Origin of the sequence: Roseateles saccharophilus (assembly GCF_004342485.1) — a bacterium.
GTDB lineage: Bacteria > Pseudomonadota > Gammaproteobacteria > Burkholderiales > Burkholderiaceae_C > Pelomonas > Pelomonas saccharophila.
Window position 1 is genome coordinate 111,236 of sequence record NZ_SMBU01000006.1, and the last position, 54,241, is coordinate 165,476.

At 70.0% G+C, this 54,241-nt stretch carries 56 protein-coding genes (2 of these 56 cut by a window edge); 35 read left to right on the top strand and 21 right to left on the bottom strand.

The window, feature by feature from the left end; all coding sequences use genetic code 11:
• Window positions 1-465 carry the 3' end of a LacI family DNA-binding transcriptional regulator gene (locus tag EV671_RS07220; RefSeq protein ID WP_243655621.1) on the top strand. It extends 624 nt beyond the left edge of the window, so 465 of the gene's 1,089 nt are visible here — the last part of the coding sequence; its start codon lies off the left edge, out of view; the stop codon is at window positions 463-465.
• A gap of 198 nt (window positions 466-663) precedes the next feature.
• Here the strand turns inward: EV671_RS07220 and EV671_RS07225 are convergent, their stop codons facing one another.
• Both EV671_RS07225 and EV671_RS07230 read right to left on the bottom strand, forming a co-directional pair.
• On the bottom strand, window positions 664-1,995 hold the full coding sequence (locus EV671_RS07225) for an NRAMP family divalent metal transporter (protein ID WP_243655622.1): 1,332 nt from the start codon (window positions 1,993-1,995) through the stop codon (window positions 664-666).
• 582 nt (window positions 1,996-2,577) lie between these two features.
• Entirely contained in the window at window positions 2,578-3,261 is a 684-nt protein-coding gene (locus tag EV671_RS07230) for a Bax inhibitor-1/YccA family protein (protein ID WP_132570623.1), read from the bottom strand.
• 111 nt (window positions 3,262-3,372) lie between these two features.
• On the opposite strand from EV671_RS07230, the gene EV671_RS07235 reads away from it, so the two are divergent.
• Window positions 3,373-4,272: a LysR family transcriptional regulator gene (locus EV671_RS07235; RefSeq protein WP_132570624.1), complete on the top strand. Its 900-nt coding sequence runs from the start codon at window positions 3,373-3,375 to the stop codon at window positions 4,270-4,272.
• Here the strand turns inward: EV671_RS07235 and EV671_RS27715 are convergent.
• Window positions 4,259-5,824, bottom strand: coding sequence for a methyl-accepting chemotaxis protein (locus EV671_RS27715; RefSeq protein WP_132570625.1), 1,566 nt, complete (start codon window positions 5,822-5,824; stop codon window positions 4,259-4,261). The two genes, EV671_RS07235 and EV671_RS27715, sit on opposite strands and share 14 nt — an antisense overlap.
• 121 nt (window positions 5,825-5,945) lie before the next feature.
• On the opposite strand from EV671_RS27715, the gene EV671_RS07245 reads away from it, so the two are divergent.
• From EV671_RS07245 to can, 3 genes are read left to right on the top strand one after another with little or no spacing between them, the layout of a single operon-like run.
• Window positions 5,946-7,124, top strand: coding sequence for an isovaleryl-CoA dehydrogenase (locus tag EV671_RS07245; protein WP_132570626.1), 1,179 nt, complete (start codon window positions 5,946-5,948; stop codon window positions 7,122-7,124).
• Window positions 7,121-8,044 carry a pyridoxal-phosphate dependent enzyme gene (locus tag EV671_RS07250; RefSeq protein WP_132570627.1) on the top strand — a complete coding sequence of 308 codons (924 nt, stop codon included), beginning with the start codon at window positions 7,121-7,123 and terminating at the stop codon, window positions 8,042-8,044. The genes EV671_RS07245 and EV671_RS07250 overlap by 4 nt, the downstream gene beginning before the upstream one ends.
• Window positions 8,041-8,709, top strand: coding sequence for a carbonate dehydratase (gene can / locus EV671_RS07255; protein ID WP_132570628.1), 669 nt, complete (start codon window positions 8,041-8,043; stop codon window positions 8,707-8,709). Before EV671_RS07250 ends, can begins: the two co-directional genes overlap by 4 nt.
• Before the next feature lie 46 nt (window positions 8,710-8,755).
• Here can and EV671_RS07260 read toward each other — a convergent pair whose 3' ends face one another.
• On the bottom strand, window positions 8,756-9,385 hold the full coding sequence (locus EV671_RS07260; RefSeq protein WP_132570629.1) for an FxDxF family PEP-CTERM protein: 630 nt from the start codon (window positions 9,383-9,385) through the stop codon (window positions 8,756-8,758).
• Between the two features lie 212 nt (window positions 9,386-9,597).
• Between EV671_RS07260 and aceK the strand changes: the two genes are divergently transcribed.
• A complete protein-coding gene (aceK, locus tag EV671_RS07265) occupies window positions 9,598-11,361 on the top strand; it encodes a bifunctional isocitrate dehydrogenase kinase/phosphatase (protein WP_132570630.1) in 1,764 nt (587 codons plus the stop codon).
• Between the two features lie 110 nt (window positions 11,362-11,471).
• Here aceK and EV671_RS07270 read toward each other — a convergent pair whose 3' ends face one another.
• The 3 genes from EV671_RS07270 to EV671_RS07280 all read right to left on the bottom strand — a co-directional run bounded on the left by EV671_RS07270 (window position 11,472) and on the right by EV671_RS07280 (window position 13,857).
• Window positions 11,472-12,911 (bottom strand): aminotransferase-like domain-containing protein, encoded by a 1,440-nt coding sequence (locus EV671_RS07270; protein WP_132570631.1) that lies wholly within the window; start codon window positions 12,909-12,911, stop codon window positions 11,472-11,474.
• 32 nt (window positions 12,912-12,943) lie between these two features.
• A complete protein-coding gene (locus EV671_RS07275) occupies window positions 12,944-13,156 on the bottom strand; it encodes a hypothetical protein (protein WP_132570632.1) in 213 nt (70 codons plus the stop codon).
• Between the two features lie 332 nt (window positions 13,157-13,488).
• Window positions 13,489-13,857 (bottom strand): VOC family protein, encoded by a 369-nt coding sequence (locus EV671_RS07280; RefSeq protein ID WP_132570633.1) that lies wholly within the window; start codon window positions 13,855-13,857, stop codon window positions 13,489-13,491.
• Between the two features lie 283 nt (window positions 13,858-14,140).
• On the opposite strand from EV671_RS07280, the gene EV671_RS07285 reads away from it, so the two are divergent.
• Window positions 14,141-14,383, top strand: a complete 243-nt coding sequence (locus EV671_RS07285) for a DUF3297 family protein (RefSeq protein ID WP_132570634.1) — start codon at window positions 14,141-14,143, stop codon at window positions 14,381-14,383.
• A 12-nt stretch (window positions 14,384-14,395) separates the two neighbouring features.
• Here EV671_RS07285 and EV671_RS07290 read toward each other — a convergent pair whose 3' ends face one another.
• Window positions 14,396-15,757 carry a cytochrome P450 gene (locus tag EV671_RS07290; RefSeq protein WP_243655623.1) on the bottom strand — a complete coding sequence of 454 codons (1,362 nt, stop codon included), beginning with the start codon at window positions 15,755-15,757 and terminating at the stop codon, window positions 14,396-14,398.
• Window positions 15,758-15,816: 59 nt separating this feature from the next.
• Between EV671_RS07290 and EV671_RS07295 the strand changes: the two genes are divergently transcribed.
• The 7 genes from EV671_RS07295 to EV671_RS07325 all read left to right on the top strand — a co-directional run bounded on the left by EV671_RS07295 (window position 15,817) and on the right by EV671_RS07325 (window position 21,880).
• Entirely contained in the window at window positions 15,817-16,668 is an 852-nt protein-coding gene (locus EV671_RS07295) for an AraC family transcriptional regulator (RefSeq protein ID WP_243655624.1), read from the top strand.
• A 95-nt stretch (window positions 16,669-16,763) separates the two neighbouring features.
• Complete coding sequence (locus EV671_RS07300) at window positions 16,764-17,579, top strand: type 2 periplasmic-binding domain-containing protein (RefSeq protein ID WP_132570635.1); 816 nt, start codon at window positions 16,764-16,766, stop codon at window positions 17,577-17,579.
• Window positions 17,580-17,657: 78 nt separating this feature from the next.
• The gene (locus EV671_RS07305) at window positions 17,658-18,836 is read left to right on the top strand and encodes an acetyl-CoA C-acyltransferase (protein WP_132570636.1); all 1,179 of its coding nucleotides are present in this window, start codon (window positions 17,658-17,660) and stop codon (window positions 18,834-18,836) included.
• A 3-nt stretch (window positions 18,837-18,839) separates the two neighbouring features.
• Entirely contained in the window at window positions 18,840-19,469 is a 630-nt protein-coding gene (locus EV671_RS07310; RefSeq protein ID WP_132570637.1) for a LysE family translocator, read from the top strand.
• Entirely contained in the window at window positions 19,466-20,131 is a 666-nt protein-coding gene (locus EV671_RS07315; RefSeq protein WP_132570638.1) for an SDR family oxidoreductase, read from the top strand. Before EV671_RS07310 ends, EV671_RS07315 begins: the two co-directional genes overlap by 4 nt.
• Window positions 20,132-20,221: 90 nt before the next feature.
• Window positions 20,222-20,689: a MaoC family dehydratase gene (locus EV671_RS07320; RefSeq protein WP_165917494.1), complete on the top strand. Its 468-nt coding sequence runs from the start codon at window positions 20,222-20,224 to the stop codon at window positions 20,687-20,689.
• A 60-nt stretch (window positions 20,690-20,749) separates the two neighbouring features.
• Window positions 20,750-21,880, top strand: coding sequence for an acyl-CoA dehydrogenase family protein (locus EV671_RS07325; RefSeq protein WP_132570640.1), 1,131 nt, complete (start codon window positions 20,750-20,752; stop codon window positions 21,878-21,880).
• Here EV671_RS07325 and EV671_RS07330 read toward each other — a convergent pair.
• The gene (locus EV671_RS07330) at window positions 21,877-22,440 is read right to left on the bottom strand and encodes a hydrolase (RefSeq protein ID WP_132570641.1); all 564 of its coding nucleotides are present in this window, start codon (window positions 22,438-22,440) and stop codon (window positions 21,877-21,879) included. The two genes, EV671_RS07325 and EV671_RS07330, sit on opposite strands and share 4 nt — an antisense overlap.
• A 42-nt stretch (window positions 22,441-22,482) precedes the next feature.
• Between EV671_RS07330 and EV671_RS07335 the strand changes: the two genes are divergently transcribed.
• Both EV671_RS07335 and EV671_RS07340 read left to right on the top strand, forming a co-directional pair.
• Complete coding sequence (locus EV671_RS07335; protein ID WP_132570642.1) at window positions 22,483-23,112, top strand: TetR/AcrR family transcriptional regulator; 630 nt, start codon at window positions 22,483-22,485, stop codon at window positions 23,110-23,112.
• Window positions 23,113-23,182: 70 nt separating this feature from the next.
• Entirely contained in the window at window positions 23,183-24,265 is a 1,083-nt protein-coding gene (locus EV671_RS07340; RefSeq protein WP_132570643.1) for a methyl-accepting chemotaxis protein, read from the top strand.
• A gap of 39 nt (window positions 24,266-24,304) precedes the next feature.
• On the opposite strand, the gene EV671_RS07345 is transcribed toward EV671_RS07340, so the two are convergent.
• Complete coding sequence (locus EV671_RS07345) at window positions 24,305-24,742, bottom strand: hypothetical protein (protein WP_132570644.1); 438 nt, start codon at window positions 24,740-24,742, stop codon at window positions 24,305-24,307.
• Between the two features lie 266 nt (window positions 24,743-25,008).
• On the opposite strand from EV671_RS07345, the gene EV671_RS07350 reads away from it, so the two are divergent.
• Entirely contained in the window at window positions 25,009-25,938 is a 930-nt protein-coding gene (locus tag EV671_RS07350) for an ABC transporter ATP-binding protein (protein ID WP_132570645.1), read from the top strand.
• 3 nt (window positions 25,939-25,941) lie between these two features.
• On the top strand, window positions 25,942-27,243 hold the full coding sequence (locus EV671_RS07355; protein ID WP_132570646.1) for an ABC transporter permease: 1,302 nt from the start codon (window positions 25,942-25,944) through the stop codon (window positions 27,241-27,243).
• Here EV671_RS07355 and EV671_RS07360 read toward each other — a convergent pair.
• Entirely contained in the window at window positions 27,191-28,168 is a 978-nt protein-coding gene (locus EV671_RS07360; protein WP_132570647.1) for an NAD-dependent epimerase/dehydratase family protein, read from the bottom strand. The two genes, EV671_RS07355 and EV671_RS07360, sit on opposite strands and share 53 nt — an antisense overlap.
• Window positions 28,169-28,210: 42 nt before the next feature.
• Window positions 28,211-29,170, bottom strand: a complete 960-nt coding sequence (locus EV671_RS07365; protein WP_132570648.1) for an acetoacetate decarboxylase (ADC) — start codon at window positions 29,168-29,170, stop codon at window positions 28,211-28,213.
• A gap of 283 nt (window positions 29,171-29,453) precedes the next feature.
• Here EV671_RS07365 and EV671_RS07370 point away from each other — a divergent pair, with 283 nt between their 5' ends.
• The gene (locus EV671_RS07370; RefSeq protein WP_132570649.1) at window positions 29,454-30,734 is read left to right on the top strand and encodes a hypothetical protein; all 1,281 of its coding nucleotides are present in this window, start codon (window positions 29,454-29,456) and stop codon (window positions 30,732-30,734) included.
• A gap of 1 nt (window position 30,735) precedes the next feature.
• Here EV671_RS07370 and lepB read toward each other — a convergent pair whose 3' ends face one another.
• Window positions 30,736-31,422 carry a signal peptidase I gene (lepB, locus tag EV671_RS07375; protein WP_132570650.1) on the bottom strand — a complete coding sequence of 229 codons (687 nt, stop codon included), beginning with the start codon at window positions 31,420-31,422 and terminating at the stop codon, window positions 30,736-30,738.
• A gap of 186 nt (window positions 31,423-31,608) precedes the next feature.
• Complete coding sequence (locus tag EV671_RS07380; protein ID WP_132570651.1) at window positions 31,609-32,787, bottom strand: DUF4382 domain-containing protein; 1,179 nt, start codon at window positions 32,785-32,787, stop codon at window positions 31,609-31,611.
• 263 nt (window positions 32,788-33,050) lie between these two features.
• Here EV671_RS07380 and EV671_RS07385 point away from each other — a divergent pair, with 263 nt between their 5' ends.
• From EV671_RS07385 to EV671_RS07440, 12 genes are all read left to right on the top strand, one after another.
• Window positions 33,051-33,452 (top strand): DUF6632 domain-containing protein, encoded by a 402-nt coding sequence (locus EV671_RS07385; protein ID WP_132570652.1) that lies wholly within the window; start codon window positions 33,051-33,053, stop codon window positions 33,450-33,452.
• 30 nt (window positions 33,453-33,482) lie between these two features.
• Window positions 33,483-33,887, top strand: a complete 405-nt coding sequence (locus tag EV671_RS07390; protein ID WP_132570653.1) for a GFA family protein — start codon at window positions 33,483-33,485, stop codon at window positions 33,885-33,887.
• Between the two features lie 22 nt (window positions 33,888-33,909).
• Window positions 33,910-34,113: a hypothetical protein gene (locus tag EV671_RS07395; protein ID WP_132570654.1), complete on the top strand. Its 204-nt coding sequence runs from the start codon at window positions 33,910-33,912 to the stop codon at window positions 34,111-34,113.
• Between the two features lie 143 nt (window positions 34,114-34,256).
• Window positions 34,257-34,955, top strand: a complete 699-nt coding sequence (gene tsaB / locus EV671_RS07400) for a tRNA (adenosine(37)-N6)-threonylcarbamoyltransferase complex dimerization subunit type 1 TsaB (protein WP_132570655.1) — start codon at window positions 34,257-34,259, stop codon at window positions 34,953-34,955.
• On the top strand, window positions 34,952-35,434 hold the full coding sequence (gene rimI, locus EV671_RS07405; RefSeq protein ID WP_132570656.1) for a ribosomal protein S18-alanine N-acetyltransferase: 483 nt from the start codon (window positions 34,952-34,954) through the stop codon (window positions 35,432-35,434). Before tsaB ends, rimI begins: the two co-directional genes overlap by 4 nt.
• Before the next feature lie 2 nt (window positions 35,435-35,436).
• Window positions 35,437-36,219, top strand: a complete 783-nt coding sequence (locus EV671_RS07410; RefSeq protein ID WP_132570657.1) for a uracil-DNA glycosylase — start codon at window positions 35,437-35,439, stop codon at window positions 36,217-36,219.
• The gene (locus tag EV671_RS07415; protein WP_132570658.1) at window positions 36,216-38,291 is read left to right on the top strand and encodes a putative bifunctional diguanylate cyclase/phosphodiesterase; all 2,076 of its coding nucleotides are present in this window, start codon (window positions 36,216-36,218) and stop codon (window positions 38,289-38,291) included. The genes EV671_RS07410 and EV671_RS07415 overlap by 4 nt, the downstream gene beginning before the upstream one ends.
• Entirely contained in the window at window positions 38,288-39,379 is a 1,092-nt protein-coding gene (locus EV671_RS07420; RefSeq protein ID WP_132570659.1) for a class I SAM-dependent methyltransferase, read from the top strand. The genes EV671_RS07415 and EV671_RS07420 overlap by 4 nt, the downstream gene beginning before the upstream one ends.
• Before the next feature lie 151 nt (window positions 39,380-39,530).
• Complete coding sequence (locus EV671_RS07425; RefSeq protein WP_243655625.1) at window positions 39,531-39,821, top strand: c-type cytochrome; 291 nt, start codon at window positions 39,531-39,533, stop codon at window positions 39,819-39,821.
• Window positions 39,818-41,098, top strand: coding sequence for an NAD(P)/FAD-dependent oxidoreductase (locus tag EV671_RS07430; protein WP_132570660.1), 1,281 nt, complete (start codon window positions 39,818-39,820; stop codon window positions 41,096-41,098). Before EV671_RS07425 ends, EV671_RS07430 begins: the two co-directional genes overlap by 4 nt.
• Before the next feature lie 25 nt (window positions 41,099-41,123).
• Complete coding sequence (gene pdxR / locus EV671_RS07435) at window positions 41,124-42,566, top strand: MocR-like pyridoxine biosynthesis transcription factor PdxR (protein ID WP_132570661.1); 1,443 nt, start codon at window positions 41,124-41,126, stop codon at window positions 42,564-42,566.
• Between the two features lie 72 nt (window positions 42,567-42,638).
• On the top strand, window positions 42,639-43,448 hold the full coding sequence (locus tag EV671_RS07440; RefSeq protein WP_132570662.1) for an MBL fold metallo-hydrolase: 810 nt from the start codon (window positions 42,639-42,641) through the stop codon (window positions 43,446-43,448).
• On the opposite strand, the gene EV671_RS07445 is transcribed toward EV671_RS07440, so the two are convergent.
• From EV671_RS07445 to EV671_RS07475, 7 genes are all read right to left on the bottom strand, one after another.
• Entirely contained in the window at window positions 43,427-44,227 is an 801-nt protein-coding gene (locus EV671_RS07445) for an ABC transporter ATP-binding protein (protein WP_132570663.1), read from the bottom strand. The genes EV671_RS07440 and EV671_RS07445 overlap by 22 nt on opposite strands.
• 4 nt (window positions 44,228-44,231) lie before the next feature.
• Window positions 44,232-45,140, bottom strand: coding sequence for a nitrate ABC transporter permease (gene ntrB, locus EV671_RS07450; RefSeq protein WP_132570664.1), 909 nt, complete (start codon window positions 45,138-45,140; stop codon window positions 44,232-44,234).
• A 2-nt stretch (window positions 45,141-45,142) separates the two neighbouring features.
• Window positions 45,143-46,390, bottom strand: coding sequence for a CmpA/NrtA family ABC transporter substrate-binding protein (locus EV671_RS07455; RefSeq protein WP_132570665.1), 1,248 nt, complete (start codon window positions 46,388-46,390; stop codon window positions 45,143-45,145).
• Between the two features lie 316 nt (window positions 46,391-46,706).
• Complete coding sequence (locus EV671_RS07460) at window positions 46,707-47,324, bottom strand: ANTAR domain-containing response regulator (RefSeq protein WP_132570666.1); 618 nt, start codon at window positions 47,322-47,324, stop codon at window positions 46,707-46,709.
• Between the two features lie 29 nt (window positions 47,325-47,353).
• Window positions 47,354-48,676 carry a TRAP transporter large permease gene (locus EV671_RS07465; protein ID WP_132570667.1) on the bottom strand — a complete coding sequence of 441 codons (1,323 nt, stop codon included), beginning with the start codon at window positions 48,674-48,676 and terminating at the stop codon, window positions 47,354-47,356.
• The gene (locus tag EV671_RS07470; RefSeq protein WP_132570668.1) at window positions 48,673-49,281 is read right to left on the bottom strand and encodes a TRAP transporter small permease; all 609 of its coding nucleotides are present in this window, start codon (window positions 49,279-49,281) and stop codon (window positions 48,673-48,675) included. The genes EV671_RS07465 and EV671_RS07470 overlap by 4 nt, the downstream gene beginning before the upstream one ends.
• Window positions 49,282-49,492: 211 nt before the next feature.
• Complete coding sequence (locus tag EV671_RS07475; protein WP_132570669.1) at window positions 49,493-50,503, bottom strand: TRAP transporter substrate-binding protein; 1,011 nt, start codon at window positions 50,501-50,503, stop codon at window positions 49,493-49,495.
• 111 nt (window positions 50,504-50,614) lie between these two features.
• Between EV671_RS07475 and EV671_RS07480 the strand changes: the two genes are divergently transcribed.
• From EV671_RS07480 to EV671_RS07495, 4 genes are all read left to right on the top strand, one after another.
• A complete protein-coding gene (locus EV671_RS07480; protein WP_132570670.1) occupies window positions 50,615-52,516 on the top strand; it encodes a sensor histidine kinase in 1,902 nt (633 codons plus the stop codon).
• Entirely contained in the window at window positions 52,509-53,123 is a 615-nt protein-coding gene (locus EV671_RS07485; RefSeq protein WP_132570671.1) for a response regulator transcription factor, read from the top strand. Before EV671_RS07480 ends, EV671_RS07485 begins: the two co-directional genes overlap by 8 nt.
• Before the next feature lie 153 nt (window positions 53,124-53,276).
• Window positions 53,277-54,002 carry a PEP-CTERM sorting domain-containing protein gene (locus EV671_RS07490; RefSeq protein WP_165917496.1) on the top strand — a complete coding sequence of 242 codons (726 nt, stop codon included), beginning with the start codon at window positions 53,277-53,279 and terminating at the stop codon, window positions 54,000-54,002.
• 171 nt (window positions 54,003-54,173) lie between these two features.
• Window positions 54,174-54,241, top strand: the beginning of a protein-coding gene (locus EV671_RS07495; RefSeq protein ID WP_132570673.1) for a sialidase family protein. The gene runs 1,660 nt beyond the window's last position; the window shows 68 of its 1,728 coding nt (coding positions 1-68); it begins with the start codon at window positions 54,174-54,176; its stop codon lies off the right edge, out of view.

The window sequence follows — 54,241 nt, forward strand, 5'->3', positions numbered from 1 at the left end:
GCGGGCTTCCATGCCGCGATGGCCGATGCCGGCCTCAACATCGCCGAGGAGGAGGTCGTCGCCCAGGGCATGTTCACCTACCGCTCGGGCCTGGACGCGGCGGAGATGCTGCTGAGCCAGGAGCGCCGGCCCACGGCCATCTTCGCCAGCAACGACGACATGGCCGCGGCCACCGTCGCCATCGCCCACCGCCTGGGCCTGGACGTGCCCAGCGACCTGACCGTCGTCGGCTTCGACGACGCGCCGCTGGCCACGACCATCTGGCCCGAGCTGACCACCGTGCGCCAGCCCATCATGGAGATGGCCGGCGCCGCGGTGGACCTGCTGGTGCGCCACATCCGCGCACGCCGCGGCGGCGAGCCGCTCGCGCCCGAGCACGAGCTGATGGACTTCGAGCTGGTGCGCCGCCAGTCCGACGCCGCACCGCGCCTGCGCCCCCCGCTGCGCCTGGGCGCCGCCGGCTGACACGCGGCCCGACCCGGCCGTCAAGGTGCCGGACGAGGCCTTCCTGCCGCTGCGCCTGTTCGCCGCCGGCGTGGAGCAGCTCGCCACGGGTCTGGCCTGCGCTGGCGCGAGGCGAGCGGCGCCCTCAGCGAGTTCCGCAGGCCCGGCACCAGAACGCCAACGGCCATGTCGACTTGCAGGGCCCCAACGGCCCGGCGTTCAGGCCGTGACGAACATCACCACCACGGCAACGGCCATCACGCCGGTGGCGGCCCAACCGAAGAAGCGGTGCCGGCCGGACATCGTCAGGCTGCCCATCACGCGCGGCGACTGGCCGATCCACATCATCGCCACCATGATGGGCACCGAGATGACGCCGTTGACGATGGCGCTCCAGACCAGGGCCTTGATCGGGTCGAGCTCGAACAGGCTCATCAGCGTGCCGATGCCGGTGGCGGCGATGATGATGGCGTAGAAGCCGCGTGCCTCGTGGAAGCCGTGCGAGAGGCTGGCCTTCCAGCCGAACGCCTCGCTCACCGCGTAGGCCGCGGAGCCGGCGAGCACCGGCACGGCCAGCAGGCCTGTGCCCACGATGCCCAGCGCGAACACGGCGAACGCGAACTCTCCGGCCACCGGGCGCAGCGCCTCGGCGGCCTCGGACGAGGTCTGGATGTTGGTGATGCCGTGCATGTTCAGCGTCACGGCCGTGGCCAGCACGATGCACAGCGCGATGATGTTGGAGAAGGACATGCCGATGTAGGTGTCCTGCTTGATGCGGAACAGGTGTTCCTGGGCATAGGCCGGCAGCGGACGCAGTTCGGCGGCATGCGGGCGTTTCTGCTGGTCCTCGACCTCCTGGGCGGCCTGCCAGAAGAAGAGATAGGGGCTGATGGTCGTGCCGAGCACGGCGACGACCATGCTGGCGTAGTCGCCGAGCCTGGCCTCGGCCGGGAAGAAGGCCCAGGGCTGCAGGGATTCGATGGTGGCCTGGTGCCAGGGCACGTGCACGACCATGACGACGGCGAAGTAGGAGAACAGCGCCAGCGTCAGCCACTTCAGGATGCGCACCGAGCGCTCGTACGAGAAGAACACCTGGCCCAGCACGCAGGCGGCGCCGAAGCCGACGATGAACAGCACCCTGGGCCCGCCCATCAGCAGGCGGGCGGCCTCGGCCATCGCGCCGATGTCGGCCGCGATGTTGATGGTGTTGGCGACGACCAGCAGCGCCACCAGGCCCATCGTCAGCCAGCGCGGGCAGACCTTGGCGATATTGGCGGCCAGGCCTTCGCCGGTGACCCAGCCGATGCGCGCCGACAGCATCTGGATGCCGATCATCAGCGGCGTCGTCAGCAGCAGCGTCCAGACCAGGCCGAAGCGGAATTGCGAGCCGGCCTGCGAGTAGGTGGCGATGCCGCTCGGGTCGTCGTCGGCGGCGCCGGTGATGAGACCCGGCCCCAGGCGCTGGGTGAAGGCCCGGGTGTCGGGCAGGTGGCCGCGGGCCGTCTCGAAAGCACGGGACAGGATGGCGTTGCGGGCGATGAGCTGTTGCACGGGCGTCTCCCCTGCGCCGGCCCAGGGGCGCGGCGGCTGAGCGCGGCGCGCTCTGCTGGCGCCGCGAGGTCACGAAAGGTGTCCGGGGAGTACCGCGTGGCAGGGTGCCGATGGGCTGGGCCGCGGGCCCCGGGGGTGGTCAGGTCGATGCCTCCACCGCCCGGTGCGCCGCCGGCTCGACGGGATGTCGAGCGGCTAGTGACTGGACGGCGAAGGCCAGCGACTAGGCGCTGGGTTCATGGCAATGCCGTCAAGTGAAGGTGGCGGGATTCTCTTTCGCCCCCTGGGGAGCGTCAATTTGAAATCGCCGCGCGACACCCAGCCGCAAGGCTTGGGTTCGTGAACGGATACGGGTTGGCTCAGGCAGCATTCCTGTGGTTGAAAAGCGCTTTCCGCCCCAATCGTGGCGGCGAAAAGAAGCAAACCGGGGACGAGCGATGAGCACCCCCTTGCGGCCGGCGCGCGAGCTTCTGAACGCACTCGTGGTTGGTTCCCGCCGGCGGACCGGGTGTGGCCCGTGGGCGGTTTGATGAGGCCCCCTTGCGGCTCGGGCGCCGGGTGGGCGATCGTTTTTCGGTCGGCTTACTCGTCCGAGCCCATGAAGCCGAACAGCTGCAGCAGGCTGGTGAACAGGTTGAAGACCGATACGAACAGGCTGACGGTGGCCAGCACGTAGTTGGTCTCGCCGCCGTCGACGATCTGCTTGGTCTCGAACAGGATCAGGCCGGCCGACAGCAGGGCCACGACGGCCGAGACCGTCAGCGCCAGCGCCGGGATCTGGAAGAACATGGCGGCCAGGCCCGCCAGCAGCGCGACGACCATGCCGGCGAACAGGAAGCCGCCCATCCAGGACAGGTCGCGCCGGGTCGTCGTCGCATAGGCCGACAGCGCCAGGAAGACGGCGCCGGTGGCGCCCAGCGCCAGCATGACGGCCTGGCCGCCCGAGGGCAGGGCCAGCGTGCGGCTCAGCAGCGGGCCCAGCGTCCAGCCCATGAAGCCGGTCAGCGCGAAGACGAGGCCGACTGCCGAGCTACGGTTCTTCAGCTTGTGGATGCCGAACAGCAGGCCGAAATAGGCCACCAGCGTCAGGATCAGGCCCGGCGCCGGTAGTTGGAAGGCCACGGCCGCGGCGGCGACGGCGGCGCTGAACAGCAGCGTCATCGACAGCAGGGCATGGGTGTTGCGCAGCACGCGATGGGCGGTGTCGCGATCGACCGCGCCGCCGTAGGGCGTCGCGATCGCGAGGGTGCGGGTCGGGTGTGGCATGGCAAACCTCCTGAGGCCAATGGAAAGAGCGCCAGACTAGGCGCTGAACTCAACATAAAAAAGCAGAAAATCAGGAAGGGATACTTCTGGATAACTTGTTGTTAACTCGCCATGAGCCTGAGCTTCAGCTACCGCCATCTGTACTACTTCTGGGCCGTGGCCAAGGAGGGTGGGCTGACCCGCGCGGCGGCGAAGCTGGGCCTGTCGGTGCAGACGGTGTCGACCCAGGTGCGCGAGCTGGAGCAGGCTCTGGGCGCCGCGCTGCTGAAGCCGGCCGGCCGCGGCCTGGCGCTGACGGACGCCGGCATCGCGGCGCTGGAGCAGGCCGAGCAGATCTTCCAGATCGGCGAGACCCTGCCCGAGCGCGTGCGCGACGCCGCCACGACGCCTGCGTTGCGGCTGGCCGTGGGCATCTCGGACGGCCTGCCCAAGCTCGTTGCGCAGCGCCTGCTCGCGCCCATCCTCGATACGCCGCAGCTGCGCCTGCTCTGCCACGAGGACGAGTTCGACGACCTGCTCGGCGACCTGGCCCTGCACCGGCTGGACGTGGTGCTGGCCGACCGCCCGGCGCCGGCCAACCCGAATCTGCGCGTCTACAGCCATTCGCTGGGCAGCTCGCCCGTCGCCTGGTATGCCCACCCGCGCTGGGCCCAGGCCGCGGCGCGCGACTTCCCCGCCTCGCTGGCCGACGTGCCGCTGCTGCTGCCGACTTCCCACGCCGCGCTGCGCCCGCGCCTGGACCAGTGGCTGGCCGAGCAGGGCCTGCGCCCGCGCATTGCCGGTGAGTTCGAGGACAGCGCGCTGCTGGCCACCTTCGGCAGCGAGGGCCTGGGCGTGTTCCCGGCGGCGACGGCCGTGGACGATGCGCTGACGGGCCGCTACGGCCTCGTCAACGTCGGCCGGGCCGAGGGCCTGGCCGAGCAGTTCTACGCGGTGGGCACCGACAAGAAGATCAGCCACCCGCTGGTGCGCCGGCTGCTGCCGCAGCCGGGCGCCGCTAGCCCAGCCTGAAGGCCGAGACCGCCTCCGCCAGCCGCTGCGCCTGCTCGCGCATCGACTGCGCGGCGGCGGCGGACTCCTCCACCAGCGCCGCGTTCTGCTGCGTCATCTGGTCGAGCTGGGTGACGGCCTGGTTGACCTGCTGGATGCCGTCGCGCTGTTCGCTGGCGGCGGCGGCGATCTCGCCGATCAGGTCGGACACGCGGCTGACGCTGCCGACGATGTCCTGCATGGCTTTGCCGGTCTGCTCGACGAGGCCGGCGCCCTGCTCCACATTGCTGACCGAGGCGCCGATCAGCGACTTGATCTCCTTGGCCGCCTCGGCGCTGCGCTGGGCCAGCGAGCGCACCTCGCCGGCCACGACCGCGAAGCCACGGCCCTGCTCGCCGGCGCGGGCCGCCTCCACCGCGGCGTTCAGCGCCAGGATATTGGTCTGGAAGGCGATGCCGTCGATGACGCCGATGATGTCCCCGATGCGGCGCGAGCTGTCGGTGATGCCGGCCATGCTCTCGGTCACTCGGGCCACGACGCTGCCGCCGCGCTGGGCCGCCTCGGCCGCGGACACGGCGAGCTGGTTGGCCTGGCGGGCCGTGTCGGCGCTCTGGCCGACGGCGCCGCTCATCTCTTCCATCGAGCTGGCGGTCTGCTGCAGGTTGGACGCGGCCTGCTCGGTGCGGGCGGAGAGGTCCTGGTTGCCCTGGGCGATCTCGCCGGCCGCGGTCGAGATGGAGTCGATGGCGGCGCGCACCTGGCCGATCGTCGTGCGCAGCGCCTCGACCATGGCCTGCATCTGGCCCATCAGGCTGTCGCCGCGCGCGGACGACAGGCGCGGGCTGAGGTCGCCGCGCGCGACGTCCTGCATGGCCGCGATGGCCACGCGCGGCTCGCCGCCGAGCTGGCCGAGCACGCTGCGCGCGATGGCCAGGCCCATGGCCACGGTGATGACCAGCACGACGGCGCCGATGCCGATCTGCTCCAGCGCGGCGCGCCAGACCAGGGCCTTGACGTCGTCCAGGTAGAGGCCGGAGCCGACCATCCAGTTCCAGCCGGGAATCTGCACGACGTACTGCAGCTTGGGCACCGCGTCCTTGCCGCCGGGGCGCGGGAAGCGGGTGTCGACGAAGGCGCGGCCGTTGCCGGAGGCGCGCAGCCCGTCCACCATGTCCTGCAGCGTCCTGCGGCCGTTGCCGTCGACGATCTTGTCCATCATGTTCTTGCCGGCCCACTCCAGCTTCATCGGGTGCATGACGCTGACGCCGTCCAGCGTCCAGGCATAGAAGTATTCGGTCTTGCCGTCGGCGCCGCCGAAGCGCGCCGCGCGGATGGCCTCGCGCGCCGTGGCCTGGGCCACGTCCTCGGGGATCTTGCCGGCGCTGGCCTGCTGCTGCAGGTCCAGCACATGGTTGCTGATGGCCTGCAGGGCCGTCTGCAGGACCTCGCGGCGCCCGGCCATGATGTCGTTGTAGGCCTGGACCGTGTTGATCACGATCAACAGCACCACGCCGGCAATGGCGGTGCCCAGCAGCAGCGCGATGCGGCGCTGGAAACTCATCTGGTTCAGCATGTTGTCTCCTCAACGGGCCGGTGGGCGCAGCAGTTGCTACAGTTGACGTTCACGTCAATCAAATTACCCCGGCAGCCCAGTTTTAACCGGGTCGAGCGCGGGTGAGAAGGAGATATTCCGCATGAATTTGCCCGGCCTCAACTTCCAACTCGGTGAAGACATCGACGCGCTGCGCGACGCGGTGCGCGCCTTTGCCGACGAAGAGATCGCCCCGCGCGCGGCGGAGATCGACCGCAGCGACTGCTTTCCCATGGACCTGTGGCGCAAGATGGGCGACCTCGGCGTGCTCGGCATCACCGTGCCCGAGCAGTACGGCGGCGCCAACATGGGCTATCTCGCCCACATGGTGGCGATGGAGGAGATCAGCCGCGCCAGCGCCTCGGTGGGCCTGTCCTACGGCGCGCACAGCAACCTGTGCGTGAACCAGATCAAGCGCAATGGCAGCGACGCCCAGCGCAGCCGTTACCTGCCCAAGCTCATCAGCGGTGAGCATGTCGGCGCGCTGGCAATGAGCGAGCCGGGCGCCGGCTCCGACGTCATCAGCATGAAGCTGCGTGCCGAGGACAAGGGCGGCTACTACGTCCTCAACGGCAACAAGATGTGGATCACCAACGGCCCCGATGCCGACACGCTGGTGGTCTACGCCAAGACCGAGCCCGAACTGGGCGCGCGCGGCGTGACGGCCTTCCTGATCGAGAAGGGCATGAAGGGCTTCAGCATCGCGCAGAAGCTCGACAAGCTCGGCATGCGCGGCTCGCACACCGGAGAGCTGGTGTTCCAGGACGTCGAGGTGCCGGCCGAGAACGTGCTGGGCACGGTCAACGGTGGCGCCAAGGTGCTGATGTCGGGCCTGGACTACGAGCGCGCCGTGCTGACCGGCGGGCCGCTGGGCATCATGCAGAGCGTGATGGACAACGTCGTGCCCTATATCCACGACCGCAAGCAGTTCGGCCAGAGCATCGGCGAGTTCCAGCTCATCCAGGGCAAGGTGGCCGACATGTACACCGTGCTGCAGGCGGCGCGCAGCTTCGCCTACACGGTGGCCAAGAACCTCGACATGCTGGGCGCCGAGCATGTGCGCCAGGTGCGCAAGGACTGCGCCTCCGTCATCCTGTGGACGGCCGAGAAGGCCACCTGGATGGCCGGCGAGGGCGTGCAGATCTTCGGCGGCAACGGCTATATCAACGAGTACCCGCTGGGCCGGCTGTGGCGTGACGCGAAGCTCTACGAAATCGGCGCAGGCACGTCGGAAATCCGCCGCATGCTGATTGGCAGGGAGCTGTTCGCAGAGACGATGTGAAGGCTTTGCACATCAATACGCCGCTGCTGCGCGCGGCCCCGGGCTTGTTCGAGCACCCCGAGGTCTGGCTGAAGATGGACGCGCTGCAGCCCAGCGGCAGCTTCAAGCTGCGCGGCGTCGGGCGGCTGGTGCAGCAGTCAGCGGCAGAGGGCGCCAAGGCCATCGTCTGTGCATCCGGCGGCAATGCCGGCTTCGCAGCGGCGCATGCGGCCATCGCCCTCGGCCTGCCGGTGGCCATCGTGCTGCCGCTGACCAGCAGCGCCGCAGTGGCCGAGCGCCTGGCCGCGCGCGGCGCCGAGGTGTTGCGCCACGGCGCGGTCTGGGACGAGGCGCACGAGTTCGCGCTGCGCCTCGCCGCCGAGCGCGGCGCGGCCTATGTGCATCCCTTCGACCACCCGCTGCTGTGGGCCGGCCACTCGACACTGATCGACGAGGTCGTCGAGGCCGGCGTCGGTTTCGACGCCGTCGTCACGGCCGTCGGCGGTGGCGGCCTGTTCTGCGGCATCGTCGAAGGCCTGCGCCGCCACGGCCTGGGCCATGTGCCCGTCATCGCCGTGGAGACCGAGGGTGCGTCCAGCCTGAAGGCCAGCCTGGACGCGCGGCAACTGGCCAGCCTGTCGGCCATCACCTCCATCGCGACCTCGCTGGGCGCCCGCCGCGTCGCGGCCGAGGCCTTCGAGCGTGCCCGCTCGCATCCGACCCATGCCGTGCAGGTCAGCGACGCCGAGGCAACCGCGGCCTGCATTCGTTTCGCCGACGCGCATCGTGTCCTCGTCGAGCCGGCCTGCGGCGCCGCGCTGGCGGCCGTGGACCGCCATGCCGGCGGTTTCGGGCGGGTTCTCGTCGAGGTCTGTGGCGGCATGGCTGTTTCGCTGGAACTGCTCCGTTCCTGGGCAGCCCCCACGACAATCAAGCCATGACGACCACCAATCACGAACTGCAGGACCTGCTCGACAACAACAGGCGCTGGGCCGCCGACACCGAGGCCGGCGAGCCGGGCTTCTTCTCGCGCCTGCTCAAGCAGCAGACGCCGCAATACCTGTGGATAGGCTGCGCCGACAGCCGCGTGCCGGCCAACGAGCTCGTCGACCTGCTGCCCGGCGAGCTCTTCGTGCACCGCAACGTCGCCAACGTCGTCGTGCACTCCGACCTGAACTGCCTGTCCGTCATGCAGTTCGCGGTGGACCAGCTCAAGGTGCGCCACGTCATCGTCGTCGGCCACAGCAACTGCGGCGGCGTCGTCGCGGCGCTGAAGGACCTGCGCGTCGGCCTGGCCGACAACTGGATCCGCCATGTGCAGGACGTGCGCCACATGCACCAGGCCTGGCTGGACACGCTGCCCGAGGCCAGGCGCGTCGACGCGCTGGTCGAACTGAACGTGCTGGAGCAGGCCCGCAACGCCTGCCACACGACTGTCGTGCAGGACGCCTGGGCGCGCGGCCAGGAGGTCGTCGTGCACGGCTGGGTCTACGGCCTGCACAACGGCCTTCTGGAGGACCTGGCATTGACGGCCGCCAGCGCCGCCGACGTCGACCCGGCCTACCGCCGCGCGCTGGCGGGCGTCAAGGCGCGCCACGCGGGCTGAACATGGGGGAGCAGGCCAGCGTGCCCGCTGGCCCGGGGGCTCCTTTTCAGCGCGGCTGGCGGCGGATCCGTAGCCCCATCAGGCCCAGGCCGAGCCCGAACATCAGATAGGTGGAGGGTTCGGGAATGGCCGCCACGTTGATGACGCCGGCGTAGGCACCGCCCACGGTGCCGGCGACCTGGCCCCGCACTTCCAGCGTGTAGACGCCGGCCGCCAGCGTGGGAACGCTGATCATGTTGAACATGCCGTTGCCGGCCGCCACATTGGTGGTGTTGGTTTCGTTGGTGCTCCAGGGCCTGATCAGGGCCGGGTTGCCGCCGAACACCGTGCCGGCGGCAACCGGCGTGCCCGCGTAGAGGCGCGACGACAGGTTGCTGATGGCCAGGAAATTGCCCAGCTCCAGCGACGCCGTGAAGCTGTTGAAGCCCGCGGTCGGCACGCTGAAGGTATAGGTGTCGTAGAAGGTGTCCGTGGTGGCGAACGAGTTGCCGCCGACGGACGACGCCGTCGCGCCGTTGACCGAGAAGCTGTTGCCGAAGTTAAGCGACGAAGCGGGCACGCCGAGGGAGCCCAGGTCGACCTGCTTGCTGGTCACGGCGGCGGCCTGCGCGCCGGTGCTGAAGGCGCCGAGCAGCGCGAGGACGGCCAGGGCCGTGCCGGTGAACTTGCGAATCATGACGTTTCCTCCGGGGTGATGCAGGGACGCGATGGCGCCGCGACACAGCCCACTATCGCGGCGGCTCAAGACAGCCAGGGCCCCGGCGCCGCGCCGATTCCTGCACCGTTCGGGCTATCGTGTGTGAACCGCAATGCCACATACGATCCGGTCGGACGATGCCGGCCCTGGGTCGGCCGCGCATCCACGCCGAACCGACCGCCCCGTGCCCGATGACCGCCGCCGCCTTCCCTCCCAAGCTCACCGACCCGCGTGCCTTCGAGATCGCCCTGGCGCTGCTCGAGGGCTTCAACCGCCACTACCGGCTGTTCCGCGCCACGTCGGCCGAGGCCAAGGGCCGTTTCGAGCGTGGCGACTGGCAGGGCCAGCAGCGGGCCCAGGCATTGCGCATCGAGTTCTACGACACCCGCGTCGCCGAGGCCAGCGTGCTGCTGGAGCGGCGCTTTGCTGCGTCCGCGCTGCCGATGGCGGTCTGGCAGCAGGTCAAGCTGCACTACATCGGCCTGCTGACCAACCACCTGCAGCCCGAACTGGCCGAGACCTTCTTCAACTCGGTCTGCACGCGCATCCTGCATCACGCCTACTTCCACAACGACTTCATCTTCGTGCGGCCGGCCGTCTCGACCGAATACATCGAGAACGACGAACCCGCCGCGCTGCCCACCTACCGGGCCTACTACCCCACGCCCGACACGCTGCGTGACACGATCCGGCGCGTCATCACCAACTTCCAGCTCGGCGGCGAGTTCGTCGACCTGGACCGCGACGTCGACCGCGTGCTGGCCGCCGTGCAGCGCCAGCTCGGCGAGTTCCGCTGGCGTGCCAACTTCCAGCTGCAGGTGCTGTCCAGCCTGTTCTACCGCAACAAGGGCGCCTACGTCGTCGGCAAGATCATCAACGGCTTCACCGAGACGCCGTTCGCGCTGCCCATCCTGCGCCGCGATCGCGACGGCGGCTTCTTCATCGACGCGGCCCTGTTCGGCGAGGACGACCTCTTGATGCTGTTCAGCTTCGCGCGCGCCTATTTTCTCGTCGACATGGAGGTGCCCAGCGCCTATGTGCAGTTCCTGCGCTCCATGATGCCGCGCAAGCCGCGCTCCGAGATCTACTCGGCCCTGGGCCTGCAGAAGCAGGGCAAGAACCTCTTCTACCGCGACTTCCTCTACCACCTGAAGCACAGCAGCGACCGCTTTCGCATCGCGCCGGGCATCAAGGGCATGGTCATGCTGGTCTTCGACCTGCCGAGCTGGCCCTTCGTGTTCAAGGTCATCAAGGACTTCTACCCGCCGCAGAAGGACACCAGCCGCGAGCTGATCCAGAGCAAATACCTGCTCGTGAAGACCCACGACCGCGTCGGCCGCATGGCCGACACGCTGGAATACACCCGCGTGGCCTTCCCGCGCCACCGCTTCGAGCCGGAGCTGTTGGCCGAGCTGAAGCATTTCTGCCCCAGCCTGCTCCAAGAAAACGGTGACGACCTCGTCATCAAGCATGTCTACATCGAGCGCCGCATGGTGCCGCTCAACATCTACCTGCGCGACGCGACACCCGAGCAGGTGGAGCGCGTCGTCATCGAGTACGGCAATGCGATCAAGGACCTCGTGGCCGCCAACATCTTCCCCGGCGACATGCTGTGGAAGAACTTCGGCGTGACCCGCCATGGCAAGGTTGTGTTCTACGACTACGACGAGATCGAATACCTGAGCGACTGCAACTTCCGCCGCGTGCCCGAGCCGCGCAACGAGGAGGAGGAGATGTCAGGCGAGGTCTGGTGGAGCGTCGCGCCGCGCGACGTCTTCCCCGAGACCTTCGGCCCCTTTCTGCTCGGCAATCCCAAGGTGCGCGAGGTCTTCCTGCGGCATCACGCGGAGCTGCTGGATGCCGAGTTCTGGAATGCCCGCAAGCGGCGCATCCTGGCGGGGCATGTGCATGACGTGTTTCCGTATGACGTGGCGCGGCGGTTTGCGGCGGGGTGAGCGGAGTCCGTCGCGGAGGGAACTGCCGGCGTTGTCTGCTTTGCGGCGATTGATGTCGACAGCGACCCGCCTGCGACCTCACGCTTTCCACCACACCCCGGCCGTTCGACTCAGGTTCGCGCGAGTCGCTGCAAGGTGCCATGACCCTGCGCCAACGCGTCCAGCCGCTGTTCGAGGTAACGCGTCAGCCGGACATGCTGGCTCAGCACCACGTTGAATCGCAGGCAGGGTGACGCAGGACCGAGCGGGCTGAATGTGGCGCCGCCGGCGAGCAGGATGCCTTGCTGCCAGGCGTCTTTCACCAGGACTTCAATATCGACGCCCTCGGGCGCGCGGCCCCAGAGGAAGAGCCCCGCCTCGCCAGGGCTCTCGAACGTGATGCCGGCGGCGCGTAGCAGCCGCAGGCTTGAGCTGTGCGCCGCGGCGAGCTGGCCTTGAAGGCGGTCGAAATGCTTGCGCACTCGTCCGGCGGTCAAAAGCTCCAGCACGATGGACTCGCTCAGCGCCGAGCCGGTGAGCGAGGAATAGATCTTGTGCTTGAGCATTGGCTTGAGGAGGGTCGGCTCAGCCGCCACGTAGCCCATGCGCAGCGTCGGACTCAACACCTTACAGAAGCTTGCGTAGTAAATCACCCTCGACAGGCTAGAGAGTTGCGCGAGCCGCGCACCTTGGCCCGGTAGCAGGTGGCCGTAGACATCGTCCTCGGCTATCAGCACGTCGTGGCGTTCGGCCAGCGTCAGCACGCGGTGCAAATTGGCGGGCGGCGCCGTCCAGCCGGTGGGGTTGTGCAAGGTGTTCTGCATGAAGAAGAGGCGCGGGCGGTGCTCGGTGAAGAGCTGCTCCAGCTGCGCAAGGTCTACCCCGTTGGGGCCCCGCTCTACGGACAGCACTCGCGCATGGGCTTGCGCCAGTCGCATGGGCAGCAGGTGATAGCCAGGGTTCTCGACGAGCACCACATCACCCGGCTGCACGAAAGCGTGGCAAATCACGTCGATGGCCTGGGAGGCTCCGTGCGTTGTCATCACTCGGCTAGCATCGACGGGAATGCCTTGGCCACGCATCAGCAAGGCTAGGCGCTCGCGCAGAGCCGGTAGGCCCTGGGGCGGGCAGCGTGTCGCCATGCCGCCCGGCAACGCGGCGAAGGCGCGATGGACCACAGTGGCGGGCACGGCGTCTTGCAGCCAGCTCGCAGGCAAGGCGCTGCTGCTGGCCAGCAGCAACCCAGGCGGCTGATCATTGGACTGCTGCGCGAGCCAGACTGGGTCCTGCTCGTCACCCGCTTCCAGCAGAGCGGCTGTCTCGGCTCCACCATGCGCCCAGGGCGAGACAAAGTAGCCGGCCTTGCCTCGCGCTTCCAGCGCCGCCTCGGCAACCAGTCGGTCGTAGGCGACGATGACGGTGTTCGGACTGACACCGAGCTGCTGCGCCAGCCGTCGGATCGAGGGCAGTCGCGCACCCGCCGCAAGTTGCCCGCGCTCGAGCAGCCGCCGCATTTGCTGCTCGATCTGCGCAGCCAGCGGCACGGTCGACTGGCGATCCAGGGTGAACAACGGAGTCCTCCACGCGGTGACGCGATTCTCACTCACGCATCGGGAGGAAGCGCAGCGAAGCGCTCAGCAGGGCCACGCTCCAGGCGGCGCAGTCGCGATTCGAGGTCGGTCAGATCGCGAGCTCCGCGCAGGAAGCGCTCGTCGGCATCCAGAGTGAGCTCGTCCCATGCGTGCCTCAACCACGCGCCCCAGCGCGAGGCTGCGACCGCGGCAGGTTGCGAAGTCAAGGTGACGGTGCGTTGCATGACGTGATCCTCCGTGAGGTGATGGGTCACGATAGGCATCGCCCACGCTGCCGCACAGGCACAGACCGCACATAGGCTCACTCGCCTGTATCAGCGTCGCGGCTGACACAGAGAGCGAGGACACGATTCACTACCTCGGTAGCGAGAGGACACGCCGCCGCGCGCCGATCTGCACGACAAGTTGCCTCCTTGGTCGCTGGGCTGTCGCGGCGCGCCAAGGACAGCTCCGGTTCAAGAGCGGCTGCCGGTATGTGCGGACCCATAGCGCCGCTGTCAGCCTGAAGCCGCCGCAGGCTTGCCGGAACACTGCAAGTGCATGGCCGCTCGCCCCCTCACCCCTGCGTCGGCCTGAACACCCGCACCCGGTGCCCGTCGGGGTCTGCCGTGACGGCGGTGAAGCCGAAGTCCATCGCCGTCGGAGCCTGGAGCACCGGCCAGCCGGAGGCTTTCCAGGCGGCGACCGCGGCGTTCACTTCGGCGTCGCTGCCGACCGTGATGCCGATCTCCGCGCCGCCGCCGCGGTGCGGGCCGGCCGGCTGCACGTCGTGCGCGGCCCAGAGGCCGAGCATGGTCTTGTCGTTGAGCATGAACATCGCGAAGTTGGGGCTCTGCTCCACCGGCTCGCGGCCCAGCAGCGAGCGATAGAAGAGCACGCTCTCGGCGGGGCTGTGCACGTAGAGGATGAGGCAGTCGGGCTGCATGGCGGTCTCCCAGGTTGTGGTGGCGCCATGCTCGGCGCTGGCAGTGACAGGACGTGTCAGCTATCCATTCCGCGTTCGCGGCACCACACGGCATGAAACCGGGATTTTGCGGGCCGAGCGCCGGGCCGCTCCCAAGCCGGCCCGTACTGGCGATGTGCTCGCGGCTCAATGCCGCGAGCATCGCCGCCCCCGCGGGGGGCGGACCAGCGTACCCGCTGGGCCGGGGGCTCCATCTCCTGCCCGGCACAATGTCGCCTCAACAGGCTTCAGCCCCGCCAACACCATGACCGATACCCGCCCCGCACTGCCCGACCATCTCAGCGTCGACCCGCGCAGCCCCCACCACGTCGCCGCCGTGTTCGAGCACGACATCGGCATCCGCTTCAACGGCAAGGAGCGCAGCGACGTCGAGGAGTACTGCATCAGCGAGGGCTGGATCAAGGTGCCCGCCGGCAAGACGCTGGACCGCAAGGGCCGGCCGCTGTGCATCAAGCTCAAGGGCCAGGTCGAAGCCTTCTATCGATAAGCATTCCGGCGCTCAGCGCCGTTGCAGGGTCAGTCTCAACCCGCCTTCGGGCCTCAGCGTGACCGCCATGCGCGGCTTCGGTGCTTCCTGGCTCACGGGGCTCAGTTCGAAGCGCTGCAGCAGCAGCGCCGCGATCAGCGTCATCTCCAGCACCGCGAAATGCTGGCCCAGGCAGACCCGTGGCCCGAGGCCGAAGGGGATGTAGGCGCCGCGCGGGATCTCGTGCGGCGCCTGACCTGCCGATGAAGGCAGGAAGCGCGCGGGCCTGAAGGCCAGCGGGTCCGGCCACCAGCGCGGGTCGCGGTGCAGCAGCCAGGGCGTCACGCGGATCAGCGTGCGCGCCGGCAGGCGCACGCCGCCGAGCGTGATCTCGCGTGTCAGCCGCCGCGTCATCATCGCCGCCACCGGCGGGTACAGGCGCATGGCCTCCTTCAGCGTCGCGCTCAGATAGGGCAGGGTGCCGGCGTCGTCGGCCGTCGGCACGCGCCCACCCAGCAAGGCATCGACCTCGGCGCGTGCCCGCGCCTGGGTCTCGGGGTGGGCGGCCAGCAGCCAGCTCCACCACAGCAGGGCCGTCGCGCTGGTCTCGTGGCCGGCCTGGAAGCTGACCATGCACTGGTCGTAGACCTCCTTCGGCGACAGCACCTCGCCCGTGGCGTCATCGCGCAGCGCCATCAGCATGCCGAGCAGGTCGCTGCGGGCCTCGCCCGAAGCGCGCCGTGCATCGATGTGGCCGGCCAGCAGGCCGTGCATCAGGCGTTGCGCGCGGCGCTTGGCAGCCTTGCCGGGCAGGGGCAGCCAGTCGGGCAGCGTGAAGGGCCAGAACATCTCGGCCAGCGCCGTTTCGCTGAGCACCTGCACGGCGGCCGCTGCGGCGGCCGTGTCCGCGCCAATGGGCGTGCTGAACAGCGTGCGCGAGATGACGTCCATCGTCAGGTGGCTGAACAGGCCGTCCATCGTGACCTCGCCGCCGGCCACGCCGTCCAGCCCCGCCACGGCGGCCTCGGTCATCAGCGCGGCATAGCCGGCCACGCGCCGGGGCGCGAAGGCCGGCATCAGCATGCGGCGCTGGCGCTGCCAGGTGGCGCCCTCGGTGACGAGGACGGACTGGCCCATCAGCCCCGCGAACACCTCGGGCCCGCGCTCCCAGCGGATCAGCGCGTCGGCATGCTCGACCATCACCTCGCGCAATAACTCGGGGTCGAAGACGTCGACGCCGCGCTCGGCCAGGATGCGCTGGCCGGCAAGGTCGCCCAGCGCCTGCTGCCGCGCGATGACGGCGAGGTAGTCGCGCCGCATCGCGGCCAGCACGGGCAGGCCCCACCAGCGGTCGGGATGGGCGGGCAGGTCGTTCCAGGTCAGGCTTGTCGGCATGGGCTGGATGCTGCGCCCGGTGGCCCGATGGGGTCTTGAACGAATGCGACACTGACCAGATGGAAGCGCATCCGGGCACCCGCCTCTGGCTGCCGCCGCTGGCCCTGGCCGGTTGCGTGCGCGGCGTGATGCTGCGCGACACGCGCGGCCGCAGCCTCGATGCCCTGCAGCGTGAGAACTACTTTCCCGCCACGCCGCTGGTCAGCCTGTTCTGGTGGGCCGAGGGCGGCAGCGAATGGCTGGCCACGCCGGGCTTCTCGACGCCGCCCGCCGAGCCGTGCCATGCGCCTGTGCTGTTCGCCGGCCCGTTCACGCTGCCTACGCACACGCGCAACCCGGGCGAGGTCTCGGCCTTCAAGCTGCTGATGCTGCCCGATGCCTTCGCCGCGCTGACCGATGTCGCGCCGGACCGCCACGTCAACCGGGTCGTCGATGCCCGCGAGGTGCTGCCGCCCGACTGGTGCGACTGGGCCGCGAGCCTGGGCGCCGCAGCGGACGACGCGACGCGGCTGCGGCTGCTGGAGGGCTTCCTGCTGCCGCGCTGGCAGGCCCTGGGCGCGCAGCGGCCGGGCCAGCGCTACGCCGCCTGGACCGAGGCCCTGGCCGTGCGCGCCGCGACCAGCGCGGCCGGCCGCAGCCTGCGCCAGCTGGAGCGCCGCATCAAGGCCTGGGCCGGCCTGCCGCTGCGCGAGCTGCGCGCGGTGTCGCGCGCGGAGGCGGCCTTCTACGCGGTGGCCGCGGCCGAGGGCCGGCCCGGCTTCAACTGGGCCGACATCGCCGCCGAAACCGACTATGCCGATCAGAGCCACCTTTGCCGCGAGACGCGCCGGCTGACCGGCTTCAGCCCCGAGGAGCTGCGCCGGCGCATCCGGGCCGAGGAGGCCTTCTGGGCCTATCGACTCTGGCGCTGAGTGGCGGGGCGCCGCGCACCACCGATTTCACGGATTCACCGGGCCAGGAAGTTTCTCCGACCGCCGGTGCGGGAGCTTCTTCCTACACTGGCCTCATGCGCCGCCTGCTGTTCCCGGCCCTGACCTGCGCCCTGCTTGCACCTGGAGCCTGGGCGCTGGACTGCCCACAACCCCTGCGCATCGGCTTCGGCGACCGCGCCACGCCGCCCGTCCTGCTCGGCCAGGGACCGACCTTTGCCGAGCCGCCGGGCTGGAGCGTTGCCGCCGTGCGCGAGGCCCTGCATCGCATCGGCTGCTCCGCCGAACTGCTGCGTCTGCCCAGGCGCCGGCTCAACGCCGCGCTGGCCAATGGCGAAGTCCAGTTCGCACTGCTCTACGGCCCGTCGCCGCAGCGGCTGCGCGCCTTCAGCTTTCCGCTTGATGCCCAGGGCCGGCCCGACACCGCCTGGGCGCCGGTCTTCGGCCACATGGCCTTGTACGGCCGCGCCGGCACCGTGCCCGACGCGGCCTGGAATGGCGTCGACCTGCCGCCCGGCCTGCGCGTGGGCGTGCTGGCCGGCAGCGTGCAGGAAGTTCTGGCCGGCCAACGCGGCTGGGCGGTCGAGCCCATCCTGAACCCCGACGGCGAGGTGGCCATGCTGCTGGCCCAGCGCTTCGACCTGCTGCTGACCGTGCGCGAGGGGCTGACGCCCGAGCAGCGCGCCTTGCTGGTGGAGTGGGCGCCGCTGGCGGCCTGGCAGCCGTATTTCGCGCCGGCGGCGCAGGCCTTCATGCAGCGCCACGGCCGCTGGACGCGCGCGTTCTGGGCCGAGTTCTGCCATGCCGTGCGCCGGCTGGAGCCCGACGCCCGGCCGGTGGACTGCGGCCAGTCGCTGCCGTCTCCACCGCCGCAAGTCCGCCTGGAGCGCTAAGGCATTGCGGTCGCAATTGACGCTTGCGTCAATTGATCGCGCAAAATGGCGCATCTGATTGACCCACGGAGAACTGCCATGTCCGACCCCATCGTGATCGTTTCCGCTGCCCGCACGCCCATCGGCGGCCTGCTGGGTGATTTCGCCGGCCTCGCCGGCTGGGAGCTGGGCGCCGTCGCGATCAAGGCGGCCGTCGAGCGTGCCGGTGTGCCCGGCGACGCCATCGACGAGGTGCTGATGGGCAACTGCCTGATGGCCGGCCAGGGCCAGGCCCCGGCCCGCCAGGCCATGCGCAAGGCTGGCCTGCCGGACTCGGCCGGTGCCGTCACGATGAGCAAGATGTGCGGCTCGGGCATGCGCGCGATGATGTTCGCCCACGACATGCTGGCGGCCGGCTCGGCCGAGGTCATGGTGGCCGGCGGCATGGAGAGCATGACCAATGCGCCCCACCTGATGTTCGCGCGCAAGGGCGTCAAGTACGGCATGGCGCAGATGTACGACCACATGGCCATTGACGGCCTGGAAGACGCCTACGAGCGCGGCAAGGCCATGGGCGTGTTCGCCGAGCAGTGCGTCGCCAAGTACAGCTTCAGCCGCGAGGCCATGGATCAGTACGCCATCTCGTCCACCGAGCGCGCCAAGGCCGCCAACCAGAACGGCAGCTTCGACTGGGAGATGGCGCCCGTGACGCTGAGCAGCCCCAAGGGCGACACCGTCATCAAGTTCGACGAGCAGCCCTTCAAGGCCAAGCTCGACAAGATCCCCACACTCAAGCCCGCCTTCAAGAAGGACGGCGCCATCACTGCGGCCACCTCGTCCAGCATCTCCGACGGCGCCGCCGCCCTGGTGCTGATGCGTGAGAGCACGGCCAAGGCGCGCGGCCTCACGCCCATCGCCCGCATCGTCAGCCATGCCGTGCATGCCCAGGCGCCGGACTGGTTCACGACCGCCCCGGTCGGCGCGATCCAGAAGGCGCTGGCCAAGGCCGGCTGGCAGGCGGCCCAGGTCGACCTGTGGGAAGTGAACGAAGCCTTCGCCGCCGTGACGATGGCCGCGATGGCCGAGTTCAAGCTGCCGCACGAGATCGTCAACGTGCATGGTGGCGCCGTGGCCCTGGGCCACCCCATCGGTGCCAGCGGCGCGCGCATCGTCGTCACGCTGCTGGGCGCGCTGAAGAAGCGTGGCCTCAAGCGCGGCATGGCGGCGCTGTGCATCGGCGGCGGCGAGGCGACGGCCCTGGCCGTCGAGCTGGTCTAAGCCATGCCGGGTGTCCACGACCTGGCGCTGTTCGCCGCGACGGTGTTCGTGCTGAACGCGACGCCGGGCGTGGACATGGCCTACACCGTGGCCAGCACCTTGCGCGGCGGCTGGCGCCAGGGCGTGGCCGCCGCCATCGGCATCATGGCCGGCTGCGTGCTGCATACGCTGGCGGCGGCCTTCGGCCTCGCGGCGCTGCTGGCCACGTCGGCCGAGGCCTTCACGGTGGTGAAGCTCGTGGGCGCCGCCTATCTGCTCTACGTCGCCTGGGGCATGGCGCGTGCCGGGTTCAGGCCCGGCGGCGAAGCGGCCCAGGCGGCCGCGCCGGCCTCGCTGTGGCGCACGGCCCGCCAGGGCTTCTTCACGAACGCCCTCAACCCCAAGGTGGCGCTGTTCTTTCTGGCCCTGCTGCCGCAGTTCATCGATGCGGGCGCGCCTGACAAGACCCTGGCCTTCCTCTTCCTCGGCGCCTGGTTCATCGTGCAGGGCCTGCTGTTCCTGCTCGCGCTGATCGCGCTGGTGACGCCGCTGCGCCGCAGCCGCCCGCGGCCCTGGGTCGGGCGCGGCCTCAACCTCGGCGGCGCCGGCCTCTTCACCGTGCTGGCGGCCAGGCTCGCCCTCACCCGACCATGAACGTCCTCATCATCGGCGCCTCGCGCGGCCTCGGTCTCGAATTCGTGCGCCAGTACCGCGCTGCGGGCGCGCGTGTCACCGCCACGGCGCGCGACGACGCGGGGCTGGCGCGCCTGGCCGAACTCGGTGCCAAGCCGCTGAAGCTCGACGTCGCCGACGCGGCCAGCGTGTCCGGCCTGGCCTGGCAGATCGATGGCGAGCGCTTCGATGTCGTCGTCATCAATGCCGGCGTGTTCGGGCCGCGCGCCGATGCGCTGCAGGTGCCCGCCGAGGCCGATTTCGACGCCGTCATGCGCACCAATGTGCTGGGCCCCATGCGCCTGCTGCCGCAGGTGGCCGACAACCTCGCCGACGGCGCCCGCCTGGCCCTGATCTCGTCGCGCATGGGCTCCATAGCCCTGCGCACCAGCGCCAGCGGCTGGCTCTACCGGGCCTCCAAGGCAGCCGTGAACTCGGTGATGAAGGACGCGTCGCTCGTGCTCGCGGGCAAGGCCACCGTCGTCAGCTTCCACCCCGGCTGGGTGCGCACCGACATGGGCGGCAGCGGCGCCGACATCGACGCGCCCACCAGCATCGCCGGCATGCGCACCGTGCTGGCCAGCGTGAAGCCGGCGGACACGGGCAGCTTCTTCAACTACGACGGGCAGCGGCTGGACTGGTGAGGGCGGCAGCCGGTCGGCCGTAACCAACCCTTACCTCCGGGGCAGGGGTTTGCTGCGCTAAGGTTCCGATCCTTCAGGAGCCGAATGGACATGCCCCTTTCAGACGCCGAAACGATGCTGGCACCGGTCCGCATCGGCGAGGTCTGCGAGCGTGTCGTCCGCTTCACGCGCGAGGACATCGCCGCCTTTGCTCGCCTGAGCGGCGACAGCAACCCGCTGCATCAAGACCTGCAGGCCGCGCGCCGGGCCCGCCGCGGCGACCTCATCGCCAGCGGCCAGCAGACGACGGCCCAGCTGATGGGCCTGGCCGCCAGCCATTTCTCGCGCGGCGTTGACGGCCAAGCGCGCGAGCTGCTGTGCCTCAATTTCAATTTCGCGTTCAAGGCGCCGGTGCTGGCCGAACGCGAGCTGCTGCTGCACTGGCGCGTGACCAGCGTGGAGTGGAATGCCGCCCTCGAGGGTTGGCTGGCCCATGTCGATGGCAGCGCCGCCGAGAGGCATGGTCAGGCCTGCGTGATCGGGCGCGGAACCTTGCTGGTCAAGACCGGCGTGGACTGAGCCCGGACCCGCGCTGCGGGGACAATGGAGGCACCCCAAACCAGAGGTCACAAGCTCACCATGCTGCTCCCCGAAGACCACCTCGCCGTGCAGGACGCCATCCGCGCCTTCGTGCAGGCCGAGATCGCCCCCCATGCCGCCGCCTGGGACAAGAACCACCACTTCCCGGCCGAACAACTGAAGGGCTTGGCGGCCCTGGGCTGCTATGGCGTGGCCGTGCCCACCGAATGGGACGGCGCGGGCCTGGACTATCTGGCCCTGGCCGTCATCCTGGAAGAGATCGCGGCCGGCGACGGCGGCACCAGCACGGTGGTCAGCGTCAACAACTGCCCGGTCTGCTCCATCCTGATGGCCTTCGCCAACGCCGAGCAGAAGGAACGTTTCCTGAAGCCGCTGGCGCGCGGCGACATGCTGGGCGCCTTCTGCCTGACCGAACCCCATGTCGGCTCCGAGGCCGGCGGCCTGCGCACTACCGCCACCCGCGATGGCGACGATTACGTGCTCAATGGCGTCAAGCAGTTCATCACCAGCGGCAAGCATGGCGATGTCGCCATCGTCATGGCCGTGACCGACAAGGCCGCCGGCAAGAAGGGCATCAGCGCCTTCGTCGTGCCGACCGACACGCCCGGCTACACGGTCGCGCGCATCGAGGAGAAGATGGGCCAGCACAGCAGCGACACGGCCCAGATCCTGTTCGAGAACTGCCGCGTCTCCGCAGCCAATCGCCTCGGCGACGAGGGCCAGGGCCTGAAGATCGCGCTGTCGGGCCTGGAGGGCGGGCGCATCGGCATCGCGTCGCAGAGCGTCGGCATGGCGCGGGCGGCGTTCGAGGCGGCGCTGCGCTACAGCAAGGAGCGCGTCACCTTCGGCCAGCCCATCTTCAACCACCAGGCCGTGCAGTTCATGCTGGCCGAGATGGCGATGCAGATCGAGGCGGCGCGCCAGCTGATCTGGCATGCGGCCAGCTTGAAGGACGCCGGCCGGCCCTGCCTGAAGGAGGCGGCCATGGCCAAGCTGTTCGCCAGCGAGATGGCCGAGAAGGTCTGCTCCCAGGCCATCCAGATCCACGGCGGCTATGGCTACCTCAGCGACTTCCCCGTCGAGCGCATCTACCGCGACGTGCGCGTCACGCAGATCTACGAGGGCACGAGCGAGGTGCAGAAGATCCTGATCGGCCGCGCGCTCGCCTAGGCGAAGTGGATCTCCGTGCTCGGTCGCACATGACCGAGCCGCGGCATCACAAACTTGAACGAGGCCTGGTGCGGCTCGGCGACGGGCGCACTGCACAGGTCTTCGGCGATCCAGAGCTGGTAGCCCAGCTCCCAGGCCGCGCGCGCCGTGCCCTCCACACCGATGTGGGTGACGATGCCGCCCAGCACCAGCGTCGTGATGCCGCGCCGGCGCAGCTGCAGGTCCAGCTCGGTGCCGTGGAAGGCATTCCACTGGCGCTTGACGATGGCCACATCGCCCGGCTGCGTGGGCAGCCCGGCGGGGTCGTCCCACCAGTGCGCCGGCAGGCCGCCGGGCGGCAGCGGCGCAGGCTGGTCGGTGCTCTGGCGCAGCAGCTCGGGGAAGCCGCGGGACCAGCCCACCTTCACGCGCACGACCAGCCCGCCACGGTCGCGCAAGCGGGCCGCCAGCGCGGCGGCGCGGCTCACCACGTCCGCCGCGGCATGGGGTTCGCGGCCGAAGCCGAGGATGCCCTGCTGCAGGTCGACGAGGACGAGGGCGGTCTGGGAGGGGTTTAGCATGGGAAGCTCAATTCATGAGGATTTGCTCATGAATTTAAGTTTATGAATGAATCCTCACAAACGTCAAGCAAGGCCGGCCCGCGCGCGCCCCGCCGCGATCGCGGCCATGCCCGCGTGGAGGTGCTGCTGAGCGCCGCGGCCCAGGTGTTTGCGGACAAGGGCTACGAGGCCGCGACGACGACCGAGATCGCCGCTGCCGCGCAGTCGTCCATCGGCTCGCTCTACCAGTTCTTCCCGACCAAGCAGGCGGTGGCCCTGGCGCTGATCCGGCAGCAGTCGGCCGACCTGGGCGCCCGCCTCGCCGCGATGGCCGAGGCCAGCGCCGGCTGGGATGTGGACGAGGTGGCGCGCCGGCTGGCCGGCGCACTCGTCGACTTCCGCGCCAGCCACCCGTCGTTCGCGCGGCTGATCGACACGCCCGGCGCGCCCGAGGCCGTCGTGCTCGACGTACGCCGCGGCATGCGGCTGCAGCTGGCCGCAATCCTGGCGCCGCATGCGCCTGCGCTCGGCAGGGCGCGGCTGATGGCGGTGGCTGCCGTGGTGCAGCAGGTCATGAAAAGCGCCGTCGCGCTGAACGACGACCCGGCCGCCGACAACCCCAGCGCAGCCCGGGCCGCGCTGGCGGAACTGCGCGAGATGTTGCGCGTCTACCTAGGGGCGGCACTGGCGTGAAACCTGCACGCGGCCGTACAGGCCGCTGGGCTACATTGAGGCAAGGCACCCGCAAGAGGAGACAAGCCCGATGCTCACCAACCTGTCCATCGCCCAGCGCCTGGCGCTCTATCTGTCCCTGTCCATCGCGCTGCAGGTCTACGTCATCTGCGGTGTGCTCTACGGCATGCCGGCGGGCTGGCTGATCGGCGGCAGCCTGGTGCTGGGCGGTGCCATCGCCTTCGTCTACCTGGACGGCGCCAAGAGCGTCGGCGACTTCCTCGGCGACCTGCTCAGCGGCGCCCACCGCATGAGCGAGGGCGACCTGCGCGAGGACCTCGTGCTGCGCGGCAACTCCAGCGCCCGTGCCGGCATGTCGGCCCTGGTGAGGCTGCAGGACACGCTGCGCAACATGATGGGTACGCTGCGCGATGGCGCCGAGCAGGTCAACACGGCGGCCAGCGAGATCGCCGCCGGCAACCTCGACCTGAGCCAGCGCACCGAACAGGGCAGTGCCGACCTGCAGCAGGCCGCCAGCTCCATGCGCCAGATGACCGAGGCCGCCCGCCACAGCAGCGAGGCCATGGGCGAGGCCAGCGCGCTGGCGCAAAACACCGCGGCCCAGGCGCGCGAGAGCGGCGCCGTGGTGCTGAACGCGGTGGAGGCGATGAACGGCGTCAGCCAGAGCAGCCGCAAGATCGCCGACATCATCGGCGTCATCGACGGCATCGCCTTCCAGACCAATATCCTCGCGCTGAACGCGGCGGTGGAAGCGGCCCGCGCCGGCGAGCAGGGCCGCGGCTTTGCCGTCGTCGCGGCCGAGGTGCGCAGCCTGGCCCAGCGCTCGGCCGGTGCGGCCAAGGAGATCAAGACGCTGATCAGCGCCAGCGTCGAGCAGGTGGACGCCGGCTCGCGCCTCGTCAATGACGCCGGCACGCAGATGCAGGAGGTGGTCGGCAGCGTCGAGCGCGTCGCCCATCTCATCAAGGACGCCACCGAGCTGGCCCGCACCCAGAGCGCCGGCCTGCGCGAGATCGCCGACTCGGTGGACCGGTTGGACCAGTCCATGCAGCAGAACGCCGCGCTGGTGGAAGAGGGCGCTGCCGCGGCGGAGAGCCTGAAGTCCCAGGCCCACCGGCTCAACGAGCTGGTGGGCAGCTTCAGGACGCGCTGAAAGGCCCGCGCGAGGCCGCGCCCCGCCGGGGGCTTGCGTTCACTTCAGCACCAGTTCGCGGATCAGCTCGCTGCCCAGCACCTCGCGCATCGGGCCGCGCTCGATGGTCGCCTTGTTCTGGGCGGCGTTGTTGCCCAGCACCTTGGCCATGACGGCCTCGGCCTCGTCCGTGCGGTCCAGCGCGGCCATGTTGGCGTAGGTGATGGTCAGGATCAGGTCCGGATCCTGGGGCGTGCGGGCCTGCTTGCCGAAGATCCTGTAGCCGAGGATCAGGCCGGCCTTCTTCTGCGCCTCCATGTTCGCCCGGTAGGTGGTGGACAGGAATTGCATGTAGTCGTCGAACCGGCCGGGCTTGATCTTGATGTAGGAGACCTCCGTGACGGGGCCATCCTTGTAGGGCTTGGCGTCCTGGGCCCAGCCGAGGGTCGAAGCGCCGGCCAGTGTCAGAGCGAGGAGGGTCTTTGACAGACTTTGCATGAAGGGCTCCTTGGATGTGTCGAGGATTTCGACCCCCTAGCTTGTAAGAGGGACGGCCCTTGCGGTGTTGACCTTGCCGCGCCCCTCATCCGCAAGCTTGGGGAAGCGCTCGGCTGCGTCGGCGCGCTGGTCGTGCAGCCGGGGCTCGCTGGCGTGGCCGGCCGCGCCGTCGATTCGCGCCTCATGCTCGCCATTCGTCGCAAGCCCGCGAGCGGCGGGGGCCACCCGCCCTAGCATCCGCGCCAATTCGATCCAGGAGGCGATGCATGGCGAACGAAGTTCTGGTGGCGCGGGGCCTGCGCAAGGCCTATGGCGAGCGGGTGGCGGTGCAGGAGGTCGACCTCGTGCTGCGGCCCGGCGAAGTGCTGGGCCTGCTCGGCCCCAACGGCGCGGGCAAGTCGACGACGGTGGGCATGATCTGCGGCCTGACCGTGCCGGATGCGGGCACGGTCACGCTGTCCGGCGGCACCAGCCTGGCCACCGACGAGGCCGGCTACAAGCGCCGCATCGGCCTCGTGCCGCAGGACATCGCGCTCTACGAGGAGCTGCCGGCGGGCATGAACGTCGAGCTCTTCGGCGCACTCTACGGCATGGCGCCCGAGCTGCTGAAGCGCCGCAGGGACGAGGTGCTGGCCATGGTCGGCCTCGCCGACCGCGCCCGGGACAAGCCATCCACCTTTTCGGGCGGCATGAAGCGGCGCCTGAACATCGCCTGCGCGCTGGTGCACGACCCCGAGATCCTGCTGCTCGACGAGCCCACGGCCGGCGTCGACCCGCAGAGCCGCAACGCCATCTTCGACAACCTGGAGATGCTCAAGCGCGCCGGCAAGGCCCTGGTCTACACGACCCACTACATGGAGGAGGCCGAGCGCCTGGCCGACCGCATCACCATCATCGACCACGGCCGCGTCGTTGCCGAAGGCAGGCAGGCCGAGCTGTTCGCGCGGCTGCCGGCCGCGCAGACCCTGCACGTCGAGATCGCCGGCGAGCCCGACGATGCACTGCTGGCCGGCCTGCCCGGCGTGAAGCGCAGCGGCCAGCGGCTGGACGTGAGCGTCGGCGACATCGCACGCGATGCCGGCCCGCTGCTGGCGGCGCTGGCCCAGCGCGGCGTGGAGGTGCGCGGCATCGCCTCGGCCCGCGCCACGCTCGAAGACGTCTTCCTGGCCCTGACCGGCCGCCAGCTCAGGGACTGAACCATGCAAGCCTTGCTCGCCCTCGTCCGTGCAGAGATCAAGCTGCACTTCTCCAACCGCCGCGCGGTGCTGATGAGCATCGTCGCGCCCATCCTCATCGCGGCCTTCTTCGGCAGCCTGTTCGGCGGCAGCAGCAGAACAGCCGGCATCCCGGTCGGCGTCGTCGACCTCGACGGCAGCCCGCTGTCGCAGCGTGTCGTGCAGGCGCTGCAGGCCGAGTCGTCGCTGAAGACGACAGCCGGCGGTGAGGCGGAACAGGCCGGGCTGCTGGCCCAGGTGCGCAGCGGCAAGCTGCGCGCCGTCGCCATCCTGCCCAGGGGCCTCGGCGCCCAGGCCGGCCGCGCGCTGTTCGGCGCCGGCGACAAGCCCGAGATCGCGCTGCACTACGACCCCTCGCAGGCCAGCGCGCTGGCCATCGTGCGCGGCCTGCTCGCGCAGACGCTGATGCAGGAGGTCAGCCGCGCCACCTTCAGCGCCAACAGCCCGGTGCTGGCCGACCTGAAGCAGCGCATCGAGCAGGACCGGGGCCTGGACCCCGAGCGCCGCGCCGAGCTGGCGCGCATGTTCGACAGCATCGGCGCCGTGCAAAGGCGCGAGGCCGCCCTGCCCGGGGCCGCGTCGGCACCCCAGGCCGGCGGCCTGTCCCTGCCCTACGCGACGCGCGAGATCGAGGCCGTGCAGACAGGCGCCAACGCGGCGCCCGTGGCCTACAACGGCTATGCCCATTCCTTTGCCGGCATGGGCGTGCAGTTCATCCTGATGGCCGGCATCGACATGGCCCTGGGCCTGCTGCTGATGCGCCGCCTGGGCCTGTGGAAGCGCCTGCGCGCCGCGCCGCTGTCGCGCACCCAGCTGCTGGGCAGCCGCATCGTCGCCAGCACGCTGATCTCGCTGATCGTCTTCGTGGTGATCTACGCGGTCGCCATCGCCGCCTTCGGCGTGCGCGTGCTCGGCAGCCCGGCCGGCCTGGCGCTGGTGCTGCTCTGCTTCTCGCTGCTGACGGCCAGCTTCGGCCTGCTCGTCGCGGCCCTGGGCCGCACGCCCGAGGCCACCCGCGGCCTGGCCATCCTGGCCACGCTGCTGATGGTGATGCTCGGCGGCGCCTGGGTGCCGGCCTTCATCTTCCCGGAATGGCTGCAGACCGTCTCCTTCGCCGTGCCGACGCGCTGGGCGGTGGACGCGCTGGACGCGATGACCTGGCGCGGCCAGCCCTTCTCGGCGGCACTGCTGCCCTGCGCGGTGATGCTGGGCTTCAGCGCGGTGTTCGCGGTGCTGGCGGTGTGGCTGTTTCGGTGGGAGGAGTGAGGGTGGGCTGCTCCCGAATCGCGCGCAGCCCTTCCCTGTACGTCGTGACGGCGAAGTCGGGGAAGCGACGCTTGAACTTGCTGGAGTCGAAGAGGTTGTCCTGCCGGTAGCGCGGCAGCAGTTCCCTGATCTCGCGGACTTCCTTCGAGAAGAGGCCGGCGGCGGTCATCGCCAAGCGGCTGACGACGCGGTAATCCGGCGGGCGGCCGAACACCTCGCTGGCCATGGCCACGAACTGCCTGTAGGTCCGGCGCTCGTCGCAGCAGGGCAGGTGCCAGGTCTGGCCGAACGCGTCCGACGCGTTGCCCAGGGCCGCCAGCGCGCGGCTGGCGTCGGGCGTCCAGATCAGCGTCCGGCGCGTGTCGTCGCGCACCGGCACGCGGGGCTTCTGGCCAAGCCTGAGCCTGTCGATGACCAGCGCGTTCGTGAAGCTCTGCGTCTTGCCCGGGCCATAGAACTCGGGGGGCCGGCCGATCAGCACGGGAATGTCCCCGCGCGCCATTTCCTGCAGCACCATGGACGCCATCTGGGCGCGCACCCGGCCCTTGCGACCGACCGGCTCGAAGGGCGCATCCTCGGTCAGCAGCCGGTCGTCCTGCGGGTACATATAGGTGTTGTCGAAATAGACGAACTTGGCGCCTGCAGCCCGGCAGGCGTCCAGGGAGTTCCTCAGCATGACCGGGAATTGCACCTCCCACAGCGCCGTATCCGGTGGCAGGCCGGCCGTGAAGTAGACGACTTCGCTGCCCCTGACCGCCGTGGCCGTCTGCCCGGCATCCGGCAGGTTGGCCGGCAGCAGCTCGTCGGTGTCGTTGACCTTGCGGGGATTGCGGCTCACCAGCCGCAAATCGCTGGTGTAGTTCCGCCGCAGTTCGCGGGCCAGCTCGACGGCGATCTGGCCGGTTGCGCCCAGGATGGTTTGCATGGCTTCCTTCCGATCTCCAATTGCGGCGACGGCTGCGATGGCTCACAGCGGCTTGGGGGCGTACAGCGCGCCCTGGAACTCCGGCACGTATTCGTACTTCACCAGCCGGCCCAGTTTCAGTGCCTTGATGTAGGTCGACAAGCTGCCGTCGCCCAGCGTCAGCCTCACGGATTCGGCGCTGGAGCTGCTGGCGTGGCTGAGCTGGCGCGAGATCGAATGGCCCGTGGTCGGCCGCCCCTGGCGGTCGACGTTGGTGAAGCTGTTGGTCACCAGGGTCTCCTTGCTGGACAGGTCGCTCAGCCGCCGGGTTTCGAGGGTCATGTCGAGCTTCTTCGTTTCGCTGTCGAAGATTTCGACGACGACCGAGGTCTCGGTCTCGGTGTAGCGGATTTCGGTCAGCCACTTGGGCAGGTTGTAGCCCACGACGCCGCGCACCCGCGCCAATTCGGTGTCTACCGGCAGCTTGAGCACATAGCCCCAGTAGTCGTTGGACATCGACTGGCCCAGCAGCGTGAAGGGACCGAAGCTGCTCGCACCGGGCCGGTTGGTGACGACGGACAGGCCGATCTCGTTGTAGGCGTCGTTGTCGCAGTAGCGGTAGGTGTAGGCGGTGAGGGCGACGAGGCCACGGCCCGGCCACACCTGCAGCGGCTGGACCTGCTCCAGCACTTTCGCCGGCATCAGCGCCTTCAGCCTGTCGAGGTCGGCTGTGAAGATGGCCGTGACGCGGCTGTTGCTGTAATAGAAGTTCGGCGAGTAGGACTCGAAGCCGATGTCGACCCTCTCCTTCTTCAGCTGCCTGAACCAGCTCAGGTCGATGTCGGGGGCTTCCTTGGCGATGGCCGACAACGGCGGGTTGGAGCGGAAGCGGTCATACAGCCCGCCATTGACCACGGGGACCTTGTGGCCGGCCAGGTCGATCCGCGTGGGTTCCGCCAGCGCATGACTGGCGACAGCGTTCAATCCGGGGCCGGCTGATGCGGCGATAGTCCCGTGGTTCATGGCGATATCCCTCTGGTTCGGACAAGTTGATGGGCCCTCGCTTGAGGACGGCGAAACTCTAAGATTCAAGTCAACTTGAAAGTCAAGGATTCTTTGAGAGCCACCATGCGGATCAGCAAACTAGCCAGGCGCAGATCCTGGTCACCATCGGCAGCGCCAGGAACCGCCCGGGCGCCCTGGCCTGCGCCAGAGCCGTGCGCCGAACGGCGTGCTACCGCCTAGCTCGGCTTGTCACACGGCCTGCGCATAGTCGCCGCATCGAATGCCCATCCCGGAGACGACCATGACCCTGGCGCGTGCTGCCCTGTCCATCCTTATCGCCGCCGCGTTCGGCGCTGTCGCGCCGCAGGCCCATGCGGCCGACCAGACCCAGCCCGGCGCCGGCAATGCCCAGGCCGACCGGACCGCCGCTGCGTCGCCGCGCGTGCGCGAGGCGCATGAATTCCTGCTGCGCCAGGCCCGCGCCATCAAGAACCGCGCGCTGCGCGAGGCGACGCTCGAACTGCTGGGCGGTCGGGGCTTCTGCGTGCGCTCCCGCGTGGGCGTGGACGACGGGACGAAGGCCGCGTTGCTGGCCCGGCTGACCGCCGCCGGCCTCGTCAACCCCGCGGACGATGCGAGCTTTCCCGGCGGGCTGAGCGCTGGTGTCTTCCCGCCGCTGCTGGCTGCCGACACGGCCTGCCCGCGCTTGCCGATGGCCTTCGACTCGGCGCCGGGCAGCGCCTTCGGCAGCCATCACGGCTACCCGGGCGGCCTGCCCATCCACGAGGCCAACAACCTGCGCGCCGGGCTGGGCCTGGCCGACGGCTACCGCAAGAGCTACCGCGGCGTCGAGGCCGGGGAGGAGCATGGCCACGACGACGAGGACCCTAGCTGGCAGCGCTCGGCCTTCTTCATCGATCAGGACATCGTCATCGCCGCGCCGATCTGGCATGACTGGGCAAAGACACTGGTATTCCAGTGGGCGGCAGACGGCTCCGAGTTCAGGGAACTGTCCTTCGGCGGCACGCCGGCCAACGGCACGGCGACGGGCGGCCACCACATCATCAGCATCGCCGAGTCGATGAAGCGCGCCTTGCCGCCCGCCTTCGTCATCGCCCAGGCCTCGGCGCACAGCAACCCTACGCTGGGCAACGAGTTCAAGGTCGTCGCCTGGCTGCGCGCGGCCGCCGTCCTGGCCCAGCTCGACCCGGTGGTGGCGGGCTATCTCGTGCAGGACGCGCAGGGCGGCTTCCACCTGCCGCCGCTGCGCAAGCTGGCCGAGGGTGTCGACCTCGTCGGCGCGGGCCAGACCAATCTGCTCGCCGAGTACACCATCCACAACCTGTCGGACGGCGATTTCACGTTCTCCATCCCGGCCGCCGGCGACGCGGCCCTGCTGATCGCCAGGCTCGCGCCCAGCTACGGCTTCGACCCGGCCAGTGTGGCCACCTACAACACGCTGTACCGCAACCCGGTGTTCGCCAACATCAGCCAGGAGCGCATCCTGGTGCTGTACGGCAATGGCGGGCTGGCCGCGGTGCAGGCCGAACTGGACGCGCTGCACGCACGCCACGGTTTCTAGTTCACAGGATCGTCGACACCCAGCGGCTGAAGCGCGGCGCCAGCCGCCAGCCGTCCTCGCCCAGCCAGTCCGCCGACACCAGCACATGGTGGGCGCGGCCGATCAGCTTCTCGCGCGGCACGGTGCCGATGAAGCGCGAGTCGGCGCTGTTGTCGCGGTTGTCGCCGAGCAGGAAGTAGCGGCCCGGCGGCACGGTGATCTCGGTCATGTCGCGCCGCGCCGGCGTGGCGGGCAGGAACTGCACGGCATGGGGCCGGCCGTCCAGTTCCTCGGTCGCGCGCACCGCGTCGACGACCCAGCCCGGCGCCAGCGTCTCGCCGCGGCGCCGGGCGTCGCGGTAGGCCAGCGGCCGGCCGTTCAGGATCAGCACGTCGTCGCGCATCGCGATGCGGTCGCCCGGCAGGCCCAGCACGCGCTTGATGAGCCGCGTGCCGTCGGTCGGCGAGTTCAGCGTGACGACGTCGCCGCGCTGCGGCTCGCCCAGGGGCAGCAGCACGATGTCCGTCAGCGGCTGCTTCAGGTCATAGGCCAGCCGGTTGACGAGCACGACATCGCCCTCCAGCAGCGTCGGCCGCATCGAGGCCGAGGGAATGGGGTTCCAGTCCGCGACCGCGGTGCGCAGCAGCGCGAAGCTGAACAGGAAGAGGATGAAGCCGCGGTTGGCCTTCAGGGTGTGTCGGATGTCCATGCCGGCATGTTGGGCGGGGCGGCCCGCCGGCCGGCGGCTGAGCGGGCGAGCGGCGGGGCGGGGTGCGCCAGTGGCAGCTGGCACGCGCGAATGGCGCCCGGTGCCCGGCGGCACCGGCAGTGCCTGGCCGCGCCTGGGCACGCAGGGGCGACGCCGAAGTGATCGACGCCGCCCCGTCCGACGAGCTCAGGGGAAGCTGAAGTTCGTCGTCGTCGCGCCGCCTGCGGTCAGCGTCAGCGGGCCCGCGGTCTTGACGGCTCCGGCAGAGCTTGCCTCGAGGCCGAACTTGGCGGCGGTGGCCGCGTCGGCGCTGAAGCTCAGCGTGCCCTGCGGTGCCACGAAGGCGGCCACCATCGTCGCGCTGACCGGCAGCGCGTAGCTGTAGGTGCCCGTTGTGGCGTCGACGGCGCGGCCGATGATCTCGACCTTGTCGCCGTTGGCCAGTGTCTGCAGCGCGCGCACGCTTGCGTCGATGGGCGTCGTCGTGGTGGTCACGGTGCCGGCGGCGGTGCCGCTCAATGAAGCGGCCAGGGTCAGCGGCGTGGCGGAGGCGTTCAGCAGCGTCACGGTGGAGGCGGTCACGGTCAGGCCGGTGACGACTTCGCTGGCGCGGCCCGGCGCGGTGACGACGAGGTCGTAGCTGCCCGGCGCGACCGGCTGCAGCAGGAACTTGCCGGTGGCGTCGGGCGCGGTGGCCTTCACGACCATGCCACCCTGCTGCACGGACACGAGGGTGTTGCCGTTGGCAAGCGACGCATCCACATAGCCGCTGACGCCGGAGATGAAGTTGGGCGTGACGGCGACCACCGGCTTGAGCTGGTATTTGCCGGAGTTGCCTGCCGAGACGACGGATTTGCAGGCGTTGAAGTCGAGCACGAAATCGGCCAACTGGTTGGCGGCGATGTTGATGTCGACGTTCATTTTGAGGCCGGTCTGCACACCGCTGGGGGTATCCAGCGCGACCTCGCTGCCGCCGGTGGGCATGACCGAGTTCAGCAGCGGGTTGGTGCTGTCGTTGGCAGCCAGCACGAGGCGCATCTGGGTGTAATGACCCACCTGCAGCGGGATCTGGCCGAGCGAGGTCAGCACGCCGTTGGTCAGCGTCAGCAGGTCGACGCGCTTGGGCGTCGAGAACGCGAGGTCGGTCCAGCCGGCGTCGGTGTCGCTGGCGGTGCTGCTCTGGTTGACGCGGATTTTCTGGATGGCCACGTTGACGTGGTCGTAGCCGCAGCTCGGGGCGTCGGTGAGGGAGAGGCCGAGCGTGCCGGTGTCGGCCGTGCCGCCACCGCCTCCGCCGCCGCAGGCGGCCAGCAGGGCCAGGGAGACCGACGCGAGAGCGGCGCCGAGCTTGTGTTGGATGTTCATGATTGCTCCTGATGGATCGGGGTGGCGGGATGATGGGCGGGCCACCCATTCCGACAACGTCAGGAGGCTGTCAAACCTTCCCTCGATTTGTGTCTGCTTGTGAGTAGGCTCGGCGGATGGCTCCGCCCCGGCGACCAAGCCGCGGCGCCAGCCGTCGTGGGAGGCCGTCGGCGGGCCGTTCGGGGGCGGCACGTCGCCTGGTCTTTTTCGGCCGCTTGTTGGCATAGTCGCCATCGCGCCGCAGCGCGAACGAAGGACCACCCATGAACGAGACCACCCGCCTCAACCACCTCAAGCTGGCGCTGCGGGGTTTCGCCGCGGTGTTTGTCTTTGGTGTGTATCCGCTCACGGTGCTCTGGCCTTCGGGGTGGTGCTGGAGCCCCGGGCAGTCCGAGTATCTGCAGATGATCATCGCGATCTACGCCACGCTGGGCGTCTTCCTGTGGCTGGCCGCGCGCGACCCCGGGCAGCAGCTGGGCCTCATCTCGTTCACGATCTGGTCCAGCATCGCGCACGGCGGCACGATGGCCGTGCAGTCCATCGCGAACCCGCAATATGTCGGCCATCTGTACGGCGACGTGCCGGCTCTTTTCATCGTGGCTGCGGTGCTGGGCTGGCTGTCGCCTCGCGCGTTGTGGCTCAAGTTCGGCGCCGCCACGGCCTGACCGCCCTGCGTTTGCCAAGGAAACCCTCCCATGCACAAAGGCAGCTGCCACTGCGGCGCCGTCAGGCTGACGCTCCCTTCCACGCCCGACGTGGCGACGTCATGCAATTGCTCGCTTTGCCGTCGCATCGGCGGCCCGTGGGCCTACTTCGAGTTCGGCACGATCCGGATCGAAGGCCACCCCGAGAACACCGTCGACTACGTCCAGGGCGACAAGACCCTGCGCACGATCCGCTGCCGGACCTGCGGCTGTGTCACGCATTGGGAGCCGATCGATGTCACGCCGGGCGCCAGGCACGGCGTCCACCTGGGCAACTTCGATCCGGAGCTCGTTGCGTCGATCAGGGTGCGCAAATTCGATGGCGCCAAAACCTGGAAATTCCTTGACGAGCTGCCCTCGACCGATGAGCCGCCGTCGTCGTCAGGCGGGACCTGACCCGATCAACAGGGGCTTGCGAATGAATGCTTCCCTTTTGCTCTGGGGCGTGCTGTTCGGCTCGCTGGGGCTGGGCTATTTCGTCTATGGCAAGAAGCAGGGTGCGGTGATGCCGCTGCTTTGTGGCCTGGGGCTGATGGTCTTTCCCTACTTCATCTCCAGCATCTGGCTGCTGGTGGGTGTCGGCGTGGTGCTTGCGGCGCTGCCCTATTTTTTCCGGCGTTGAGCGCAGACACCTGGCGGCTGTGTCCCTTCGCCGGCCACTTGTGTGGTTCGCTGAAGCATGGTGGCCGGCTTCAATGCCCTGGGCGAGACTGCAAACGACGGTCAATCGCCAGGGGCGCCAGACCCCGACGCTACACTGACCGCATGCCCGTTCTGCTTGCCGTTGACAGCTCCACCGAGACGATGGCCCTGGCCCTCGTGACGCCGGGGCAGACGGCGGTGTTCGAGGCCCAGGGCGGTGCCCAGGCCTCGGCGCGCATGCTGCCCGAGATCAAGGCCCTGCTGGCCGGCGCCGGCCTGAAGATGGCCGACCTGGACGCCATCGCCTTCGGCCAGGGCCCGGGCGCCTTCACCGGCCTGCGCACCGCCTGCGCGGTGGCCCAGGGCCTGGCCTTTGGGCTGGCGAAGCCGGTGCTGGCCGTCGACAGCCTGATGCTGGTGGCCGGGGACGCGCGCACCCAAGGGGCCGGCGACGATATCTGGGTCGCGATGGATGCGCGCATCGGCGAGATCTACGCCGCCCGCTACCGCTGGGCCGACGGGGCCTGGGCCGTGGCCGACGCGCCGGCCCTCTACAAGCCCGAGGCGCTGGCCGCGCACTGGGGCCGGCCGGCCGCCGTGGCCGGCACGGCGCTGGCCGAGTACGCGGCGGCGCTGGGCGAACTGCCCGCCACCGTCTGGCCGCAGGCCCGGTCGCGCGCCCAGGCGCTGGCCGCGCTGGCGCTGGCCGCCTGGCAGCGCGGCGAGGGCCGCGACGCGGCCGAGGCGTTGCCCGTCTATGTGCGCGACAAGGTCGCGCTGACGACGGCCGAGCGCGAAGCCGCCAGGGAGGTTCGGCCATGAACGCCATCGTCCAGCCCGACCCGCCGGCCTGGGAGGCCGCCGGCATGCGCCTGCCGGACCTGACCGAGGTCATGGCCGTCGAGCGTCAGGCCTATCCGGTGCCATGGACGCACGGCAATTTCGTCGACTCGCTGGCCGCCGGCTATCCGTCCGAGGTGCTGCGCGGCCCGCGTGCCGCGTTGCTGGGCTACTGGGTGGCCATGCCCGGCGTGGACGAATTGCACCTGCTCAACATCACCGTCGCGCCGGCCTGGCAGGGGCGCGGCCTGGCCGTCGTCATGCTGGACCGCATCGTCAGCGCCTGCCGCCAGCGCGGCCTGAGCCAGCTGTGGCTGGAGGTGCGCGTCAGCAATGCGCGGGCGCGCGACGTCTACTTGCGCTACGGCTTTGCCGAAGTGGGCCGGCGCCGCGCCTACTACCCGGTGCCGCAGGGGGCGCGCGAGGACGCGGTGCTGATGAGCCTGATGGTGGCCGGTTGACCATGGCTTGGGACGCACGTCAGCGCGCGATGCTGGCCGAGATGGGCTTCCGGCTGCCGGCCGCGAGCCAGGCCGGCGTGGCCGAACCCGAGGCGGAGGTCGAGCCTGATCCCATCGTCGTCGCGGCGCCGCCGCCCGCCGTCGTGCGGGTCTCGGCGCCGATGCCGGCAGCGGCCCCGGCAGCGGCGCCCCGCCCGGTCATCGCGGCCAGCTTCGCCGGCCTGGACCTGCCGGCCCTGCGCGAGGCCGTGTCGGCCTGCCGCGGCTGCGGCCTGTGCGCGCAGCGCCGCCATGCCGTCTTCGGCGGCGGCGCGCTGCAGCGGGCGCAGTGGCTGGTCGTCACCGACCCCGTGGACGATGCCGACGACGCGGCCGGCGAGGTCCTCGGCGGCGAGGCCGGCCGGCTGCTGGACCGCATGCTGCTGGCCGCCGGCCAGTCCCGCACGGGCGAGGCCGCGACGGCCTTCGTGACCCCGATCGTCAAATGCCGCCCGCCGCGCGGCCGCCCGCCGCAGCCGGCCGAGCTGGACGCCTGCGAGGTCGTGCTGGCCCGCCAGGTGGAGCTGCTGCAGCCGCGCGTCGTGCTGGCCCTGGGCCTGCAGGCCGCGCGCCGCCTGACCGGCCTGGCCGAGCCCCTGGGCCGGCTGCGCGGGCGCGTGCATTCCTGGCGCGAACTGCCCCTCGTCGTCACCTACCATCCGGCCTATCTTCTGCGCTCGCCGGCCGACAAGGCCGGCGCCTGGGACGACCTGTGTCTGGCCCGCCGAACGCTGCAAACTCCGTGACCGCGCCCACCGTCATCGACCTCGAGCGCCAGGCGCTGGACGCGGCGCGCTTTCGCATGCTGGCCGACCATGTGCCGGCCTGGATCGCGCTGTACGGCGCGTCCGACCACCGCTGCCTGTTCGCGAACCGGGGCTATGCCGAGGCCTTCCACCTGACGCAGGACTCCATCGTCGGCATGCACTTCAGCGACATCGTCGGCGCGGAGGCCTATGCCCAGGTACGCGGCTCGGTGGACCTGCTGGTGCGCGAGCTCAGGCCGGTGGTCTATGAGCGCGAGCTGGTGCATCCGAATGGCGAGCCGACCTGCCTCGAGGTCCACCTGATCCCGCAGTTCGACGCCGAGGGCGTGCTGCTGGGCAGCTGGGTGCTGGTCTACGACATCACCCGCCACCGCCTCGCGGAGCGTCGGCTGCGCGAGTCCGAGGGGCGGCTGGACAAGTTCATGCAGGCCTCCGTGGAAGGCATCCTCTTCCACCGCGACGGCATCATGACCGACGTGAACCAGCCGTTGTGCGCGATGACGGGCTGGTCGGCGGCCGAGCTGATCGGCCAGCATGTGCTGGCCTATGTCGCCGAGGACGAGCTGCCCAAGGTGCGCGAGGTCATGCGCCAGGGCCAGGAGCTGCGCTACGAGACGGTCATCCGTCACCGCGACGGCTCGCGCGTGCCGGTCGAGCTCATCATGCGCACGATGGAGCGCGACGGCGAGCGGCTGCGCATGGCCGTCGTGCGCGACATCCGCGACCGCCTGGCCAGCGAGGCCCGCATCCAGCATCTGGCCCACCACGACGCGCTGACCGGCCTGCTCAATCGCGCCGCCTTCATGGACCGCATGGCGCTGCTGATGCGCCACGCCGAGCGTAAGGGCGAGACGCTGGCCCTGCTCTTCATCGACCTGGACAACTTCAAGCGCGTCAACGATTCGCTGGGCCACCTCGAGGGCGACCAGGTGCTGACGACGGTGTCCGAGCGCCTCGTCAGCGCGCTGCGCGCAAGCGACCTGGTGGGCCGCTTCGGCGGCGACGAGTTCGTCGTACTGCTGACCGACCTGAACAGCCGCGCCGACATCAAGGTGGTGCTGGACGCGCTGCTGTCCGTCGTCGAGGTGCCGGTCAAGGCCGACGGCCGCGCGCTGTCGGTCACGCCCTCCATCGGCGTGGCCGTCTACCCGGACGACGGCCGCCAGGCCGACGAGCTGATCCAGCATGCCGACACGGCCATGTACCGCGCCAAGGCGCGTGGACGCGCGACCTACCAGTTCTTCGAGTCGGTGCTGGCCGAGACGGCCTATGCCGACCTGGTGCTGGAGGCCGAACTGGCCCAGGGGCTGACGCGCAACGAGTTTGAGCTCTTCTTCCAGCCCCAGGTCGAGGCGACGACGGGCCAGCTCTCGGGCGCCGAGGCCCTGCTGCGCTGGCGCCACCCGCAGCGCGGCCTGCTCGGGCCGGACGCCTTCATCTTCGTCGCCGAGCGCCACCGGCTGATGCTCGCCCTGGGCGAATGGGTGCTGCGCGAGGCCGCCGCGACGGCGCGGCGCTGGCGCGAGCAGAAGCTGACCCATGGCCACGGGCCGATGCGCATCGCCGTCAACCTGTCGCGCATGCAGTTCCACCTCGATGGCTTTGCCGACACGGTCAGGCGCGTGCTGGACGACTCCGGCGCCCAGGGCCAGTGGCTGGAGCTGGAGCTGACCGAGCGCATGCTGATGGACCACATCGAGCACGCGCCGGCCACGCTGGCGCAGCTGCGCGCGCTGGGCCTGACCGTCTCGGTCGACGACTTCGGCACCGGCTACACCTCGCTCGCCCATCTGACCGAGCTGCCGCTGGACAAGCTCAAGATCGACCAGAGCTTCGTCGCCCGCCTGCCCGACGATGTGGGCGCCCAGGCCATCACCCGCGCCATCGTGCAGATGGCCGTGGGCCTGGGCCTGACCGTCACGGCCGAGGGCGTGCGCAGCGCCGCGCAATGGCAGCTGCTGGCCGGCTGGGGCTGCCAGCAGTTCCAGGGCGAACTGGTGGGCGCGCCGATGTCTGCGCCCGATTTCGAAGCCTGGGTGAAGGCCCGATGAACCTCGTCGACAAGCTGCATGCCGAGATCGCCGCGGCCGGGGGCTGGCTGCCCTTCGACCGCTTCATGGCCACGGCGCTGTACGCGCCCGGCCTGGGCTATTACGCCGGCGGCCGGCGCAAGTTCGGCCAGATGCCCGGCGAGGGCTCGGACTTCGTCACCGCGCCCGAGATGTCGCCGCTGTTCGGCCGTGCGCTGGCCCGCCAGCTCGCCCAGGCCATGGATGCCAGTGGCTGCCGCGAGGTGATGGAGTTCGGCGCCGGCTCGGGCGCGCTCGCCGTCCACCTCATCGCCGAGCTGGACGCCCTCGGCGCCGGGCTGACCCGCTACCGCATCGTCGAGCTGTCGGCCGAGCTGCGCGAACGCCAGCGCGAGCGCCTCGTGCACTGGCGCGACCGCGTCGAGTGGCTGGACGAGCTGCCCGACGAGATCGAGGCCGTCGTCGTCGGCAACGAGGTGCTGGACGCGATGCCGGTGCAGCTCATCGCCTTCGACGGCCAGGCCTGGCGCGAGCGCGGCGTCGTGTCGGCGGGCGAAGGCTTCGCCTTCGAGGACCGCGACAGCATGCTGCGCCCGCCGCTGCAGGACCCCGGATACGGCGGCTTCGTGCCCGGCACCGTCACCGAGATCCACCCCCAGGCCGAGGCCTTCGTGCGCACGCTGGCCCGGCGGCTGAAGTGCGGCGCGGCCTTCTTCATCGACTACGGCTTCCCCGAGGCCGAGTACTACCACCCGCAGCGCCACGGCGGCACGCTGATGTGCCACCAGGGCCATATGGCCGACCCCGATCCGCTGCACGCCGTGGGCGACAAGGACATCACGGCCCACGTCAACTTCACCGGCATCGCGCTGGCCGGGCAGGACGCCGGCCTCGTCGTGCTGGGCTATACCAGCCAGGCCAATTTCCTGCTCAACTGCGGCATTGCCGATCTGCTGGCCGGCGCCACGCTGGGCGAGCGCGCGATGGCCCACCGCCTGCTGGCCGAGCACGAGATGGGCGAGCTGTTCAAGGTGATCGGCTTCGCGCCGCTGAATGCGCCCTTCGACGCGCTGGGTTTTGAACGCGGAGATCGCTCGCACAAGCTGTAGCCCACCCCGTACCCGCTTCGCGGACCCCTCAAGGGGGCGCTTCCAGCAGCCCGGCAAAGCCGGATCTGCGGAAGCCGCTGGATGGACCGCGGCTAACGCGCGGTGCATGCTTGAGCTTGTCGCGGAGGGCGTGTCGATGAGGTGTGGACTCTTGTTGCTGCTGTTGGCTGCCCCGGCGCTGGCGCAGGACCCGAACGCGGCGCGCAGCCTGGCGGCCGGCTGTGCGAGCTGCCATGGCATCGACGGCCGTTCGCGCGGCCCGGCGATGGCGCCGCTGGCCGGCATGAAGGCCGAGGTGATGCTGGCCTCGCTGGCCGACTACCGCAGCGGCCGCAAGGCCGGCACCGTGATGCCGCAGATCGTCAAGGGCTATACCGAGGCGCAGCTGCGCCTGGTGGCGGCCTATTTCGCGGCATTGCCGGCGGCGCCGGCCCGGCCATGATCGCGCGGCGCGAACTGCTGGCGGCCGGCGGCCTGGCGCTGGCGGGCTGCGCGGGCACGCCGCCCGGGGCGGTCCTCGGCCGCGTCGTCGTCGTGGGCGGTGGCTTCGGCGGCGCCACGGCGGCGCGCTACCTGAAGCTCTGGGGCGGCGCGGCCGTCGACGTGACGCTGGTGGAGCGCAACGAGGGCTTCATCTCCTGCCCGATGTCCAACCTCGTCATCGGCGGCGTGCGCGACGCCTTCAGTATCAGCCACGGCTATGCGGGCCTGGAGGCCCAGGGCGTGAAGCGCGTGGCGGCCGAGGTCGTCGGCATCGACCCGGCGCGCAAGACCGCCGCGCTGGCCGATGGCCGCCGCCTCGGCTGGGACCGCCTCGTGCTCGCGCCCGGCATCGGCTTCATGCTCGACGAGGTGCCCGGCCTCGCCGCGGCGCTGGACAGCGGCCGTGCCGTGCACGCCTGGAAGGCCGGCCTGCAGACCCTGCTGCTGCGCCGGCAGCTGCAGGCCCTGCCCGACGCCGGCGTCGTGCTGATGAGCATCCCGCGCGCGCCCTACCGCTGCCCGCCCGGGCCCTACGAGCGCGCCTGCCTGATCGCGGCCTATCTGCGTGCCGCCAAGCCGCGCGCCAAGCTGCTGGTGCTGGATGCCAACCCCGAGATCCAGAGCAAGCGCGCGCTGTTCGAGCGCGCCTTCGCCCAGCATCACGCCGGCGTGCTGGAGTACCGGCCGAATGCCGAGCTCAAGGAGGTGACGGCCGACGGCGTCGCGCGCTTCGAGTTCGAGGACGTGCGCGCCGACGTGCTCAACCTGATCCCGCCGCAGCGGGCCGGCGAGCTGGCGGCCGCCTTCGCCAACGTGAACCGCCGCTGGGTCGGCATCGACTGGCTGACGATGCAGGCTGAAGGTGTGCCGGGCGTGCACGTCGTCGGCGACGCCATCCTGTCGGCGCCCGGCACGCCGAAGTCCGGCCACCTCGCCAATCAGCAGGCCAAGCTGGCCGCGGCGGCCGTGCTGGCGCTGCTCAAGGGCGAGGCCGTGAACCCGGCGCCGCTGATGATGAACACCTGCTACAGCTTCGTCACGCCGACCGAGGCCATGCATATCGCCTCGGTCCATCAGTACGACGCCGCCGAGAAGACGATGAAGCCGGTGCCCGGCGCCGGAGGGCTGTCGCCGGCCGCCAACGTGGCCGAGGCCGGGCTGGCCCATGCCTGGGCCGAGAACATCTGGGCCGATACGCTGGCGCTGGGGCCGGAATCCGGTCGATCGGGCGTTTAGAGTCGCGCCCGACCGCACCGGGAATATGGCCTCAAGTCTCGAACTCGATCTGCACATCGCCGCGCGTGGCTCGCGCCTGGCCAGCCTGCACGCGGCGCTGCGCGAGGCCATCGCCAGCGGCCGGCTCGCGCCGGGCCTGCGCCTGCCTTCGTCGCGCGAGCTCGCGGCCAGCGTGGGCGTGTCGCGCAACACGGCCGTGGCGGCCTACGAGCTGCTGGCGTCCGAGGGCTGGCTGGAGTCGCGCGGCGGCGCGGGCAGCTTCGTCGCGGAGCTGCCGCGGGCCGTGGTGCAGGTATCGGACCGCGCCAGCGTCGCCCCCTGGGCCGACAGCCCCTGGCTGCGCGGCGAGCTGTCGGCGCTGCCGGCGCCCGGCGCCCACAGCCCGGCGCCGGCCTATCGCTTCATGACCGGTGTGCCCGACATCGCGGGCTTCCCCTTCGAGGTGCTGCGCCGCCTGCAGACGCGCGCGTTGCAGGCCGTCGCGCGCGAGCCGGCGCGCTACTCGCGCCCGCAGGGCCTGCCGGCGCTGCGCGAGGCCATCGCCGGCCATGTGTCGTCGTCGCGGGCCGTGGCCTGCACGGCGGACGACGTCATCATCACGGCCGGCGCGCAGCAGGCCTTCGACCTGATTGCGCGCGTGCTCGTCACGCCGGGCCGCACGACGGCCGCCGTCGAGGACCCGGGCTATCCGCCGCTGCGCGCCGCGCTGATGGCGGCCGGGGCGCGGCTGGCGCCGGTGCCGGTGGACCGCGAGGGCCTGGTCGTCGACGCGCTGCCGGCCGGTGCGCGCATCGTCTGCGTGACGCCCTCGCACCAGTTCCCGCTCGGCGTGGCCCTGTCGCTGGCACGGCGGCGCGAGCTGCTGAACTGGGCGGCGCGTGAGCAGGCCGTCATCGTCGAGGACGACTACGACGGCGAGTTCCGCTTCACGCCGCGGCCGCTGGACGCGCTCAAGACACTGGACCGCGACGGCCGCGTGTTCTACGTCGGCACCCTGTCCAAGAGCATGTTGCCGGTGCTGCGCATCGGCTTCATCGTCGCGCCGGCCTGGGCGCGCGAGGCCCTCGTCGCGGCCAGGCAGGTGGCCGACATCGGCGCGCCGGCGCTGATGCAGCGGGCTGTGGCGGACTTCATCGGCGAGGGCCATCTGCTGCGCCATGTGCGGCGCATGCGCGCCGAATACGCCGAACGGCGCGGCGTGCTGGAGCAGATGCTGGTGCGCCATCTCGGCGCGCGCGCCGACATCTACCCCGCCATCGCCGGCCTGCACCTGTCCGCGGCCCTGGCCGGCGACTGCACCGAGCTGGCGCGGCGGGCCTGGCAGGCCGGCGTGGGTGTCGAGCCGCTGAGCCGTTACCGCCTGGCGGCCGGCGGCGTGGACGGCCTGGTGTTCGGCTATGGCGCGATCAGCGCGGCGCGCATCCCCGAGGCCGTGCGGCGCCTGGCCGAAGCGCTTGGCACCCTCTGAATTACCGAACTTGGCTCTGTGACGACGGTGGCCGCCTGCCTACGCTGGCGGCTCGATTCACGAGAGAGCCCCATGCCCCATTTCATGTGCCGCACCTGCGGCAGCGAGCACGAAGACAGCCCGCGCGCGCCGATGCTCTGCCCCATCTGCACCGACGAGCGCCAGTACGTCGGCTGGCAGGGCCAGGCCTGGACGACGCATGAGGAACTGGCCGCCACCCACCGCAACCGGTTGGAGATGGACCAGGGCCTGTTCGGCGTCGGCATCTCGCCCAATTTCGCGATCCCGCAGCGCGCGCTGCACCTGCCCGAGGCCGGTGTGCTGTGGGAGAGCACGGCCCTGGTCACGCCCGAGGCGGTGGCGGAGCTGAAGCGGCGCGGCGGCGTCGAGCGCATCTGCATCTCCCACCCGCATTTCTACGCGGCCATGGTGCGCTGGAGCGAAGCCCTGAGCGGCGTGCCCATCTTCGTGCACGAGAACGACCGCCAATGGGTCAGCCGCAGCTCGCGCTGGCTGGAGTTCTGGCGCGGCGACACGCTGGACCTGGGCCGCGGCGCGACGCTGCTGCGCTGCCCGGGCCACTTCCCCGGCAGCACCGTGCTGCACTGGCAGGGCGGGGGCCGGGCGCTGCTGCTGGCGGGCGACTCGCTACACGTGACGCAGGACAGGCGCCATGTGAGCTTCATGTACAGCGTGCCCAACCACGTGCCAGCGCGGCCGGTGCTGGTGCGGGAGACGCAGGCGCGGCTGCGCGGCGTGCATTTCGACGACGTCTACGGCTTCACCTGGGGCCTGAACATCATCGGCCGCGGCCGTGCCGCGGTGGATGCGTCCTTCGAGCGCTATTTCGGCATGGTCGGTCAGGCGGCTTTTTCGACGTGAGCGTGGCGGGTGTAGAGGAAGGCTATGACTTGCTTGCGCGCCGCCGCATAGCGCGGGTCCTCGGCCAGCTCCACGCGCACGCGCGGTCGCGGGATGCCCACCTCCAGGATCTCGCCGATGGTGGCCGCCGGCCCGTTGGTCATCATGACGATGCGGTCCGAGAGCAGCACCGCCTCGTCCACGTCGTGCGTGACCATGACCACGGTGCTGTGCGTGCGCGCGACGATCTTCAGCAGCTCGTCCTGCAGCCGTGCCCGCGTCAGCGCGTCCAGCGCGCCGAAGGGCTCGTCCATCAGCAGCACCTTGGGCTCCATGGCCAGCGCGCGGGCGATGCCGACGCGCTGCTTCATGCCGCCCGAGATCTCGTGCGGGCGCTTGGTGCTTGCGTGGCTCATGCCCACCAGCTCCAGCGCGGCGCGGGCGCGCAGGTGCAGGCGCGCGCCGGGCTCCTTGCCGCCGAAGACGGACTCCACGGCCAGCAGCACGTTCTCCAGGCAGGTCAGCCAGGGTAGCAGGGAGTGGTTCTGGAACACGACGGCGCGCTCCGGCCCGGGCGCGGCAATCTCGCGGCCGTCGCAGATCAGCGCGCCCTCGCTGGGCTGCAGCAGGCCGGCGATCAGGTTGAGCAGCGTGGACTTGCCGCAGCCCGAGTGGCCGATCAGCGAGATGAACTCGCCGCGCTGCACGTCGAGGTTGATGCCCTGCAGCGCGTGGAAGCGCCCCTTGCGGGTGTTGAACACCATCTCGGCGTTCTGGACCTCGATGAAGGGTTTGGTCATGGCTTCAGTCCCCGTCGAAAGTGAAATGCTTGGCGAGGGCCATCAACGCCCATTCGAGCAGCAGCCCGACGATGCCGATGACGAAGATCGCGATGATGATGTGGGCGACGTTGAGGTTGTTCCACTCGTCCCAGACCCAGAAGCCGATGCCGACGCCGCCGGTCAGCATCTCGGCCGCGACGATGACCAGCCAGGCCGTGCCGACCGACAGGCGCACGCCGGTCAGCACATAGGGCAGCACGGCGGGCAGCAGGATGCGGGTGATGACGCGCCACTCACTGAGCTTGAGCACGCGGGCGACGTTGAGATAGTCCTCGGGTACGCGCTGCACGCCGACCGCGGTGTTGACCACCATGGGCCAGATCGAGCAGATGAAGATGGTCCAGATCGCGGCCGGGTTGGCGCTCTTGAAGGCCAGCAGGCCGATGGGCAGCCAGGCCAGCGGCGACACCGGCTTGAGCAGCGCGACCAGCGGCGACACCATGCGGCTGGCGAACTCGAAGCGCCCGACGACGAAGCCCAGCGGGATGCCCACCAGCGCCGCGAGGCCGAAGCCCATGGCCACGCGACTCAGCGAGTTCAGGATGTTCCAGCCTATGCCCTGATCGTTGGGGCCGTTGCGGTAGAAGGGGTCGGAGAAGAGCTGCACGGCGGCATCCCAGGTGGCCGCCGGGGTCGGGAAGCTGCCGCCCTTCAGCGTGGCCAGCGCCCAGATGCCGATGAGCAGCGCCAGGCCGAGCACCGGCGGCAGCACGCGCAGTGCGACGGCGCGCCAGTCGATGGGGCGCCTGGCTCGGGCAGGCCTGACCCGGGGCGGCGCCATGGCCGCTGCGGGGCGTCCGGCCGGGGCCGGCGTCGGGTTGGCTGCGGCGGCGGCGCCGTCGGCGGGCGAATGGAAGACTGCGGACACCATGGTCAGGCCTTGATCTTGAAGCTGTCGGCGTACTTCGCCGGATCCTTGCCATCCCAGACAAGGCCGTCGATGAACTTGGCTGTGCGGAAGTCGCTCCTGGGCACGCTGATGCCCATCGCGCCAGCGACCTGCTTGTAGAGCGCCGTCTGGTTGACCTGCCGGGCCACCGCGAGGTAGTCGGGGTGGGACTTGAGCAGGCCCCAGCGCTTGTGCTGGGTCAGGAACCACATGCCGTCGGACAGGTAGGGGTAGTTGACCGCACCATCGTTGAAGAACTTCATGTGGTCGGGGTCGTCCCAGGTCCGGCCCAGGCCGTTCTGGTAGCGGCCCAGGATGCGCTGGTTGATCGCGTCGACGCTGGTGTTGATATAGGCCTTCTGTGCGACGGTCTCGGCCATCTTGAGCTTGTTGGACAGGCTGGCGTCGATCCAGCGGCTGGCCTCCAGCACGGCCATCATCACGGCGCGCGTGGTGTTGGGGTACTTCCGGACGAACTCGGCCGTCGTGCCCAGCACCTTCTCGGGGTGGTCCTTCCAGATGTCCTGCGTCGTGTTGGCCGTGATGCCGATGCCGTCCATGATGGCGCGGTGGTTCCAGGGCTCGCCGACGCAGAAGCCGTCCATATTGCCCACGCGCATATTGGCCACCATCTGCGGCGGCGGCACGGTGATGAGCTTGGCGCCGGACAGCGGGTTGACGCCCGCCGCCGCCAGCCAGTAGTGCATCCACATCGCATGCGTACCGGTCGGGAAGGTGCCCGCGAAGGTGTACTCGCGCGGGTTGGCGGCCATCAGCTTGGCCAGCGAGGGGCCGTCCACCGCGCCCTTGTCGGCCAGCGCCTTGGACAGCGTGATGGCCTGGCCGTTGTGGTTCAGCGCCATCAGCACGGCCATGTCCTTTTTCGGGCCGGCCGTGCCCAGGTGCACGCCGTAGACCAGGCCGTAGAGCACATGGGCCATGTCGAGCTCGCCGTTGACGAGCTTGTCGCGCACGCCGGCCCAGGAGGCCTCCTTGCTGGGCACGATGCGCACGCCGTACTTCCTGTCGAAGCCCAGCACCGCGGCCATCACGACCGAGGCGCAGTCGGTCAGCGGGATGAAGCCGATGCGCACCTCCTCCTTCTCGGGCTTGTCCGAGCCCTGGGCCCAGGCGCCGCCGGCAAGGCCGGTGACGGGCAGGGCCGCCGCGGCGGCCAGCAGGCGGCGGCGGGCCGGGTCGGGCGTGGTGGGCGAGAGGTCGCGGACGGTCATCACGGGCTCCTGGGAAATGCAAGCGAAACGACGGCGCGACCGGGCTTCACCGCGGCGGCCGGGGCCGCGCGGGAAAAGGGGAGGTCGGACGCCGTTGTCCTGAAGCGCCGGCCGATTCATCAGCCGGCCGGCCCAAGAGGCCTGCGCCATTGCAGGCCTCATCCCGTTTCAGCAGATTGCGTGCCAGGTTTGAAGAGGCCGCCGCGGGCTCGCGCCGCACGCGCCCGGCGCAGGGCTGCGCCGCACCGGGCGGCCTGCGCCGGCGCGGTGCGTGCTTGTTGGTGCGGGATGCCCCAGTTCGGGCCTTGCGCGGTTCTCAGCGCGGGCGCAGCAGCTGGTCGGCGTCGATCAGGCGCGCGGCCACGGCGGCGAGGGTCTGGCCGCCATCCATTGCGAGCTGGCGCAGGCGCTGGAAGGCGGCCTCCTCGTCGAGGCCCTGCTCGCGCATCAGGATGCCGCGGGCGCGTTCGACGAGCTTGCGTTCGGCGAGCTGGGTCTGGGCCAGGCGCAGCTCGCGCTGCAGGGCCTGGTCGTGCTCGAATCGGGCCAGCGCCAGCTGCAGCAGCGCGCCCAGGCGCTGCGGCGGCAGGCCGGCCAGCTGCAGCGCGCTGACGCCGGCGGCCAGCGCGGCGCGCATCTGCGCGGGCGTCATCTGCTCGGCCACCAGCAGCACCGGGCGGGGCAACTGGGCCTGGGCCTGGCCGAGCTGCTCCAGCAGCTCGGGCGTGGGTTGCTCGCAGTCGATCAGCAGCAGCTCGGGCGCCTGGCGCACGAGCACGCTGCCGAGCGCGTCGGGGTCGGTGACGAGGTCGATCACGTCGACGAGCTGGCAGCGCAGGCGGATCAGCTCCAGCCGGATGACGGGGCTGCGGCGCTGGCCGGCATCGGCCAGCAGCACGCGCAGGCCGGCCAATGAAAACGGGGGCATGTCCATGCCCCCGTGTTGCAACTACCGTGCCGCGCCTACTTCAGAAGAAGATGCGGCAGCCACAGCGACAGCGTCGGCCAGAAGGTGACGATGAGCAGGAAGACCAGCATCGTCTTCAGCCAGGGCCAGACGGCGATGGTCAGTTCGGTGATGCCCATCTTCGTGATGCTCGACGACACATAGAGGTTCAGGCCCACCGGCGGGTGGCACAGGCCCACTTCCATGTTGACGGCCATCATGATGCCCAGGTGCACCGGGTTGACGCCGAGCTTGACGGCGACCGGGAACAGGATGGGCGCCATGATCAGCACGATGGCGGCCGGGTCCATGAAGTTGCCGGCGCCCAGCAGGATCAGGTTGACCAGCAGCATGAAGGCGATCAGGCCGAAGCCCTGGGCCGACATCCAGGCCGCCATGTTCTGCGGGATCTGCTCCGAGGCCATCAGGAACGAGAACAGCACCGCATTCGTGATGATGTAGAGCAGCATGGAGCTCATGGCCGCGGCCTTGAGCAGCACCTTGGGCACGTCCTTCATGCCCATGTCCTTGTAGACGAAGACCGAGATGACGAAGCCGTAGACCGCCGCGACGGCCGCCGCCTCGGTGGGCGTGAACTTGCCGCTGTAGATGCCGCCGATGACGATGACGATCAGCATCAGGCCCCAGAAGCTCTCGCGGAAGGCCTTCCAGCGCTCGGCCCAGCTGGCCTTGGGCATGCGCGGGTAGTCGTTCTTCTTGGCGCGCCACCAGGTGGTGAGGCCGAGCAGGATGGACAGGCACACGCCCGGCACGACGCCGGCGATGAAGAGCTCGCCCACCGACGCATTGCCCACCTGTTCGCCGTTCGGGCCGGTGGCCGACATGCCGGCCGTCGCGATGGAGAACATCACGAGGTTCAGCGACGGCGGGAACAGGATGCCCAGTGCGCCCGAGGTCGTGATGACGCCGGCGCCGAACTCCTTCGGGTAGCCCTGCTTGGTCATCGCCGGCAGGATGATGGAGCCCACCGCGACGACGGTGGCGACGGACGAGCCCGAGATGGCCGCGAACATCGCGCAGGCCAGCACGCCGGCCAGGCCCAGGCCGCCGTACCAGTGGCCGATCATCGAGGTGGCGAAATGGATGATCCGTCTCGCGACCCCGCCATGCGTCAGGAAGTTGCCCGCCAGGATGAAGAAGGGCACCGCCATGATCTCGAACTTCTCGATGCCGGTGAACAGCTTGAGCGCGACCGACTCGACCGGCACATCCGTCATCGTGAACAGGAAGGTCAGCACGGTCAGGCCGAGCGAGATCGAGATCGGCATGCCGGTGAGCATCAGGGCCACCAGCAGCGTGAAGATGATCAGCGTGTTCATGCGGCCTGCTCCTTGCCTTCTTCTTCGATGCCTTCGACGTGGCCGTGGTCCGCGTGCGGCACCTCGCCGGTCTTCAGGAAGTGCCAGCAGACCTGCAGGAAGCGGAAGCACATCAGGTAGGAGCCCAGCGGCACGCAGGAGTAGGCGATCCAGGTGGGCAGTTCCAGGTCAGGCGACGTGGGGCCCTCGCTGAGGTCGCCGACGTCGATGCCCAGCAGGTGGAAGATGCCGTAGTGGGCGCCGTTCTCCCAGACGAAGCGCGCGCCCATCGTGCCGACGACGCCCGTGAACAGCGCGCCGGCCAGCAGGCTGAAGACGATGAGGTAGCGCGCATGCTCGGGCTTGAGCTTGCGCACCAGCACGTCGACGCCGACGTGGGTGCCAGCCCGCACGCCGTAGGCGGCGCCGAACTTGGCCATCCAGACGAACATGTAGATGCACAGCTCCTGGGCCCAGCTCACGTCGATGCGGATGACCCAGTCCTGCAGCATCGGCACGCCGGCGAGGAAGCGATGCAGCACGGCAATCGCGATCACGATCGTCGCCGCGCCCATCAGGAAGGCGATCAGCCATTCCTCCAGATGGTCCAGCACTTTGTTCAGCATTGTTTTTCTCCTGACCTGCGGCGGCCTTGCCCAGCGTTGGGGCTACCCAGCGACTCCCGCCGATCCGGCTTTGCCGGTCGGCTGGGAGTGCCCCCCTTGAGGGGACTGAGGCTGGACACAAAGAGTCCTGAGGACTCTTTGTGCCTGCCGAAGGCCAAGGCCGCCGGCCTTGGCACGGCGAAGCCGGTAGGGGGTGGGCTTGTGAAAGGTCTTATTTCGGCGCGACGAAGCCCGCTTCCTTGTAGGCCGCTTCGACCGTGGCCTTGCCAACGCGGGCCGTCATCTCCTTGTGGACCGGCATCAGCGCCTTCTTCCACTCGTTGATCTCGGCCGGCGTCGGCGTGTAGATGGTGGTCTTGCCGCTGGCCTTGATGCCCTGCAGCGCCGAGGCGTTCTCGGTGCTGGCGATGGCGTTGGCGTAGGTGGTGGCGTCCTTCACGGCGCCTTCCAGCGTCGTGCGGATGTCGGCCGGCAGGCCGTCCCAGAACTTCTTGTTGACGATGACCGCATAGGCCAGGTGGCCGTGGTTGGACATCGTCATGTGCTTCTGCACCTCGAAGATCTTCTGCGTGTAGAAGTTGCTGGGCACGCCCTCGGTGCCGTCCACGACGCCGCTCTGCAGCGCCTGGTAAAGCTCCGAGAAGGCCATCACCTGCGGGATGGCGCCGAGTGCGCGCATCTGCGCGTCCAGCACCTTGCTGGACTGGATGCGCATCTTCAGGCCCTTGAAGTCCGCCACGTTGTGCAGCGGCTTGTTGGCGCTCATGATGTGGAAGCCGTTGTCCCAGTAGGCCAGGCCCTTGATGCCCTTGGGCTCCAGCTTCTTGAACAGGTCGGCGCCGAGCTGGCCTTCGGTGACGGCGCGGAAGGCGTCGGTGTCCTTGAACAGGAAGGGCAGGTCGAAGACCTCGAACTCCTTCACGCCCAGCGGGCCGAACTTGGCCAGCGACGGGGCCAGCATCTGGACCGAGCCCAGTTGCAGCGCCTCCATCTCTTCCTTGTCCTTGTAGAGCTGGCTGTTCGGATAGAGCTCGACCTTCACGCGGCCGTTGGTGCGCTGCTCGGCCAGCTCCTTGAAACGCTGGGCGCCCTTGCCCTTGGGCGTGTCGGGCGCGACGACGTGGCTGAACTTGATGACGATGGGAGCCTGGGCCTGGGCGGCGAAGGAGAAGGCCGACAGCGCAGCCACGGCAGAAGCGAGAACGAGACGACGCAAGACCATGTTTGTCTCCGTATGGTTGGTATGGGCGGGATTCTTCCGACCCGCCGCGTGCGGGGGTAGTTGTGGAGTTCCACATTTCGCACGGCCCGCAGCCTCCCTAGACTGCGAAGCATGAATCTGCGCGAGTTCCTGCCCCGAAGCCTGTGGCTGGCCCCCTTGGGGTTATCCCTGGTTTTCGTGCTGGGTGTGCTGGCCTGGGTGCGCGCCAACGAGGCCGACGAGCAGGAGCAGCAGCGCCAGACCATGATCTCGGATGCCCTCAGCACCGAGGCCCAGCTGCGCGACCGCATCGACGAGGAGCAGGCCCATCTGCGCCAGCTGGCCGCCGCGCTGGGCGGGCAGAAGCCCAGCACCGCCACGCTGGCGGCCCACCCGGAGGTCAATGCCGGCCTGCGCCGGCTGTGGCAGTCCGTCACCTGGCTGGACGCGCGCAACCGCGTGCTGGCCGAGGTGCCCGAGGACGCCGAGGCAGCCCACTCCGACGACGGCCTGTCCCTGCACCTGACGGCCCGCGTCGCGCCGGACGGCGTGCTCGTCGTGCGCTACGCGCCGGCCCTGATGCTCAAGCGCGGCGTGCCCTGGTGGCTGGCGCGCAAGTACGACGTGCAGCTGGTGGACAGCGCCGACCAGGTCATCGCCTCCACCACCGATTCCCCGATGCGCGCCGCCCAGGGCCCGCGCCCCAGCTACCGCGTCGCGCTGACCGGCCCGTTGCGCGCCAGCCCGCTGACGCAGGCCACGCTGACCGATGCCGCGCTGGAGCTGACGCTGCGCGACCCCGCCGTCAACGGCGCGCGCCCGCTGTCCTGGGTGCTGGTGGCCGGCTTCCTGCCGCTGATCGCCGTGGCGAGCTGGCTGATCCGCCGCCAGATGCGCCAGGTGCAGCGCGCCGAGGTGGCCGGCCGCACCGAGGCCGCGTGGCGCCGCGCGATGGAGGACTCGGCCCTCGTCGCGCTGCGCGCCCGCGACTTCGACGGCCGCCTGCTCTACGTCAACCGTACCTTCTGCGACATGGTCGGCCTGCCGGCGGAGCAGCTCGTCGGCCTGCTGCCGCCCATGCCCTACTGGCCGCCCGACGCGCTGGCCGAGGTGGCCGAGCGCAACCGCCGCAACCTCGCCGGCCAGGCGCCGCGCGAGGGCTACGAGGCGCACTGGCGCCACAGCTCGGGCCGGCTGGTGGACGTGATGGTCTTCGAGTCGCCGCTGGTGGATGCCGGCGGGCGGCAGATCGGCTGGATGGGCAGCATCATCGACATCACCGAGCGCCGCCGGCTGGAGGAGCGCGAGCGCCGCCAGGTCGAGACCCTGGCCCACAACGCGCGGCTGACCATGCTCGGCGAGGTCGCCTCCACGCTGGCCCACGAGCTCAACCAGCCGCTCACGGCAATAGCCAGCTACAACGCCGGCATCGCCAACTCGCTGGCCAAGATGGGCGTGCAGGACGAACTCGTCTGCGGCGCGCTCAAGCGCCTGGGCCAGCAGGCCGAGCATGCCGGCCGCATCGTCGCGCGCATCCGCGAGTTCCTGACCCGGCGCGAGCCCCGCCACGAGCCCTGCGATCTCAACGAGGTCATCAGCGCGGCCGTGGATCTGCTGCGCCGCGAGGTGCAGCGCCGCGAGATCGGCCTCGACCTCGCGCTGTCGCCGCAGGCGCCGCCGGTGCTGGCCGATGCGGTGCTGATCGAGCAGGTCGTCATCAACCTCGTGCGCAACGCGGCGGACGCGCTGATGGCCCGCGCGGCCGGGCGGCACATCGCCGTCAGCAGCCGCGTCGCCGGCGACTTCGTGCGCGTCGACGTGCAGGACAACGGCCCCGGCCTCGCGGGGCGGCGCGTCGAGCAGCTCTGCGCGCCGTTCTATTCCACCAAGTCCGACGGCATGGGCATGGGCCTGGCCATCTGCCGCTCCATCGTCGAGGCCCACCAGGGCGTGCTCGACGCCAGCGAGGCCCCGGGCGGCGGCGCGCTGTTCTCCTTCAGCCTGCCTCTGAGCCAGGAGATCGTCCATGGCTGACACCGGGGCGGGCGTGGTCCACCTCGTCGACGACGACCCCGGCGTGCGCGACGCGCTCGCCTTCCTGCTGCGCTCGCGCGGCCTCGTCGTGCGCGCCTTCGACGGCGGCCCGGCGCTGCTGGCCGCGCTGGACATGGAAGGCCCACCCAAGGGCGTCTTCCTGCTCGACGTGCGCATGGAGCCCATGAGCGGCACGCGGCTGCACGACGAGCTGCTGGCGCGCCGGCTGAAGAACCCCGTGCTCTTCCTGACCGGCCACGGCGACATCCCCATGGTCGTCGAGGCGCTGAAGAAGGGCGCCTTCGACTTCCTGGAGAAGCCCTACAGCGACAACGCGCTGGCCGACCGCATCGAGCAGGCCCTGGCCGTGGACGCGGCCATGCAGGCCGAAGGCGCCCAGGCCGCCGAGCGCAGCGCCCGGCTCGCCAGCCTGACCGAACGCGAGCGCGAGGTCATGACCCGCGTGGCCGCCGGCAAGCTCAACAAGGTCATCGCGGACGAGCTCAATGTGTCGGTGCGCACGGTGGAGGTGCACCGCGCGCGCGTGTTCGCCAAGCTGGGCGTGAGGTCGGCGGCCGAGGTGGCGACGCTGCTGGCGGGGCGCTGACGGAAGGTGGCTGTCGGCGGGCTTGACACTTGGCCGGCCGCGGCCCCGGCCTTGTTGTCCAAGTCCTTGATTGGCAATCAGTTTTTGCGTCTGGCGCGAATCATGCTTGGACTGGGGCATTTCTGATTCGATGGGGCCGCCATGAAAATACTGATGCGCTGGGTTCTGGCTTTCGCCGCTCTGCTGCCGATGGCCGCGCAGGCCTCGCTGACGGCGAACATTTCCTATTTCAAGATCGATTCGAACGACCCGGATGCCAACCACCTGTGCTGCTCCGGCCCGCTCGCGGAGGTCCAGAACAACCTCGGCCCCGATGGCTTGCCCATGCTGCTGCCCGGCTATGGCGGGATCGTGCCGCATGACGTCAACGGCGCCGGCGAGCTGACCTACTGGAGCCCGGGCTTCAACGGCCACGTCACGCCGACCGGTTCGGCGACGGTCAGCCTGCCGTTCTCCAACAGCCATATGTACAACCCGAACGGCACCGGCGGGGCCGACGGCGGCAGCAACGGTTTCCTGTCGGCCATCATCTCCGCCACGCTGTCGACGCCCGTCGCCGAAACGGTGAGCTTCACGATCTCTTCGGACGACAACGCCTTCGTCTTCGTCGACGGCCTGGTGGTGTGCAACGACGGCGGCGTGCATGGCGCGGGCGCCGTGCTCTGCACCTCGCAGACGCTGAGCGCCGGCAACCACAGCCTGCAGGTCTTCTACGACGACCTGAACACCACCGGCGCGGTGCTGGACTTCACCGTCAACACGGAGAACGTGTCGACCACGCCGCCGCCGGCCAACGGCGTGCCCGAGCCGGCCAGCCTTGCGCTGGCCGGCTCGGCGCTGCTGATGGCCGGCCTGGCCGGCCGCAAGACCCGGCGCTGAGCCGGCGGCGAAGGCCCGCCGGCGGGTCTTCGGCATCCGGTGGCTGCCTCACTTGAGGGGTATGGTGCGCGGATCGACAGGAACATCATGGGCCGCTTGGCGCGAATCGGTGCGCCAGCCCGGCGCATTGCTGCTGGCGAAGTGAGAGGTCCGACAGAAAGGTCGATCACGATGTCCATCCGCACAAGCATTTCGGCCGTCATGCCGCGCGCAGCCGCGTGGCTGGCAATCGGGGTCTT

Excerpts from the sequence above, each read along its gene's own strand:
- EV671_RS07230 (WP_132570623.1), bottom strand. The coding sequence starts at position 3,261 with ATGCCACACCCGACCCGCACCCTCGCGATCGCGACGCCCTACGGCGGC.
- EV671_RS07235 (WP_132570624.1), top strand. The coding sequence starts at position 3,373 with ATGAGCCTGAGCTTCAGCTACCGCCATCTGTACTACTTCTGGGCCGTG.
- EV671_RS27715 (WP_132570625.1), bottom strand. The coding sequence starts at position 5,824 with ATGCTGAACCAGATGAGTTTCCAGCGCCGCATCGCGCTGCTGCTGGGC.
- EV671_RS07245 (WP_132570626.1), top strand. The coding sequence starts at position 5,946 with ATGAATTTGCCCGGCCTCAACTTCCAACTCGGTGAAGACATCGACGCG.
- can (WP_132570628.1), top strand. The coding sequence starts at position 8,041 with ATGACGACCACCAATCACGAACTGCAGGACCTGCTCGACAACAACAGG.
- EV671_RS07260 (WP_132570629.1), bottom strand. The coding sequence starts at position 9,385 with ATGATTCGCAAGTTCACCGGCACGGCCCTGGCCGTCCTCGCGCTGCTC.
- aceK (WP_132570630.1), top strand. The coding sequence starts at position 9,598 with ATGACCGCCGCCGCCTTCCCTCCCAAGCTCACCGACCCGCGTGCCTTC.
- EV671_RS07275 (WP_132570632.1), bottom strand. The coding sequence starts at position 13,156 with ATGCAACGCACCGTCACCTTGACTTCGCAACCTGCCGCGGTCGCAGCC.
- EV671_RS07280 (WP_132570633.1), bottom strand. The coding sequence starts at position 13,857 with ATGCAGCCCGACTGCCTCATCCTCTACGTGCACAGCCCCGCCGAGAGC.
- EV671_RS07285 (WP_132570634.1), top strand. The coding sequence starts at position 14,141 with ATGACCGATACCCGCCCCGCACTGCCCGACCATCTCAGCGTCGACCCG.
- EV671_RS07290 (WP_243655623.1), bottom strand. The coding sequence starts at position 15,757 with ATGCCGACAAGCCTGACCTGGAACGACCTGCCCGCCCATCCCGACCGC.
- EV671_RS07295 (WP_243655624.1), top strand. The coding sequence starts at position 15,817 with ATGGAAGCGCATCCGGGCACCCGCCTCTGGCTGCCGCCGCTGGCCCTG.
- EV671_RS07300 (WP_132570635.1), top strand. The coding sequence starts at position 16,764 with ATGCGCCGCCTGCTGTTCCCGGCCCTGACCTGCGCCCTGCTTGCACCT.
- EV671_RS07305 (WP_132570636.1), top strand. The coding sequence starts at position 17,658 with ATGTCCGACCCCATCGTGATCGTTTCCGCTGCCCGCACGCCCATCGGC.
- EV671_RS07310 (WP_132570637.1), top strand. The coding sequence starts at position 18,840 with ATGCCGGGTGTCCACGACCTGGCGCTGTTCGCCGCGACGGTGTTCGTG.
- EV671_RS07315 (WP_132570638.1), top strand. The coding sequence starts at position 19,466 with ATGAACGTCCTCATCATCGGCGCCTCGCGCGGCCTCGGTCTCGAATTC.
- EV671_RS07320 (WP_165917494.1), top strand. The coding sequence starts at position 20,222 with ATGCCCCTTTCAGACGCCGAAACGATGCTGGCACCGGTCCGCATCGGC.
- EV671_RS07325 (WP_132570640.1), top strand. The coding sequence starts at position 20,750 with ATGCTGCTCCCCGAAGACCACCTCGCCGTGCAGGACGCCATCCGCGCC.
- EV671_RS07330 (WP_132570641.1), bottom strand. The coding sequence starts at position 22,440 with ATGCTAAACCCCTCCCAGACCGCCCTCGTCCTCGTCGACCTGCAGCAG.
- EV671_RS07335 (WP_132570642.1), top strand. The coding sequence starts at position 22,483 with ATGAATGAATCCTCACAAACGTCAAGCAAGGCCGGCCCGCGCGCGCCC.
- EV671_RS07340 (WP_132570643.1), top strand. The coding sequence starts at position 23,183 with ATGCTCACCAACCTGTCCATCGCCCAGCGCCTGGCGCTCTATCTGTCC.
- EV671_RS07345 (WP_132570644.1), bottom strand. The coding sequence starts at position 24,742 with ATGCAAAGTCTGTCAAAGACCCTCCTCGCTCTGACACTGGCCGGCGCT.
- EV671_RS07350 (WP_132570645.1), top strand. The coding sequence starts at position 25,009 with ATGGCGAACGAAGTTCTGGTGGCGCGGGGCCTGCGCAAGGCCTATGGC.
- EV671_RS07355 (WP_132570646.1), top strand. The coding sequence starts at position 25,942 with ATGCAAGCCTTGCTCGCCCTCGTCCGTGCAGAGATCAAGCTGCACTTC.
- EV671_RS07360 (WP_132570647.1), bottom strand. The coding sequence starts at position 28,168 with ATGCAAACCATCCTGGGCGCAACCGGCCAGATCGCCGTCGAGCTGGCC.
- EV671_RS07365 (WP_132570648.1), bottom strand. The coding sequence starts at position 29,170 with ATGAACCACGGGACTATCGCCGCATCAGCCGGCCCCGGATTGAACGCT.
- EV671_RS07370 (WP_132570649.1), top strand. The coding sequence starts at position 29,454 with ATGACCCTGGCGCGTGCTGCCCTGTCCATCCTTATCGCCGCCGCGTTC.
- lepB (WP_132570650.1), bottom strand. The coding sequence starts at position 31,422 with ATGGACATCCGACACACCCTGAAGGCCAACCGCGGCTTCATCCTCTTC.
- EV671_RS07380 (WP_132570651.1), bottom strand. The coding sequence starts at position 32,787 with ATGAACATCCAACACAAGCTCGGCGCCGCTCTCGCGTCGGTCTCCCTG.
- EV671_RS07385 (WP_132570652.1), top strand. The coding sequence starts at position 33,051 with ATGAACGAGACCACCCGCCTCAACCACCTCAAGCTGGCGCTGCGGGGT.
- EV671_RS07390 (WP_132570653.1), top strand. The coding sequence starts at position 33,483 with ATGCACAAAGGCAGCTGCCACTGCGGCGCCGTCAGGCTGACGCTCCCT.
- EV671_RS07395 (WP_132570654.1), top strand. The coding sequence starts at position 33,910 with ATGAATGCTTCCCTTTTGCTCTGGGGCGTGCTGTTCGGCTCGCTGGGG.
- tsaB (WP_132570655.1), top strand. The coding sequence starts at position 34,257 with ATGCCCGTTCTGCTTGCCGTTGACAGCTCCACCGAGACGATGGCCCTG.
- rimI (WP_132570656.1), top strand. The coding sequence starts at position 34,952 with ATGAACGCCATCGTCCAGCCCGACCCGCCGGCCTGGGAGGCCGCCGGC.
- EV671_RS07410 (WP_132570657.1), top strand. The coding sequence starts at position 35,437 with ATGGCTTGGGACGCACGTCAGCGCGCGATGCTGGCCGAGATGGGCTTC.
- EV671_RS07420 (WP_132570659.1), top strand. The coding sequence starts at position 38,288 with ATGAACCTCGTCGACAAGCTGCATGCCGAGATCGCCGCGGCCGGGGGC.
- EV671_RS07430 (WP_132570660.1), top strand. The coding sequence starts at position 39,818 with ATGATCGCGCGGCGCGAACTGCTGGCGGCCGGCGGCCTGGCGCTGGCG.
- pdxR (WP_132570661.1), top strand. The coding sequence starts at position 41,124 with ATGGCCTCAAGTCTCGAACTCGATCTGCACATCGCCGCGCGTGGCTCG.
- EV671_RS07440 (WP_132570662.1), top strand. The coding sequence starts at position 42,639 with ATGCCCCATTTCATGTGCCGCACCTGCGGCAGCGAGCACGAAGACAGC.
- EV671_RS07445 (WP_132570663.1), bottom strand. The coding sequence starts at position 44,227 with ATGACCAAACCCTTCATCGAGGTCCAGAACGCCGAGATGGTGTTCAAC.
- ntrB (WP_132570664.1), bottom strand. The coding sequence starts at position 45,140 with ATGGTGTCCGCAGTCTTCCATTCGCCCGCCGACGGCGCCGCCGCCGCA.
- EV671_RS07455 (WP_132570665.1), bottom strand. The coding sequence starts at position 46,390 with ATGACCGTCCGCGACCTCTCGCCCACCACGCCCGACCCGGCCCGCCGC.
- EV671_RS07460 (WP_132570666.1), bottom strand. The coding sequence starts at position 47,324 with ATGGACATGCCCCCGTTTTCATTGGCCGGCCTGCGCGTGCTGCTGGCC.
- EV671_RS07465 (WP_132570667.1), bottom strand. The coding sequence starts at position 48,676 with ATGAACACGCTGATCATCTTCACGCTGCTGGTGGCCCTGATGCTCACC.
- EV671_RS07470 (WP_132570668.1), bottom strand. The coding sequence starts at position 49,281 with ATGCTGAACAAAGTGCTGGACCATCTGGAGGAATGGCTGATCGCCTTC.
- EV671_RS07475 (WP_132570669.1), bottom strand. The coding sequence starts at position 50,503 with ATGGTCTTGCGTCGTCTCGTTCTCGCTTCTGCCGTGGCTGCGCTGTCG.
- EV671_RS07480 (WP_132570670.1), top strand. The coding sequence starts at position 50,615 with ATGAATCTGCGCGAGTTCCTGCCCCGAAGCCTGTGGCTGGCCCCCTTG.
- EV671_RS07485 (WP_132570671.1), top strand. The coding sequence starts at position 52,509 with ATGGCTGACACCGGGGCGGGCGTGGTCCACCTCGTCGACGACGACCCC.
- EV671_RS07490 (WP_165917496.1), top strand. The coding sequence starts at position 53,277 with ATGCGCTGGGTTCTGGCTTTCGCCGCTCTGCTGCCGATGGCCGCGCAG.